Source organism: Roseovarius sp. D0-M9, assembly GCF_037083805.1.
Taxonomy (GTDB): Bacteria; Pseudomonadota; Alphaproteobacteria; order Rhodobacterales; family Rhodobacteraceae; genus Roseovarius.
Genome location: NZ_JBAPKZ010000017.1, coordinates 1 through 56,980, shown reverse-complemented (window position 1 = coordinate 56,980; position 56,980 = coordinate 1). Strand labels below are relative to the sequence as shown.

Below are 56,980 nucleotides of genomic sequence, written 5' to 3'. Positions count from 1 at the left end.
CCACCCGGCGCAAGGCGCTGCGCGGTCACCTCGATTGCGCCGCCCTCGGCGCGGGGCGGGGTGAGCGTCACCAGCGGTGCGGCACTCTCGCGAATCGTGACACTGCCCTGCGCCTCAAGCGCGCTCAGCAGCGCGCCGCGGCCGTCACGCTCCAACCCGTCCGATAGCCAAAGCGTGTCGAAGGCGTCATCGGGCAGCATCCCGGCGGCTTGCTCCACCCCGTCCGTCGTCGGTGCCCATGGCAGCGGACCCAAGCCGGCGAGGCGACTGCGCCAAGCCTCGGCAGCCTGAAAGACCGGCGCCTCGGGTGCGCTGAGCCGCAGCACGGCGGCAGTGCGACCGTCGCGTCCCGCCTCAGCCAGCACGCCGTCCAAAAGGTTGCGCGCCGCGCTGTCGTCCCGGGCACTGGCCCAACTGGCGTCGAGCGCGATCAGAAGGGGGCGATCACCGCGCGCGGCGTCATCGCTCCGCGGATTGAGCACAGGCCCGGCCATGGCGATGATAACGGCGCCCAGCGCCAGCATCCGCAGCAACAAGAGCCACCAAGGCGTGCGATCCGCCGCACTATCCTCGTCGCGCAACCCCAGCAGCAGCGCGACCCCCGGAAAGCGTCGCCGCACCGGCGCGGGCGGCACTGCGCGCAGCAGCACCCACAGCACCGGCAGCGCCGCCAGCGCGATCAAGAGCCACGGTGCAGCAAATCCGATGGCGCCCAGCGTCATCGTGCCCCCTCGCCCAGAGTGCGGTACAGGTGCAGCAGCACGGCCTGCGGGCTGCTATCGGTGTGGTGGCACATGTAGGCCCAGCCAGCCCTGCGGCAAAGGGTGCGCAGCGCATCCTTGCGCTCGGCGAGGCGCTCCAGATAGCGATCCCGCAGATCGCTGGCCTTCAACGTCTCATGTGCCAGCGTGCCGCCGACGGATTCGAAGATCGCGCGGCCCCGGTAGGGAAACGCCTCCTCCGCAGGGTCAAGGATCTGCAAAAGAACACCGCCCACACCCCGGTCGGCCGCCGCACCCACTGACGCGCGCACCGCATCGAGATCACCAAAGAAGTCCGAGACGAAAAGCGCGCGCGCGTGCGGCAGCAAACCCCGCGCATCCGGCGCCGCGTAATCCGCGCCCTCGCCTGCGTCGCTTTGCGTGGCACTCAGCATGGCGGCGAGCCGCGTAATCTGTGCCGTGCCGCGACGCGGTGGCAGCGCATGGCCCGACAGGCCCACACGCTCGCCGCCCTTGTCCAGAAGAATGGCCGTCGCCAGCGCCAGAAGCTGCGCGCGATCTGCCTTTTGCGGCAGCGCGGCATCGCTGGCAAATCGCATGGAGGCTGCGCCATCGACCCAGAGCATCACTGTCTGCGCGATTTGCCACTCGCGCTCACGCACGAACTCGGCATCGCTGCGAGCCGAACGGCGCCAGTCGATCTGGCGGCGCTGATCGCCCTCCTGCACCGGGCGGTATTGCCAGAAATCATCGCCCAGCCCGGCGCGCCTGCGCCCGTGCTGCCCCAACAGCACCGCACCCGCCAGCCTGTCCGCCCGCGCCAAGAGCGCAGGCAGGCGCGCTGCCTCGGCCTCGGCCCGGCTGCGTAGATCAGCGTCGGCATGAGCGGTGGTTTGTGTCACGCGGCGGCAGCCTGCGCATGGCCCAGATCGGCCAGCGTATCGGTGATCAGCGCACTCAGACTATCGCCCCGTGCCCGCGCCGCAAAGTTCAACGCCATGCGGTGGATCAGCACCGGCTGCGCCATGTCCACCACGTCCTCGGGGCTGGGCGCCAGCCGCCCTTGCAAGAGAGCCCGTGCGCGCACCGTCAACATCAGCGCCTGCGCTGCTCGCGGGCCCGGCCCCCACGCCACGCTTTCCTGAACACGCGCCGAGGCGCCTGGCTCATCCGGACGGAACGCGCGCACCAGATCCAGAATCATGTCCATGATTCCCTCGCCCACCGGCATCCGGCGCAAGAGGGCTTGCGCCGCGATCAACTCCTGCGTGGTGAACACCGGCGCGGCGGCCTCTTCGGCGCTGCCGGTGGTGGCCAGCAGGATCTCGCGCTCGGCAGACCTTTCGGGATAGGGCACGTCGATCTGCACCAGAAAACGGTCAAGCTGCGCTTCGGGCAGGGGATAAGTGCCCTCCTGCTCGATCGGGTTTTGCGTCGCCAGCACATGAAACGGCGCCTCGAGAGGCCGATTTTCGCCCGCAACGGTCACTTGCCGCTCCTGCATGGCCTGCAAGAGGGCCGATTGGGTGCGCGGGCTGGCGCGGTTGATCTCATCGGCCATCAAGAGCTGGCAAAAGACCGGCCCAGGAATGAACTTGAAGGCGCGGCTGCCGTCAGCCCCGGTCTCGAGCACCTCGCTGCCCAGAATGTCGGCTGGCATCAGATCGGGCGTGAACTGCACACGCCCGGTGTTCAGTCCCATGACGGTGCCCAACGTGTCGACCAGCCGCGTCTTGCCAAGCCCCGGCAGGCCCACCAGCAGGCCGTGACCGCCGCTGAGCATCGCGGCAAGCGACAGGTCCACGACCCGCTCTTGCCCTATGAAACGCCGCGCAACCTGTGCACGCGCCTCTGCGAGCCGCGCTTGCAACGCATCTATGTCGGCCACCAAGTCGGCGCTCTGGGTCATGGAAATTCTCCGGATTGGGCTATATCGTTCACTTGAGTGTATAGCGCATGACAAAAATGGCAAAAGCAATGAGCGATCATCCGATCACGACCCCGTCAGCAGACGGCATCGCCGCCTCGGCGCAGGCGGCCACCAAAGGCGCCAAGAAAGGCCGCGGCCTGCCCCCGGTGCATGACTGGAACCCCCCGTTTTGCGGCGATCTGGACATGCGTATCGCACGGGATGGAACGTGGTTCTATCAGGGCACGCCCATCGGTCGGCACGGCCTCGTGCGCCTTTTCTCAACCATCCTGCGCCGCGACGGCGACGATTACTTTCTTGTGACCCCTGTCGAAAAAGTGGGCATCACCGTCGAGGATGCACCCTTCGTCGCCGTCGATTTCGACGTCACCGGCGAAGGCGAGGATCAGCGCATCTCGTTTCATACCAACGTGGATGACAGCGTGACCGCAGGCCCGGACGCCCCGATTCGGGTCACGCGCGACGCGGAGACGGGCGAGCCTTCGCCCTACGTCCTCGTGCGTCACAACCTCGAGGCACTGATCGACCGCAAATCCTTTTACCGGCTGGTCGATATCGCAACCCATCATGACGGCTGGTTCGGCCTCTGGTCACAGGGCGCCTTCTTCGGTCTGATTCCGTCCGATGAGCTGCCCGATTGAAGCGTCACGCCCTTGAACCGGGACATGAGCCAAAGGCGCGGCGCGCATCGCTCATGGATGCAATGCGCCCCTCCAAACGCTGTGATCTTGGGTGTCATCTTGGGTTTCTGGCGCGCCTCTCCTAGGCCGTGAACGCCGCGTCAACGGACCTATCGTCAAACCCTGCCGAAGAGTGATATGCTGCCCAGGTAATCCCTTCCCCCGGCGCGCGCGCCGGGCCCTGACCCGATGGAGGCCCCTCATGGACGGCAAGTTTCTGGACAACGATATCGACAAGGTCGTCGCGGCCGACCGCGCCCATGTGTGGCACCACCTCAGCCAGCATAAACCCTACGAGACGAGCGATCCCCGGATCATCGTCGAGGGCAAGGGCATGCGCGTCTGGGACCAGAAGGGCAAAGAGCATATCGACGGCGTTTCGGGCGGTGTCTGGACGGTCAATGTCGGCTACGGGCGCGAGCGGATCGCCAACGCCGTGCGCGATCAGCTGATTCAGCTGAACTATTTTGCCGGCTCCGCAGGTTCGATTCCCGGCGCGAAGTTCTCCGAACGCATCATCTCGAAAATGCCGGGCCTGACCCGCGTCTATTTCACCAACTCGGGCTCAGAGGCCAACGAGAAGGCGTTCAAGATGGTGCGCCAGATCGCGCACAAGCGTCATGGCGGCAAGAAGCACAAGATCCTCTACCGCGATCGCGACTATCACGGCACCACGATTGCCTGCCTGTCGGCGGGCGGACAGCCTGAGCGCAACGCGCAATACGGGCCCTACACCCCCGGCTTCGTCGCCGTGCCCCATTGCCTCGAATACCGCGCGCATCAGCAGGGCTGGGGCGATCTGAGCGGCGAGGCATATGGCCTCGCGGCGGCCAATGCCATCGAGGAGGTCATTCTGGCCGAGGGCCCCGATACCGTGGGCGCCATCTGCCTCGAGCCTGTCACCGCTGGCGGCGGCGTGATCGTCCCGCCCGAGGGGTATTGGCCCCGCGTGCAGGAAATCTGCCGCAAATACGACGTCCTGCTGCATATCGACGAGGTCGTCTGCGGCGTCGGGCGCACCGGCACATGGTTTGGCTATCAGCACTACGGGATCGAGCCGGACTTCGTGACGATGGCCAAGGGCGTTGCCTCGGGCTATGCCGCCATCGCCTGCTGCGTCACCTCCGAGCGTGTTTTCGACATGTTCAAGGACGACGACACCGATCCGATGAACTACTTCCGCGACATTTCCACCTTCGGCGGCTGCACGGCTGGCCCGGCGGCGGCGCTGGAAAACATGAACATCATCGAAGACGAAGGGCTGCTGGAGAATACCATCGCCATGGGCGACTACATGCTCGACCAGCTGCGCGCCCTCAAGGACAAGCATGAAGTCATCGGCGATGTGCGCGGCAAGGGCCTCTTTCTCGGGGCCGAGCTGGTCAAGGACCGTTCGACCCGCGAGCCGATGGACGAGAAATCGGTGGCCGCCGTCACAGCCGATTGCATGGCCCAAGGCGTCATCATCGGCATGACGAACCGTTCGCTGCCGGGCTTCAACAACACGCTGTGCTACTCGCCCGCCCTCATCGCGACCAAAAGCGATATCGACGAGCTGATTACCGCGACGGACAAGGCCCTGACCAAGGTCTTTGGCTGACGCATCCCCGCCTCCGCCGCCCCGATCAGGTGCGGCGGAGGCCCTTTGGGCCGATGTGCGCCATTAGCCGCAAGGCAGCGGTAGCCCGATTGCGGCGCCCGCCCTTTTCCTTGTGCTCTTCGCACTTGCGGCATTTAAGGCCGTGACCTTCTGCTGTATAGCGCACCGAGCTAAAGCGGGTGAATTGCAGGCCGGATTGCCAGTCGCCCCTTCCCCCGCCCATGCGCTGAGCAGGCGCGTATCCAACCCTCTCGACCTGAGGCCCAGTCGCCTCTTCCCCATCTGAAATTCTATGAAAGACCACTCATGAACATGCTCAAGATCGTTGCCGTGCCCATGCACAAGGAAGGTCGCAAGTTCGTCGCGATCTTTGCCGCGATCACCCTTTTGCTCGCCCTGATCTGGGAGCCACTCTTTTGGCTGGGCTGCGGTGCGACGGTGTGGTGCTACTATTTCTTCCGCGATCCCGTGCGCGTGATACCGCAGCAGGAGGGGCTGGTTTTGTCGCCCGCCGATGGCATCGTGTCGCTGATCCAGGAGGTCGTTGCTCCGCCAGAGCTTGATCTGGGCGATGCGCCTGTCTGCCGTGTGTCGGTCTTCATGAACGTCTTTAACTGCCACGTGAACCGCGCGCCCATTGCGGGCACGGTGCGCCAGATCGCCTATCACAAGGGGCAGTTCCTGAACGCCTCCTTCGACAAGGCGAGCGAACTGAACGAGCGAAATTCGCTGATGATCGAGACCGAGGCAGGCGCGCGCATCGGCGTCGTGCAGATCGCCGGCCTCGTCGCGCGGCGCATCGTCTGCTTTGTGCGCGAGGGTGATCCTGTCCGGATCGGTCACCGCTTTGGCCTGATCCGCTTTGGCAGCCGGCTTGACGTCTATCTGCCTGCGGGCGTTTCGCCCCTCGTTTGCGTCGGCCAGACGGCGGTTGCGGGCGAGACCATATTGGCGGATCTCGCGGCGCCGGGCACGGCGCGCAAGGGCATCGCTGAATGAGCACACAGCCAAGGATCAAACTGCGCCACCTCGTGCCCAGCATCGTCACCGTTTTTGCCATCTGCGCGGGTCTTACGTCCGTCAGGATGAGCCTTGAGGGGCATGTACAAGCAAGTCTCTACTTCATCCTGCTCGCCGTTTTCCTCGATGCAGCCGATGGCAAGCTGGCGCGCTTTCTCGACACGGCCAGCCCCTTTGGTGCCGAGCTGGACAGTCTGGCCGATTTCTTCAACTTCGGCATCGCGCCGGGGCTGGTGATTTACAACACGCTCTATCTGGGTGGCCCACATGCGAGCCTCGGCTGGCTGGCCGTGCTGGTGCTGGCCGTCTGCTGCGCAATGCGGTTGGCGCGCTTCAACCTGTCGACAAACAAAGCCGACGTCACGCTCAAGAAAGACGGTTTTTTTGTCGGCGTTCCCGCGCCTGCGCTTGCCTGCCTCGCGCTGATGCCGATATTCCTGCATCAGTGGGGCTGGCAGGATGAAAGCTACCCCGTGCTGCGGGCGATCTACATCATCGGTGTCGGACTGTTGGCCGTCAGCACGATACCGACCTATTCGATCAAACACGCCTCGATCCGCCGCGCGCATCTGCCGTTCGCCGTGGTCACCGCGGTGATCCTCATCGTCTGCCTGATGACGTATCCGTGGCTGACGCTGATTGCAGGAAATCTGCTCTATCTGGCATCCCTGCCGTTTTCCTATCTTGCCTTCAAGAAAGCCGATCACACACTCTAAAGCATATTGCAGCGCGCCGTGGGCAGATCAGCCTGTGCGGGCACCTGAGGTGCGCGGCCATTGTCATGCAGCGGCAAGGGAATTCAGACCTTCGACGGATCCCATTCCGCCAAGACCTTGGAATTGTCGTCGCTGTCATATTCGTACAGCACTTGCTCGGTCACGCCCGGCAGCCTGCCAAATTCTTCGGCCAGTGCCTTGGGAAACCACGACTGGGTGATCTGGCCCGGAAAGATCTCGGCCAGAATGCTTGACGTGCTACGGGTGCATTGCGCCTGCGGCACCGGCCCATAGGCGCGTGCCAGCTGCATCGCCTGTTCGGCCTGCGCGGGCGTTACGTCCAACTGCTGGATCTTGACGTGAAACGTCTTGCGCGCGTGAAAGCGTGTGTAAACATCCGCGATGGCGGGGGTCACGCCAAAGATCACATCGTTCCGCTCGGGAATGGTCTCATGCTTGAACGAGCCTGCGGGATCCCAGATGATCCGCTGCGAGCCGTTGATCATCAGCGAGGTATGCGCGCCTGCGCCGGTGCTGTTGTTGAGCATGGTGAAAAGCGTCAGGCGCGGCGGACCATCGTGGCGATACGCGACGCGCGCGAGATCTTCGTCAGTGGCCCACTCGCCCGGCGGTGCGGCGCAGCTTGCAAGGGCCAGAAAGGCACAGACAGCCATTATGAGTGCGCGCATGGACCGCTGCTCCTACCCCGATGGCCGATGGCGGCCGCAGCTTAGCTGTTGACCAGCGCCATGAAGAGAAGGACGCAAACCGCGAAGATCGCGACGCGCGTCGACCACGTCACGAAGGCATCGAAAGTCTTTTCCTGCTCCGTGGTGTCCATCTTGCCGTGTTCGTGGTCATTGGCCATCGAAAGTCCGTCCTTTGCATGCCGAATTTTTGGCTGGTTACTGTATTTGCCCGCCCCTGTCACCCTCAAAGCGGCACGGGCATGCCTGCTTGGGCCGAGGATCCTTCACCCCTTTTCGAGGTCCTCCGCAAGGCGAAAGCCGATGCGCTCGGCCTTGGCCTGTGCGCGGGGCTTGGGCAGGGCGCGCAGCATGACGCTCAGCTGGCTGACATGCTGCACCAGCTGCGTCTTGCTGCCCGAGGCATCACTGCCGTAAAACGTCACGATATCGGGATCGAAGTAGCCCATCCCTTCGATCTTGAGCACGCCCGCATCGCCGCCGACGAACCCCATGGCCACCTCATGCTCGCTGTCCAGCGCCTTCTCGAAGTTCTGGATGTAGAGGATGAGGCGTTCATACGCCCATTCCGCCGCGCTCTTCTTTTCGACCGGCTTGGACGTGACGCTGGCGGGCGCGGCGTCGGCGGGGCTGGTGCGCCCCTCGCTGGTATGCACCTCGTGACAACGCGGCAGGGCGTCCGCCTCGGCGTGCTCGGCAGTGGTCATGATCTCGTCGCTCACCTGCTGTCCTCCTCACGGTGCCACAGCCATGCGCCATCATCGCGGCGTTTGCGTGTGATGCGCCCCAGCTTATGCAAGTGGTTCAGATGTGCAACCGCCTCGACCAGCGCGAGCCCGTAGGTTCCCGCATCTATCCGTCGCTTGAAAAGCGGGGCAAAACAATCGACTGCGGTGCGCGGCACCTCCAGATGCGCCTCAAGCCGGGTCAGCGCGCCGTGGTGATTCTCGATCAGTTGGCGCATGCGCAGCGGCAGTCCGGTAAAGGGAAGCTTGTGCCCGCCCAGCACCAGATGATCAGCCCGCGCATGACCCGCAAGACGCCCGCAAGCCTCCAGCCAATCGGCAACGGGATCAGCCTCGGGCTCGGTCGGATAGACACCCAGGTTCGGGCTGATCGACGGCAGGATCTGATCGCCCGCGATCACCAGATTGCAGTCCCGGCTCCACAGCGTCAGATGCTCGGGCGCGTGGCCATTGCCGATGCGCACGTCCCAGGTGCGACCTGCGGCCCTCAGCGTGCTGCCCTCTTGCAGGCGGGTATACCCAACAGGCAGCGGCGCGCAGCTATCGGCAAAGTTGAAAGGCCGCGCCGCCTTGCGCTCGGCATAGATCGCGGCATCCATGCCCGCGCTGCGCCAGAATTCCAGCGCCTGAGGCGTCGGGCGATCCTCGGCATCCAGGATCAGCATCCGCGCCATCAGCCAGGCCGTCCGCGTCGTCAGCAGTTCGGCGCCAAAGCGGTCCATGAGCCAGCCCACCATGCCGACATGATCGGGATGGTGATGCGTCAGGACGATGCGGCGCACCGGGCGCCCGCCCAACGGGCCAGCCAGAAGCGTCTCCCAGATCTGGATGCTGCGCCGCGACTGAATGCCGGTATCGACGATGCACCAGCCGCCGTCCTCTTCCTCCAGCGCATAGACATTGACATGATCGAGCGCCATCGGCAGCGGCAGGCGCATCCACAGCACTCCCGGCGCCACCTCGGTCGCGCTGCCCTCGGCGGGCGGCTCGGCCCACGGGTATCTGATGCCGCCCTCGGCGTGGGGATCATGTCGCGTCATCTGGCCTCCTTGGCAATCAGGCAACTGGGCGCTAGTCACGTCGCAGCCTCTACCTAGCCCCTCCGTGCCAAGGATCCCACCCATGATGAAGACACGTACCCTCGCCACGGACGCCGCCGGGATCGCCGAAGCCGCAGCGCTGATCGCAGACGGCCAGATGGTCGCCGTCCCGACCGAGACGGTCTATGGCCTTGCCGGGGATGCCCGCGACGGCACTGCGGTCGCGCGCATCTTCGAGGCCAAGGGGCGGCCCAGCTTCAATCCGTTGATCGTGCATGTGCCGGATCTGGAAACCGCCCGGCGATATGCCGTCTGGAGCGATGCGGCCGAAACTGTCGCGCGCGCCTTCTGGCCCGGACCGCTGACGCTGGTGCTGCCGCTGCGTGCGGGCTGCGGCCTCTCGCCCCTGGTGACCGCCGGGCAGGATAGCGTGGCACTGCGCGTGCCCGCCCACGCCGCCGCCCAAGCGCTCCTGCGCGCCAGCGGCGCACCGCTTGCCGCGCCCTCGGCCAATCCCTCGGGCCGGATCAGCCCGACCCGCCCGGAGCATGTCCGCGCCGGTCTGGACGGGCGCATCGCCGCGATCCTTGATGGCGGCGCCTGCGGTGTCGGCGTGGAATCGACCATTCTGGGCCTGACCGATACGCCGATCCTGCTGCGCCCCGGCGGCCTGCCTGCCGAAATCATCGAGGAGGCCCTTGGCGCGCCCCTGCCCGGCTACCAACCCGGCAGCGCAATCACTGCGCCCGGCCAGCTTGCCTCGCACTACGCGCCCAAGGCCACCATGCGTCTCGGGGCCGAAGCGCCAAAGCCAGGCGAAGTGCTGCTTGGCTTCGGTGGTACCCCAGGCGCCGCGCTGGATCTCTCGTTGTCGGGAGATCTGCTCGAGGCGGCAGCCAATCTGTTCGATCACCTGCACCGTCTCGACACGGGCGGCGCCACGGTCATCGCGGTCGCCCCGGTGCCAGAAACCGGCCTTGGCCGCGCAATCAATGACCGATTGCGCCGCGCCGCAGCGCCGCGCCAAAGCGTTCCACCTAAAACATGAGTCATGGCTTCTGGCAGAGCGCTTCTGGCAGAGCGCCTTAGCACAACAGGGCGTGCGCGCGCGTCGCCCATAGCGGAGTTTCAGCTCAAAGGGGTGACGCCCCAGCGCCGCTCAATCGAGCGCGCGCGCCTCACTGGTCAAAAGGATCGGGATCCCTGCACGTATGGGAAAAGCCAACCCCGCCGAATGACTGACAAGCTCGGCTGCGCTCGCGTCATACTCCAGCCGCTGATGGCTGTGCGGACAAATCAGCGCCTCCAACATCCGGCGGTCAAACTCAGGGCCAGTCGAATCCGGGCCAGCCACCTCAGAGCCTGTCGATTCCGGAACAGGAACCACGGCGCGATCACTCTCATCCGTCATTGCATCATTCCCTCTCCATCACCGCCGCGCATGGCGAACTCCAAAAGGGTCATCAGCGTCTCGCGCCGGGTGCTCAGCGACGGTGCCTCCAGAAGGGCCTGCTTGTCCTCCGGCTCAAAGCCCAAAAGCATCGACAGCGAGTTTATCAAAAGCTCGTCGTCGGCTTCCTTGAGGCTGTCCCAATCTGTCTGAAGATCCTGCGCATCGAAATATTGCGCCAGCGAGGCCAAAAACGCCTCGCGGTCAAAAGAGTTGTCTTCTTCCTCACCACCCTGATCGCGCTCGAACCCCGACCAAGACACGCGGGCCCGACGGTAAGGGGTAAACCCCTCGACCTCCTCAAGCAGCCGGAAACGCGAGATCCCCGCCAGAGTGACCATGTATCGTCCGTCCTCCGTCTCGGAGAATTGGGTTACGCGCCCGACACAGCCGATGGTATGCAGGCCGGGACCGGCCCTGCCCGGCACCTTGTTGGGCTGGATCATCCCAATCAGGCGCTCGGGCGTCTTGAGCGCATCATCGAGCATCGCAAGATAGCGCGGCTCGAAAAGGTGCAATGGCAAACGCGCCCGAGGCAAGAGCAGCGCACCGGGAAGCGGGAAAATCGGAACGATGTCCGGAAGGTCTAACTTGCGTGTCATGACTTCCTATCTAGTCCACGCACCCTGCCGGACAAGCGCTGCGCGCGGGCTGGTCTGCGTATCTCACGCAAAGATAAGCGAGCTGAGTTTGCGCCGCCCGTTCAACACGACCGGATCGTTCGGCTTGAGCGAGTCAAAGACGGTGAAGAGTTGCGTCTTGGCTGCGCCCTCGTTCCAGTCGGCATCGCGGCGAAAAAGTTCGAGCAGATGATCGACCGCCTCGCCGCTGCGCCCAGTCGCGGCCAGTGCCAACGCCAGATCATAGCGCGCCTGATGATTGTCCGCATCCGCCTCGACAGCGGCCTCCAGCTCGGCCACCGGCCCTGCATCCTCGGCCTGCCGCGCAAGGGCCAGCTGCGCATGCGCGGCCTCCATCTCGGGCTTGCCATGCAGATCGGCGGGCGCGCCGTTCAGCACTGCTTCGGCCTGCTCCAGATCGCCGGCCGCGATGTGCGCGCGCGCCATGCCGCCAAAGGCCGCGGCGCTCGTCTCATCCTCGGCGGCGATGGCGGCAAAAACCTGAAGCGCACCTGCGGTGTCGCCTGCCTCCAGCATCTCATCCGCCGCCGTGATCGCCTCGGCCAATCCCCCGTCGTCTGCGGCGCCGCCGCCCGCCGCCTCAATGACCCGCGCAACAAAAGCGTCCAGCTCCGAGCCCGAGACATTCCCTTGAAAGCCATCTATCGGCTGGCCCTGCCAAAAGGCGTAGACCGTCGGGATCGACTGCACACGCAACTGGCCGGCGATGCCCTGATTCTCATCGACATTGACCTTGGCCATCCGAACAGCGCCGCCCGCCTTGGTCATGGCCGCCTCCAACGCGGGGCCCAGCGTCTTGCAAGGGGCGCACCACGGCGCCCAGAAATCCACGATCACCGGAACGGTCTGCGACAGCTCGACGACCTCGGCCATGAAATCGGCCTCGGACACGTCCTTGATCAGATCTGTTGCGGGGGCCTGGCCACCAAGTTCTATCATTTTGTCTCGCCTCGCTCGATGAATTGCGCGTTGGCCTCATAAATGGCCCGGCTCACCTTGCGTTGCAAGGGGCTGGGTCAAGTCCGCCAAGGCACGCAGGCCAGTCCCTCTTTCATTGTTCTGAAAATACTCCGGGGGTGCGGGGGCAGAGCCCCCGCGGGGCGGCGCAAGCCGCCACTGGATCGCTCCGAGCGATCGCTCCGAGCGATCGCCCCAAGCAATCTCCCCGAGCGATCTCACAGATCAAAGGTGGCAAAAACAGGCGCGTGATCGCTGGGCTGCTCCCACCCGCGGACGGCGCGCAGGATACGGCTCGAATGGGCCGAGGCCGCGATATCGCCTGTGGCCCAGATGTGATCGAGGCGGCGGCCCTTGTCGGCGGCATCCCAATCCCTGGCGCGGTAGGACCACCAGCTATAAAGCTGGCCTTCGGGGATATCGGCGCGCGTCACATCGCGCCAGTCCCCCGCCTCCCTTGCCTCTTCCAGATGCGCCACCTCTATGGGCGTATGGCTGACCACCTTCAGAAGTTTCTTGTGGCTCCAGACATCATCTTCGCGCGGCGCGATGTTGAGATCGCCCACGAGGATGGACTTCCGAGGCGTATCGCTCCGCGCCCAGTCGCGCATCTGGGTCAGGTAATCCAGCTTCTGGCCGAACTTGTCGTTGACCTCGCGATCAGCCACATCGCCCCCCGCCGGCACGTAGAAATTATGGATCACCGTCCCGTTCTCCAACCGACCGGCGATATGCCGGGCATGGCCCAGCTCGGCAAAATCATGCGCGCCGACCTCCTCGATCGGCAGCTTGGACAGGATGGCCACACCGTTATAGCCCTTCTGGCCGCGCGCGATCATGTGGGTATAGCCAAGCGCCGCGAAATCCTCGGTCGGGATCTTGTCGACCGGGCTCTTGCACTCTTGCAGGCACAGCACATCGGGGCCCTCCTCGGCCAAGAGCTTGCAAACCAGCGGCGCACGCAGCCGGACCGAGTTGATGTTCCAGGTGGCGAGGGTGAAGGGCATGGGCATCTCCTTGGGGCGGATCATGTATCCGCAGTCCCTAGCAGAGCCAGCCCGCGCGGACCAGCGCGCCGCCCTCAGACCCTGCACAAAAATCAGGCCCTGCACAAAAAAAGACCCCGGCAAAAGCCGGGGCCAGTCCAACAGGGAGGTGCATATGAAAATCCCGAATTTTAACAAACACGAGTGCAGCATATGCGCTGCTGAGGGCCCAACACGCCGCCCTCAACTTGGGTTCCTGAAAAACTACAGGCCTCACGGCAGCAGGCGGTATCCCCCGCTTTCCGTGACCAGAAGGCGCGCGTTGGAGGGGTCCGGCTCGATCTTCTGGCGCAAACGATAGATATGCGTCTCGAGCGTATGGGTCGTCACGCCGGCGTTATATCCCCAGACCTCGTGCAGCAGAACATCGCGCGCGACCACACCATCGGTTGAGCGATAGAGAAACTTGAGAATATTCGTCTCTTTCTCGGTCAGGCGCACCTTTTGCCCGCCCTCGGTAACCAGAAGCTTGAGTGCGGGCCTGAAGCTGTATGGCCCCAGTTGAAACACTGCATCCTCAGATTTCTCATGCTGGCGCAATTGCGCGCGGATGCGTGCCAGCAGGACGGGAAACTTGAACGGCTTGGTGACATAGTCATTCGCGCCTGCGTCGAGGCCCAGAATGGTGTCGGCGTCGCCATCATGCCCGGTCAGCATCAGGATCGGGCTTTTCACCCCCTGCTTGCGCATCAGACGGCACAGCTCGCGCCCATCCGTATCCGGCAGGCCGACGTCGAGAATGATCAGGTCGTAATTGGAATCGCGCGCATGGGTCATCGCCTCGGCGCCGTTTCCGGCCTCGATCACGTCGAAATCCTCAGTCATCACCAATTGCTCACCCAGCGCCTCGCGCAGGTCCTCGTCATCATCAACAAGCAGGATTTTCTTGAGTTGCGCCATCTCGGTCTCCTCACGGTTGCTTGATCTCTAGATGCGCAGCCCATGCCCCGGCAGCAAGGAATGCGACATTCGATCACGGCCAAGTGTAGCATAAACGGGTTTTGTTTCATTTTCCGGTGAATGAGACTAGATGAGAGCGACCTTGGAAAGCACGCAGTGATGAGCCTGACACCTGACATCCTCCATCTTCTGGCACGCGCCCGTGCGGATCTGGCCATGGGTCTGCCCGTGGCCCTCGCCTCACAAGGGCAAGGTGCGATCATCGCGGCGGCCGAGACGCTTGACGCACAGCGCCTAGCGAGCTTGCGCGCGCTTGCGGACGCGCGCGGGGCGCAGGTGTCGCTCGCGGTGACGGCCCGGCGCGCCGAAACGCTTAAGGCGCGCGCCTATGACGGGGATCTGGCCCGCATCATCCTGCCGCAGGGCGCCGATCTGCGCTGGCTGCACGCCACCGCCAACCCGGAGGATGACCTGGCGACCCCGATGAAAGGCCCATTTCAAACCCTGCGCGGCGGCGAGACCGGGCTGCACCGCCTCGCCCTGTCGCTGGCCAAGGCGGCGCGCCTCTTGCCCGCGATGCTGGTCCTGCCTTTGGAGGACGCCGCAGAGCAAGCGCGCGCGGCCAACCTCACCATTCTTCCCGCCGAGGCGGCGGAGGCGGCGATGCGCCTTGCCAGCCCGCCCCACGGCGTCGTGAGCGCGCGTGTTCCCATTGAGGCCAGCCATGCCGGCCGCGTGCATGTCTTTCGCCCCGAGGATGGCAGCGAAGAGCATTACGCGATCGAGATCGGCAGCCCGCCCCGCGATGCGCCGGTGCTCGCGCGGCTCCATTCGGCCTGCTTTACCGGTGATGTGCTGGGCAGTCTCAAATGCGATTGCGGTCCGCAATTGCGCGCCGCGCTGGCGCAGATGGGACAGGAAGGCGCAGGCGTGCTGCTTTATCTCAATCAGGAAGGGCGCGGCATCGGCCTTGCCAACAAGATGCGCGCCTACAGCCTGCAGGATCAGGGGTTTGACACGGTCGAGGCCAATCACCGGCTGGGTTTCGAGGATGATGAGCGCGACTTTCGCATCGGAGCAGGCGTCCTGCGCAAGATGGGCTTTGGCACGGTGCGCCTGATGACGAACAACCCCGCCAAGATCGACATGATGCAGCGATCAGGCGTGGAGGTGGCCGAGCGCGTGCCGCTGAACGTGGGACAGACCGCGCAGAACGAGGGCTATCTGGCGACCAAGGCGCGCAAGTCGGGCCACATCCTGTAGCGTCGAGCGGATCGCCGTGAGTATTTTTTCCAAGATGAAACCGGGCGGGGAAGCTGCGCGGTGCGGAGTGCCTCAGCCGTAGCGCTGAATGAAATTGCGCACGATCCGTTGCGGGGCCGTCACATGCGATGCGCGGCACATCTCGATCAGGGCCTGCGCCTCTTCGGGCGGGAAATAGCCGTGGTAGCGATAGATACCGATACGCTCTTCGAAGGCGCGCGCATCCGCCTCGGGATGGAATTGCACCGCGTAGACATTTCGGCGGTAGCGCACCATCTGAAAAGGGCAGCGCGTTCCCTCGACCAGATGCACGCAGCCCTCGGGCAAGGCTTCGAGCGCCTCCTTGTGACCGACAAACGCATCGAAGCGGGGCGGCATCCCCTCCAGCAACGGATCGCTCTGGCCCGCCTCGGTCAGCGTGCACTCGGCGATGCCGACAGCCTCGCCGTAGCGGCCCTTGCCCACCGGCGCGCCCAAGTGGGCGCCGAGTATCCCGATGCCATAGCAGCATCCCAGAAAGGGAATGTCGCCGTCAGCGATGCGCGGCATGAGCGACAGGGCAGCAGCCTCGATCCGTGCATGGTCGGGTGATTTGTCCTGCGGCGCATCGCTGACACAGCCGGGCCCGCCGCCGATGATGACACCGGCGTAATCGGCCGGCTCAATGTCCTCGGGCAGCGCCTCGGCATCGAGGCGGATGCGATGCGTGCGCTCTTCGCAGATTCCGCCAGCCTTGAGGAGCGAGGCGAATTCGGCGTCGGACGCGTCCTGCTCGGGGCGCAGTTGCAGGATCAGGAACCGCTTCAATGCGCCTTGGCCCAATTGGCCCCCTGCCCGGCATCCACCGTGAGCGGCACCGACAGCTTGACCACGGGGTCTGACGCGCCCTCCATGACCTCGCGGGCGGCGGCGATGACATCGTCCACTGCGCCCTCATCCACCTCGAAGAGAAGTTCGTCGTGTACTTGCAGCAGCATCTTGCACGGCAGATCCTGAATGGCGTCCGGCATGCGGATCATGGCGCGGCGAATGACATCGGCGGCCGTGCCCTGAATGGGCGCGTTGATCGCCGCGCGTTTGGCAAATCCGGCGCGAGGGCCCTTGGCGCCGATCTCGGGGGTGTGGATCTTGCGGCCAAAGAGCGTCTGGACATAGCCGTGCTTTTTGCCGAACGCCACGGTGTCGTCCATGTAGTCGCGAATGCCGGGAAAACGCTCGAAATAGCGGTCGATGAAGCCCTGCGCCTCACCCCGCGGGATCCGCAGATTGCGCGCAAGGCCAAAGCCGGAAATGCCGTAGATCACGCCGAAATTGATCGCCTTGGCCTGACGGCGGATTTCGGGGGTCATGTCCTCCATCGACACATTGAACATCTCGGACGCGGTCATGGCGTGGATGTCCTGCCCGTCGCGAAACGCCTGCTTGAGCGCGTCGATTCCTGCCACATGCGCAAGGATGCGCAGCTCGATCTGGCTGTAGTCGAGGCTGACCAGAACGCGGCCCTCGGGCGCAACGAACGCCTCGCGGATCCGCCGCCCTTCTTCGCTGCGCACCGGAATGTTCTGCAAGTTCGGATCACTGGAGGCCAGCCGTCCCGTGTTCGCGCCCGCCTGCTGATAGGACGTATGAACGCGGCCGGTATCTGGGTCGATATGATCCTGAAGCGCATCGGTATAGGTCGATTTCAGCTTGGAGACCTGGCGCCAGTCCAGCACCCGGCCCGGCAGATCATGCTCGGTCGCCAGATCCTCCAGCACGTCGGCACCGGTGGCATAGGCGCCCGTCTTGCCGCGCTTGCCGCCGCCAAGGCCCATCTCGTCAAAGAGGATCTCGCCCAGTTGCTTGGGCGAGCCGACGTTGAACTTGCGCCCTGCCAGCTCGTGGATTTCCTCTTCGAGCGCGGCCATTTTCTGCGCGAAGGCGCCGGACATGCGGCTGAGAACATCGCGGTCCACCGCGATCCCGTTGCGCTCCATATGTGCCAGCACGGGCACCAAAGGCCGCTCGAGCGTTTCATAGACGCGCGTCACCTGGGCGCGGTGCAATTGCGGCTTCAGCACCGTCCAAAGACGCAGCGTGATATCCGCATCCTCGGCGGCATATTTCACCGCCTCGGCCACCGGCACGCGGTCAAAAGTGACGGCGGACTTTCCGCTGCCCAGCAGCGACTTGATCGGGATCGGCGTATGGTTCAGATACCGCTCGCTCAGCGCATCCATGCCATGCCCATGCAGACCGGCGTGCAGCGCGTATGAGATCAGCATCGTGTCGTCGAACGGACCCACCTCGATGCCGTAGCGCGCCAGCACCTTGGCATCATACTTCATGTTCTGGCCGATCTTGAGGATACTGGCGTCCTCCAGCACCGGCTTCAGCGCGGCCAGCGCCTCCTCCAGCCCCATTTGCCCCTCGGCCCGCGCGGCACCGCCAAAAAGATCGCCCTCCCCTTCGCCCTTGTGGGCCAGAGGGATATAGCAGGCCTGCCCCGGCTCGACGGCCAGCGACACGCCCACCAGATCGGCCTGCATTTCGTTAAGCGAGGTCGTCTCGGTATCGACGGCGACATGGCCCTTCGCGCGGATCCGCTCCAGCCAGACGCCGAGCGCGGCCATATCGGACACATGCTCGTATTTGGCGGGGTCGATCTCGGGCATCTCGGGCGCGCCCGCATCGGGCGCATCCTGGGGGGTGTCGTCAATCTCGGGGGGCTCGGCATTCATCGCCTCGGCGATGCGCTTGGTCAGGGTGCGGAACTCCATCTCGGCCAGAAACCCCAGCAGAATGTCAGGGTCCGGGTCGCGCACCTCCAGATCGTCGAGGCCAAAATCAAGCGGCGTGTCGCAATCCAGTTGGACAAGCTGGCGCGACAGACGGATTTGGTCGGCATGGTCGATCAGGGTCTGGCGACGCTTGGGCTGCTTGATCTCGCTTGCGCGGGCCAGCAGCGTATCGAGATCGCCAAATTCGTTGATCAAGAGCGCCGCCGTCTTGATCCCGATGCCCGGCGCACCCGGCACGTTGTCCACCGAATCCCCGGCAAGCGCCTGCACATCGACAACGCGGTCCGGTCCTACGCCGAATTTCTCCTCGACGCCCTCGGCGTCGATCAGACGGTTCTTCATCGCATCCAGCATCTCGACGCCCCCGCCGACGAGCTGCATCAGATCCTTGTCCGAACTGATGATCGTGACGCGCCCACCTGCCTCACGGGCCTGCACCGACAGAGTCGCGATGATGTCGTCGGCCTCGAACCCCTCGACCTCCTTGCAGGCGATGTTGAACGCCTCCGTAGCGCGCCGGGTCAGCGGGATTTGAGGGCGCAGATCCTCGGGCATCGCCTCGCGGTTGGCCTTGTACTCAGCATAAAGGTCATTGCGGAACGTGTGACTGCCCTTGTCAAAGATCACGGCCACATGGGTCGGGGCATCGTTGCCGTTGTTGCCCTCGACATAGCGTTGCAGCATGTTGCAAAAGCCCGACACGGCCCCGATGGGCAACCCGTCGGACTTGCGCGTCAAGGGCGGCAGCGCATGATAGGCGCGAAAGATGAAGGCCGAGCCGTCGATCAGATGCAGATGGCACCCTTTTCCAAATGACATGGCGATGCCTCCTGCGCACTGCGGCCAGCGTGTCCTGCGGCCAGTTCAATATGCCGCCAGTGTTTTTTCTTGGTCAAGAATACCCAAATCCCGGCCTGGCAGCGAACGGGCGGGCAGAAGCTTAAACCTTGCCCTCGAAATCGCGGTGAACCATCTTGCAGTCGCAATAGGGGCACTCGACCCAGCCGCGATACTGCGGGATCTGCAACCAGACGCGCGGATGACCAAGGCCCGGTCCGCTGCCGTCACAGGCGATGCGATACGCATCCACGATGCGCGTCTCTGGCGGTTTGGTCACCATCTGGGCGTTTCCTTTTGCCGGCACTTCCACTACGCGGTGTTTATGATGGAATGGCACGGCAGGGGCAAGGGGACCATGGCAGCGAATGCGATCGAAATAAGGGGCCTGCACAAGACATATGGCAGCGCCAAGGGATCGCCCCAAAAGGAGGCGCTGAAGGGTATTGACCTCGATATCCCCGCAGGGTCGGTCTTTGGCCTGCTCGGACCCAATGGCGCCGGGAAATCCACGCTCATCAACATTCTCGCCGGCCTCGTCATCAAGACCTCGGGCAAGGTGAACATCTGGGGCTTCGATCAGGACGTGAACCCGCGCCAGAGCCGGGCCGCCATCGGCGTCATGCCCCAGGAATTGAATCTCGATCCGTTTTTCACCCCGCGCGCCGCGCTCGAGGTGCAGGCGGGCCTTTACGGCGTGCCCAAATCGCAGCGCCGCAGCGACGAGATCCTCGCGCTCGTGGGTCTTGAGGACAAGGCCCATGCCTATGCGCGCACCCTGTCCGGCGGGATGCGCCGCCGCCTCCTTCTGGCCAAGGCGCTGGTGCATAGCCCCCGCGTTCTGGTTCTGGACGAGCCGACGGCAGGCGTCGATATCGAGTTGCGCCAGATGCTGTGGGAAAACGTGCGCAAGCTGAACGACGACGGCATGACGATCATCCTGACCACCCATTATCTGGAGGAAGCCGAGGCGATGTGCGACGAGATCGCCATCATCAACCACGGTGATCTGGTGGCGCGTGACAGCACGTCCAACCTTCTGGCGCAGCTCGACACGCGCAGCATGGTCATCATCCCGGACGGCGAGGTGAAGACCCTGCCACAAGCGCCGGGGATCGAGGTGACCCGCCGCGACGGGGGCGCGTTGTCGTTCAGTTATAGCGCGGGCCAAGTCAGCGCCGAGGCCGTCCTCGCCGCCGTGCGCGATGCCGGTATCCGCATTCGCGACGTGCGGACCGAGCAGGCGGATCTGCAAGATGTCTTTCTGGAACTCACGCGGAGCCGCTAAAAGGTAGCCGCATCGCCGACATCACCGCGCAGTAGGGCGATGGGGGCTTGCGGGCAAAGCCGCCCGGCCCGCTCACCCCTTGGCGAGCAGCCTGCCCAAGGGGCGACCGCCCAGCACATGCACATGCAGATGCGGCACCTCTTGCGCCCCATGCGGCCCGGCATTCGAGATCACGCGAAATCCGCCCGCCTCATCCGCCCCGTGCAGGCCACTGATGCGGCACACCTCACCGATGGCGCGGGTGAAATCGGCGATCTCCGCATCGCTCGCCTCGGCCGCGAAATGATCGTAGCTGACATAGGCACCCTTGGGGATCACCAGCACATGGACCGGGGCCTGCGGCGCGATATCATTGAAGGCAAGGCAATGCGCGCTCTCATACACGGTGTTGTTCGGAATCTCGCCGCGCAGGATCTTGGCAAAGATGTTCTGGTCGTCATAGGTGTAGGCCATGGTGCCTCCTCAATCAGCAAACAGGTGGTCGGTGCGCGCAATTCCGAGCGCCTGATCATATCCGATGCTCAGGAATTTCGAGATCGGGATGGCGTTTTCCTCGTCGCTGTCGGTTTCGCGCATGATGTAGTGATGCTCGAACTCAGCATCGCGGATCTTGTCACTCTCGAAGGTGGTCTCCCCCCGGATCGTCGGCAAGAGCCGCTCGAGCGTCTCGCCAGACGTCTGCTCGCCCGCGAGGCCAACGCGCATCGCGTGGCCGATCAGATACTCATCCGTAAAGACGCACTGGATTTCGAGCAGGCGCGTGGTCGAACGGTCGCCGCAGAAATCCTCGAGCAGATCCAGATTGCCGGGGTCCATGCAGACGATCATCCGGTCGGTATCATGGTAATCAAACAGCATCCGCATCAACGCGCGCCGATGGCGCGTCCGCTTGCCCAAGGTCGCCTGAATGCCGCCGAGATCGGGCAGGTTCGTGCCCTCTTCGTTAAAGAGGTATTCCGTCGCGGGCACATTGGTGACCTGCCGGATGGGATCCAGCAGGCGCTTGGCCACGTGCCATTTCTTGCACAGCACGATCATCAACTCGCGGTGACGGCCCAGCGTGCTCTCCGTCTCCCAGAACCGGCTGGCAAAGCGGCGGCCGATGCGGCCTCGCCCGGTCAGAAACGTGAAGAGGCTGCGCCCCTCGTTCGATATCTTGAACTCGGCCCGGTCATCGGCATAAAGCGCAGCCAGCCGCGCCTTCAACTCGGTCGCCTCCGGGCTGATCTTGCGCGCAAAGAGGAAATCCTGCCCCAAAAGCAGGTCGTAATGATCGTTGTAGAACGTCTGCGGCATCCCGTAATCGGTAAACATGAGAAAGGTCAGCGTCCGCGAGCGGATCTCGGCCTCGGGCACGATATGGCGCACAAGCGTCTGAAAGAACGTCTCGTCCGGGATCCATGTGGTGCGGAAAAAACGCATGACATCGCGCCGCTTGCGCGTGAAATCGAGAATCCACTCGATCGTGCGGCGGCGCAGACACCACCACTGGCTCCCGATCTGAACCTGGATATCACGCGGGATCTTGCGGCTCAGGCCCAGCCGGCGTTGAAGGTTGAAGGACGCGTCGAACAGCCATTTGTGTTTGCGCTCGTTAAAGAAGTGGCGGTAGATCAGCCGCTCTTCCTTCATGCCGGTCTTGATCCAGTCGCTCTCGAAATAATCAAAACTCTCGATGTAGTCGACATCCTCAGCGTCAAGGAAATCATGCGCATAGCGCGCCGATTTGATCGCGGCGCAATCACCGGACAGCATGTAGAAATGCGTGGCCCTTGGAAATGCGCGCACCGCCGCCTCGACCGCCAGCAGCGTCGCCTCGACAAGGCTCCACTCCCCCCAACCGCATTTGATGCGCTTCCTCGCAAAGCAGACATTCGGATTGTCGCGCAAGGCCGCCTTGATCTGGTGGAAATGCGCAGGGTCTGCCCGACCGTCGAAATGGATCGAAATGCAGTCGTCCACCGCTGTCAGCATCTGCGCTTGCGCGATCACCGCGGCCGGATCCTTGTGACACAACAATATGTAGGCAATTTTCGCCATATGGGAAACAGACTGCCCCTTGTTCCGCCGATTGTTTACAGTGATAATCGCGATCACGCGGTGATGAAACCACAATAATCTTGTTTTATCATGGCAAAGAACAATAAGTCCTGAACGGGACATCTGAGGTTTGGCAAAGGGCGGCGATCATGGGTTTTCCCGGCACATGGATGACGACCAGCGAAAGCGTGGTCTACCGGGTCGTTCCAAAATGCGCCTGCTCGACCATCGGCCAGATCATGTATTACTCCGACCACGGCGACTTCTTTGACGGCGACATCCACGACGCCAAGCAAGGCCTGCACAAATGGGCTCTCGACGAAAGCCAGCCGTTGATTTCGGCCAACGTCAAGTCGCACGAATCCTATGCGTTTACCTGTGTGCGCAACCCTTACACGCGCATCCTTTCCAGCTTCTTCGACAAGATCTGCGGCATCCAGCGCAACGGCAAGCGCTACCGCGGCAAGCTTGTCCCGCTCCTGGTGCAGAAATACGGAATCGAGGTCGGCGGCGACGACGGCAAAGAGGCGTTCGACCAGATTGCCAGCTTCCGGCGGTTCCTGCTTTTTGCACGCGACACCATTCGCTGGCGCCGCCCGATGGAGCCTGACATCCATTGGTCGGCCATGTCGGGCCATATCAGCACCTTCATCGTGAATGGCGGAACCTATGATCGCATCTTTTGGACCGAGGCGTTCAATGATGGCATGCAGGACGTGCTGAACGCGATCGAGACACCGCATGAGGTCGATCTGAAAACGATCCCCCGCTTCAACGAAAGCGAGGGGCACGGCCCCAAGCGCGCGCACCCGGTCGAGGATTACTTCGACGATCTGTCGATGCACCTCGTCTATGAGATCTACAAACAGGATTTCGAGCTGTTCAAATACGACTTTGCGGACCCCTCGAACAAGATGCCCACTGGCGAGATCGACCTAGACGAGGTTCACGCCAAGCTAGGCGAGTAACGCCGGGCCAGCCCAGCAGTTCTTGGGTGTTTATACAAAGAAACGCCACTGCGCTCTGTATAACCGACGCGCGCGCCGCGCCCCAAGCTGACGCCTCAGGTCAAAGACGCACCGCTTCAGGCTTTCTTAACCACCATCTGCCACGCTCATAGCTGCGGTCCAGGCTGGGCAGCCGATGACCGCTCAAGGAAAAGCCGCGCCCCGCTCCGGTTTGCATCGGCGACAGTCCGACCGACGCCGGCAGGCGGGGTGCGCACCCACAGCTTCATCTTGGCAAAAATACTCGAAATCCCAAGCGCACCGCAGGCGCGCCGCCCGATCAGACCAGACCCTCGGCGGCAAAGAGCGCCTTTATGTCCGCCTCGGGCCGGGCGCCGTAATGTGCAATCACCTCGGCAGCGGCAATACAGCCCATGCGCCCGGCAACATCCATCGGTGCGCCCGTCGCCAGACCATATAGAAACCCGGCCGCGAACTGATCGCCCGCACCTGTGGTATCCACGGGTGCGACATGCGTCACCGGCACGTCGATGCGCGTGCTGCCCTGGCGGATGATCACCCCGGCGCCCGAGCGGGTGCAGACGACCAGTGGCGTATCCTCTACGGCGCGGTCCAGTGCGTCGTCCAGCTGCCTCTCTTCATAAAGCGAGGCCCACTCGTGCTCATTGCCAATCACGTAATCAAGCCCCTTGATCAGTCCGCGAAAGTCATCGCGATGACGGTCGACGCAGAAGGGATCACTCAGCGATATCCCGGCCTTGCCCCCCGCCGTGCGGCAGGCGGCGGCGGCGGCGGCGAGTGCGGTCTTGCCTTGGGGCTTGTCGAAAAGGTAGCCTTCGAGCAGTAACAGCGCGGCCTGCTCGGCCACGCCTGACGGCACATCGTCTGAACTGAGCTCGGTTGAAATGCCAAGATACGTGTTCATGGACCGCTCACCGTCAGGCGAGACGAAAATCATGCAGCGCGAGGTCGGCAGCGCGCCGTCCACGGCTGGCGGATTGACGAAGTCGGCCCCGAGGCGCGTGAGGTCATGCGCGTAGGTGCGGCCCAGCTCATCGTCACGCACGCGCCCGACAAAGCCCGTCGCAAGGCCCAATGCCGCAAGGCCCGCAATCGTATTGGCAACCGAACCACCCGCACTCTGCGCGCGGTTGTCCATCGCCTCATAAAGGGCCTCGGCGCGGTCTTCGTCGATCAGCTGCATCACACCCTTTTCGATGCCCATGCGGTCCAGAAAAGCGTCATCACTCCGGCAGATCACATCGGTGACAGCGTTTCCGATGCCGATTGCGTGGTATTTTGTCATGATGCCGATTGCGTGGTATTTTGTCATTCGGTCTTGTCCTCATATGGGCATAAATCGCGGATCAGGCAGGTCGGGCACATGGGCTTGCGGGCCTTGCAATGGTAGCGGCCGTGCAGGATCAGCCAGTGATGCGCGTGGTTCTGGAAATCGGCGGGCACGTGGTCTTCGAGCGCGCGTTCGACTGCGACCACATCCTTGCCGGGGCAGATGCCGGTGCGGTTGCCGACACGAAAGATGTGCGTGTCGACCGCCTGCGCAGGCATGTTCCACCACATGTTCAGCACGACATTCGCGGTCTTGCGCCCGACGCCCGGCAGAGATTGCAGCGCGGCGCGCGAATTGGGCACCTCGCCGCCGTAGTCATCGACGAGGATCTGGCTCAGCTTCATCACGTTCTTGGCCTTCTGGCGGTAGAGCCCGATGGTCTTGATATGCTCGATCACGCCGTCCAGTCCCAGATCCAGCATCTTTTGCGGCGTATCAGCAACGGCAAACAGGCCGCGTGTCGCGCGATTGACGCCCACATCGGTCGCTTGGGCGCTCAGCGCGACGGCCACCACCAAGGTATAGACGTTCACATGCTCCAGCTCGCCCTCAGGCTCGGGCTGAGCCTCGGCAAAGCGCTCGAAAATCGCGCGGATCGTGTGGTAATCGAGTTGGCTGGTCATGATGCCGCTCGTAATGGCGGGATTTTCCGCAATGCGCAACATTCGGGTCGCCGAAGGCAGGTATGGCGCCTAGATTGGTCCCACGCAAAGGATACATGCCATGAACACGTCCGCCGATCAAAGCTATCATTTCAACGTCATGCGCCGCGCGATCGACGTGATAGATGCGGGCGGGCCGGGCATGAGCCTTGAGACCATGGCCGCGGAAATGGGAATGAGCGCCGCGCATTTTCAGCGCCTCTTTTCCACGTGGGCCGGCGTGTCACCCAAGCGGTATCAGCAATATCTGACGCTGGGCCACGCCAAGGCCCTTCTCAGCCAGCGCCATACCACGCTGGAGGCGGCGGATGCAGCGGGCCTCTCGGGCACCGGCCGCCTGCACGATCTGTTCTTGCGGTGGGAGGCGATGAGCCCCGGCGAGTTCGCCCGCCAAGGCGCAAACCTCACCATCTATTGGGGCTGGTTCGACAGCCCGTTCGGCCCCGCGCTGGTGATGGGCACAGATCGCGGCATCTGCGGCATCGGCTTTGCCGCCGAGGCCGGGGCCAAGGCAACCATGGCGGATCTGACTGCGCGCTGGCCCAAGGCGCAGTTTATCGAGGACGCCGCGCGCCTGCGGCCTTGGGCGCAGACGGCGTTTCAAGCAGGCGCCAGCGAGGCACCCCCTCTCTATCTCATCGGCGCGCCCTTCCAGATCAAGGTGTGGGAGGCGCTGCTGCAGATCCCGTCCGGGCATGTCACGACCTATGGCCAGATCGCCAAGGCCATTGGTCATCCCAAAGCGGTCCGCGCCGTCGGCACCGCCGTTGGACGCAATCCGATCAGCCTGCTGATCCCTTGCCACCGCGCGCTGCGCAAGTCGGGGGGCCTAGGCGGCTACCACTGGGGTCTGCCGGTCAAGCGGGGCATCCTCGCATGGGAATCGGCACGCGCCGAAGCATAGGCGAATTTGCGCGGATTGCTGCCGATTTTCACGGAAAACTGTATTGGGCATCCGGCCCCGCGTGCCTATAGTCGCGCCCAAGCCCCCAGTCCAGCGGGCATCACACCAAGAGGCTATTTCAACATGATCCGAGCGAGAAAACCCATCCTGTGCGTGGCCGGCGCCGCGCTGATGCTGACGGCTGCCTGCGAAGGCCCGACAAACCTGCAAGGCACGGGAGCTGCACCGAACCGCACACAGCAGGGCGCATTGATCGGGGGTCTTGCCGGTGCGCTGACCGGGGCCGCAGCCAGCGACAAGAAGGGCAAGGGCGCCCTCATCGGCGGCGCCATCGGCGCGATCGGTGGCGCGGCCATCGGCAACGCGCTGGACAAGCAGGAAGCCGAGCTGCGCCGCGATCTGAACAACGACCGTGTGCAGATCACCAATACCGGCGACCGCCTGATCGTGACATTGCCGCAGGACATCCTCTTTGCGGTCGACAGCGCACAGGTCAACGGCGCGCTGCGCGGCGATCTCTTTACCGTTGCCGAGAGCTTGCGCAACTATCCGGGCAGCACCGTGCAGGTAATCGGACACACCGACAATACCGGCGCGGCCGCCTACAACCAGTCGCTTTCCGAGCGGCGCGCCAATGCTGTCTCGGCCGTGCTGCGCGAGGGCGGCGTCGGGGCGGCCCGCATCAACGCCTTCGGCCGGGGAGAGGATCAGCCCATCGCGTCGAACCTGACCGCCGAGGGCAAGGCCCAGAACCGCCGGGTCGAAATCGTCATCCTGCCGAACCCGCGATAAGATAGCCCCGCGAGGCGCCCGATGCGGCGCCTCGCGCACCCGCTTTCTTGACCATTCCCGTCCTTCGCTATACCCGATCTGTCAACGCAGATCATGCAAAGGACGCCACACATGAGCACCCCTTCCCTTCTTATCCTCGCCGGTGACGGCATCGGCCCCGAAGTCATGGCCGAAGTCACCAAGATCATCGACTGGTATGGCAAGAAGAGGGACATGCCCTTCGACATCAGCGAGGATCTGGTCGGCGGCTGCGCCTATGACAAGCACGGCACCCCCCTGCACGATGACACGATGGCCAAGGCCCAGGAGGTGGACGCCGTGCTGCTGGGCGCCGTGGGCGGGCCGAAGTACGACGATCTGGATTTCAGTGTGAAGCCCGAGCGCGGCCTTCTGCGCCTGCGCAAGGAAATGGACCTTTTTGCCAACCTGCGCCCCGCGCAATGCTTTGACGCGCTGGCCGATTTTTCGTCGCTCAAGCGCGATATCGTCGCGGGCCTCGACATCATGATCGTGCGCGAGTTGACCAGCGGTATCTACTTCGGCGAGCCACGCGGCATCTTTACCGAAGGCAACGAGCGTGTTGGCATCAATACCCAGCGCTATACCGAGAGCGAGATTGACCGCGTCGCGCGCGCCGCCTTCGAATTGGCCCGCCGCCGCAGCAACAAGGTCTGCTCGATGGAGAAGGCCAACGTGATGGAGAGCGGCATCCTCTGGCGCGAGATCGTGACCAAGGTCCACGCCGAAAGCTACGCCGATGTCGAGCTGAGCCATATGTATGCCGACGCAGGCGCGATGCAGCTCTGCCGCTATCCCAAGCAGTTCGATGTGATCGTGACCGACAACCTCTTTGGCGACCTTCTGTCCGATGCCGCCGCGATGCTGACCGGCAGCCTCGGCATGCTGCCCTCGGCCAGTCTTGGCGCGCCGATGGCCAATGGCCGGCCCAAGGCGCTCTATGAGCCGGTGCACGGCTCGGCCCCCGATATCGCGGGTCAGGGCAAGGCCAATCCCATCGCCTGCATCCTCAGCTTTGCCATGGCGCTGCGGTATTCGTTCGACCAAGGCGCCGAGGCCGACCGGCTGGAGCGCGCGGTGGAGGCCGTGCTGGCCAATGGCGCGCGCACGCCCGATCTGATGGGCCCGGACGGCGGCACACCGCTGAGCACGGCCCAGATGGGAGATGCCATCGTCGAGGCGCTTGACGCCAGCCTTTGAGGCAGTGAAATTGAGGTTGAACGCGGCGCCGGACACACCCGGCGCCGCGCATTTGAGGGATTGCAAAGCGCGGCCCTCTCGTCTATCGCTCGCGCCACGGTCGGGCTGTAGCGCAGCCTGGTAGCGCACCTGCTTCGGGAGCAGGGGGTCGGAGGTTCGAATCCTCTCAGCCCGACCAGTTTTTCCAAAATCTCCGTATAACTCGGAACCCCGCGCAGCGCGCGCGGAGCGGTAGCCCACCGTCAATAACGTCGCAACGCGGGCGGCTCGGGGCAGGCGTTCAAACCACGAACATCAGATGCACCGCGAGCGCTGCCCGGCGCCGCTCTGGCCTCTTGCCTTTCGCCGCTGGCGTGACGACAGTCGGTCGCAAATACATGTCGGATTTTTGACCCGAATTTGTGACAAGGACCACCCGGATGCCGCCGAACAGCTATGTCTCAAGCCCCAGCCGGGATACGTATGATGTCGTCATCATTGGCGGGGCGATGATGGGTGCGGCGGCGGCGTGGTTCATATCGCATGATCCCGATTTCGACGGGCGCATTCTGGTGATCGACCGCGATCCCAGCTACGAAAAATGCTCGACCGGGCACACCAATTCATGCATCCGCCAGCAGTTCAGCAGCGCGCTCAATGTGCGCATCTCACAATTCGGCGCGGATTTCATACAAAACCTGCGCCAGCACATGGGCGACGACCCACGCGTGCCGCAACTGAAGATCCAGAATTACGGCTACATGTACCTGGCCGATACGGCTGCGGGCGCCGATGCCCTGCGTGCCGCCTGTGCGGTGCAGCTCGCAGAGGGTGCCGAGACGCGCCTGATGACGCCGCAGGAATTGGCAGCGGAATATCCCTTTTATGCCACGGCCGATCTGCACTTGGGCAGCATCAACCTCAAGGACGAAGGCTATTGGGATTACATGGCTGTCTTTGACTGGTGGCGCAGGCCGGCGCGCGAAAGGGGTGTCGAATTCCTTGCGGGCGAGGTCACCGCAATCGAGCGCGACGGCGCCTGCGTGACCGGTGTCACACTGGCCACTGGCATGCGCATCGGCTGCGGGCACCTGATCAATGCCAGCGGCCCGCGCGCCGCGCGCACGGCTGCTATGGCGGGCATCGACATCCCCGTCGAGCCGCGCAAGCGCTACACTTGGACCTTCTCTGCCGCGCAGCCGCTGTGCCGTGAACTGCCCCTGACGGTCGATCCCTCGGGCGTGCATATTCGGCAGGACGGGAAAGACACCTATATGGCGGGCGCGCACAGCCACATTGACCCGGCAGTCGATCCCGATGATTTCGACATGGATCAGGATATCTGGATGGAGCATGTCTGGCCCGCCATCGCCGCGCGCATCCCGCAATTCGAGAGCATCAAGGTCTTGCGCGAGTGGGCCGGGCATTACGCGATGAACACCTTCGATCACAACGCCATATGCGGCCCGCACCCCGAGGCGGTGAATTTCCTTTTCCTGAACGGATTTTCCGGCCACGGACTCCAGCAATCTCCGGCCATGGGGCGCGGCATCGCCGAATGGCTGGTGCATGGCCGGTATCGCACACTCGATCTGACCCCCTTTCATTACGAGCGTATCGCCGCAGGCCAGCCGCATGTGGAAAACGCCATCATCTGAAGGACGGCCAGAATGAAGATCGTGCGCACCGACGCAGAGTTGCAGACCCCCATCATCGACGCGGCTCTGCGCGGGGCGGGGCACGATCTGGTCACGCTGCCCGATGGCGTGGACGAAGGCAGCCTGATCGACGCCGTGGCGACGGCGGACCTTTTGCTGATGTGCTACACGCCCATCACCGCGCGCGTCATCGCCGCAGCACCCAAGCTGCGCGGCATCGTCAAATTTGGCGTCGGCATCGACGCCATCGACATTCCAGCCGCCAAGGCGCGCGGTATCACCGTGGTCAATATCCCCGAATATGCCGAGGAAACCGTGGCCGAGGGTGCCTTTACCCTGATGATCGCGCTGGCGAAAAAGCTGATCCCCCTCGACCGCCAGATGCACAGCAAAGGCTGGGCCTGGCCCGAGCCAGCCTGGATGGGCAGCGATATCGCGGGCAAGACCATCGGCCTCATCGGCTTTGGCAAGATCGGGCGCAGCATGGCCCACATGTGCGCCCATGGCTTTCGCGCCGATGTCGTCGCCTACAGCCCGCACACCCCCGCCGGTGAGATGGAGGCGCTGGGCATTCGCCGCGCCGACACGCTGCACAGCCTGTTGGCGCAAAGCGATGTGGTCAGCATCCACTGCGTCCTCAATGACAGCACGCACCACCTGATCGGCGAGGCCGAGTTGCGCGCGATGCAACCGCACGCGCATCTCATCAATGTCTCGCGCGGGGCGATCGTGGATGAGGCGGCGCTGGTGCGCGCCCTTGAAGAGGGGTGGATCGCGGGCGCCGGCCTCGATGTCTTCAGCGACGAGCCGCTGCGCCGAGAGGGCCATATGATCAGCCCACTCTACGAGATGGAGAACGTGATCCTCTCGCCGCATCTGACCTTCTATACGAAAGGCGCGATGGAGCGGCTGGAAACCGAGACACTCGAGCGCTGCGGCGAAATCCTAGCGGGCCGCCCGGTGCTGATCAAATCCACCGATCCGCGCCTTGCCGGACAACCCGGCGCGCGCTATCCCTGAGCGGCGATCAGCACGATCCCCAGCGCGACGATGCCCGCTGCGATCAGGCGCCGCGCGCGCGGGCCTTCGCCGAACCACAGAACGCCAATCATTGCAGCAAAGATGACAGACGTCTCGCGCAGGGCCGACACGAGGCCAAGGGGCGCAAGCGTCTTGGCAAAAAGGACCAGCCCATAGGCGCAGCCAGAGATGACGCCGCCCGTCAGACCCAGCCAGATGGTGCGGCGCGGCAGCGCCCTCAGCCGGTCCATGCGCGTCGGGAAAATATAAAACGCCACGCTCAGATTGCCGATAAAGACCCACGCGATATAGGCCACCGCATTTTCCGACGCGCGCACGCCCATTCCATCGACCAGCGAATAGCTGGCCACCATCAGGCCCACCCCCACTGCCGCAGCGAGCCCCGCCGCAGGCAGCGCGCCGCGCAGCACGGGTGCGGCCAGAACGGTGATGCCGGCACTGATGGCAAGTATCCCGCCCCAAGCGAGCGGAGGCAGCACCTCGCCCACCCAGATCTGCGCAGCAAGCGCGACCAGCAGCGGCGCAAGGCCGCGCGAAATCGGATAGATGAGGCTGAGATCACCAAGCCGGTAAGCGACGTTCAGCAGGTAGAAGTATCCCCAATGAATGACGATGGAAGCAATCAGCCAAGGCACCGCCGCCCATGACATGACCGGCGAGATCATCGCCAGCATAAGGCCAAAGCCCGCTTGCCCCACGCAGATCAGCCCCGAGGTCAGCGCACGATCCTGCGCGCCCTTCATCACGCCGTTCCACAGGGCATGCATGAGCGCTGCACACAGCACCATGAGCGAGACGGCAAGTGTCAGCGCGCGGCATCCTTGATGGCCGTCACGACGATCTCCAGCGCGCGGGTCAGATTGTCCCGTGGTATGGTCAGTGGCGGTGACAGGGTCAGAACGCAGCCTTGGGAAATCTTGAAGCTGAGCCCGGCTTCGAGGCAGGCGTAATAGATCCCCTCGGCCAGCGCCCGGCCCATTTCCTTGGTTTCGCGATCCTGCACGATCTCGACGCCGAACATCAGGCCGCGCCCGCGAATGTCCCCGACGATCGGGCACCCCTCCAGCCGATCGCGCAGCAGCGTCATCGCGTAATCGCCCAGCTCGGCAGAGCGCTCGACCAGGTTCTCGTCCTCGATGATCTCAAGCGTGGTCAGCGCGGCGCGGGCAGTCACGGGGTTCTTCTCGTGCGTGTAGTGTCCGATGGCGAAGTCGCCGCACACATCCAGATCGCGGCGTGCAACGCAGGCCGCGATCGGCAGGATCCCCCCGCCCAGCGCCTTGCCGAGGGTGACGATATCGGGGATCACGTCATCATGCTCAAAGGCGAACATGCGCCCCGTCTTGCCCAGCCCCGTCGGGATCTCATCCATGATCAGCAGCGCGCCATGCCGGTTGCACGCCTCGCGCACTGATCTCCAGAAACCGGGCGGCGGCACGAAGGGAACGGCGCGCATCGGTTCGGCGATGACGGCCGCCACATCGCCTTCGCGCTCCAGCACGTAGTCGACCATCTTGGCACAAGCAAGCCCGCAGACATCCGGCCCGGCATGGTTGTAGGGACAGCGATAGCAGGCAAAGGGCGCAACATGCTCGGCGCCGGGAATGAGGGGCCCGGCGATATGGCTGCGAAACGTCGCCTCGCCGCCCACACTGGCCGACCCCATGCCCGCGCCATGAAACGCATCCCAAAAGCTGACCGTCTTGAAGCGGCCCGTCGCCGCCCGCGCGATCTTCAGCGCGACCTCGTTGGCGTCGGACCCGCCGGTGGTGAACAACGTCTTCCCCAGATCGCCCGGCGCAATCTCGGCCAGCTTTTCGGCCAACTCGGTCGCTGGCTCATTGGTAAATCGGCGCGGCGCGAAGGGCAGATCATCCATCTGCTTGGCAATCGCCGCCTTGAGGCGCGGATGCCCGTAGCCGATGTGATGCAAAGAGTTGCCATGAAAATCCATGAAGCGGCGACCGTCCAGATCCTCGATCCAGATGCCTTCGGCCTTGGCAATCGTCGCCACGCAAGGGCTGCTGAGGCTCTGATGCAAGAACGCATCCGAGTCGCGCTGCAAGAGCGGGGCCGACTTCGGCCCGATGGATTTGCTCAGCCAGGCCTGCCGCGCGTCCGACGTATTGGACTCGCCTTCAGTATGATACATGCCCACGCCTTTCATTGTTCCAAAAATACTCACGCCGAAGGCGTGGATTTTTCAGTTGAAAAATCCTCCGATCACCCCGGCCAGGGCAGGGAATAGGTCTTCACGTTGGTAAAGAACTTCATGGCCTCGATGACGCCTTCCTTGACGCCGTTCCCGCTGTCCTTGATCCCGCCAAAGGGCGACATCTCGATCCGGTAGCCCGGCTGCTCCCAGATGTTGCAGGTGCCGACGTTCAGCCCGTTGATATAGGCAATCGCACGGGTCAGGTCATTGGTGCAGACGCCCGAGCTGAGGCCAAAGGGCGTGGCGTTCGAGATCCGCATGACCTCGGCGTCATCGTCTGGCACACGCACGATCGGGATGATCGGTCCAAAGGTTTCATCCATCACCAGCTCGCTGTCATGCGGGACATGATCGACGACGATGGGCGGCAACAACGCGCCGCGCCTCTCGGGGTGGTAGAGGATTTTCGCGCCCTGCTTGCCCGCCTCGATCACGCGGCTTTCGAACATCTCGGCCGCGCGCGCGTGGATCACGCAGCCCAGCTCGGTCTGCGGGTCTTGCGGGTCGCCGAACTTGATCTTCTTGGCCTTTTCCAGAACCAGCGGGACAAAGCGGTCGGCCACGCTTTGCTGCACCAGAATACGCTTGATCGCGGTGCAGCGCTGGCCCGAATTGCCAGTGGCACCCGCCACGGCAATGGTCGCGGCCTTGTCCAGATCGGCATCGGACAAATCGTTGCAGACAATCAGAGGATCGTTCCCGCCCAATTCCAGCGCCTGCCGCTTGTAGCCGGCCTTGGAGGCGATCATCTTGCCCACCGGCACGCCGCCGGTGAAGGTGATGATGTCGATATGCTCGTTCACGATCATCTCGTCACCGATATCGCCGGGCAGGCCCGTGACGAGCTGGAACATCTCGGGCGGCAGGCCTGCCTCATAGAGGATATCGGCCAGCGCGATGGCGGTCAGCGGCGTCAGCTCGGTCGGCTTGCAGACCATGCAATTGTTGGTGGCGATCGACGGCGCGATCTTGTGGCTGACCATGTTCAGCGGATGGTTGAAGGGGGTTATGGCCGAAATGGCGCGCACGGGCTCGCGCATCGTGTAGATCTTGCGCGCCTTTCCGTTGTGGGTGAGGTCGCAGGAAAACACCTCGCCATCGTCCATCAATGCCTGCGCTGCGGCGAACTGGTAGACATCTTGCGCACGCTTCGTCTCGTAAATGGCGTGCTGGTGGCAAATCCCCAGTTCGAGCGTCAGCCATTTCGCCAGATACGCCCGTCGCTCGCCGATCAACTCGCCAGCCCGCTTGAGAATTTCACTGCGCTCATAGCGGGTCAGCTTGGGCGTGTACTCCGCCGCGATTTGAAAGGCGCGGCGCGCGTGGGCGGCGGTGCCGGCAGGCACCGTGCCGACGACTTCATCAGTATAGGGATAGCGCACCTCGATGACGTCATCGGCAAAAACCACCTCGCCGCCAATACGCATCCCCTCGTGGCGCTGCTCGGCCTTGTCCATCACATCGCCGCCGCTGTCGTCGCCACAAAGAACGCATCAAAATTGCGCAGCTCAGGGGCGGCGGCAAGCTCGATCTTGCGGTTGACGATAAAGGGCACCTCCTGCTCGGTCAGGCCGCCGTGGCTGCGCAGCGGCTCGTTCAGGGCAGCCAGATCGTGGCGATGCTCGGAAGTGCCAATGGTCATGTTCTCGGTCGAGATCATCACGATATCCCCGATCCGGTCGGCGGGCAGATCATAGCGCGCGACGGCATCCTCGCGGCCGATGACCTCCAAGAGCTCGTCATGCTTTTGCAGGCGCGCGATGATATCGGCACGGTCAGCGCCCTCAGGCAGATAAGCGGTGGCAAAACCGCCGAGCGCGCCGTGGTGGACCACATAGGGGTCGGTGATGGGCAGAATGACCCGCGCAGCGCCCTCGCCCAGCCATTCGTCCATCAGGTCCTGCACATAGATGACCTGCGGCTCGCCATTGGCGTCATGCTTGGGCTTCATGCCGTGATCGGCGGTAACGACGATGGCCGCGCCCATATCATCAAGCTGGCCCAGATACCTGTCGAACATCTCATAGAACGCCTTGGCCTCGGCATCATCGGGGGCATATTTGTGCTGCACCCAGTCGGTGGTCGTCAGATACATCACATCCGGCTTCCACTCGGCCAGCAGCTTGACGCCCGCGGCAAAGACAAACTCCGACAGCTCGGCGGAATAGACCTCGGGGCGCTCCATCCCCAGCCATTCGGCGGCATTGTCCTGACCATGTTCGGCCTTGGTCGAGGTGTCGGACTTCTCGGCCGAAAAGCAAAGCGCGCGATCCTCGTCAAACTTGAGGCCAGCCCCCAGAAGGGCGCGCAGCTTGTCCTTGGCGGTGACGACCGCGACGCGCGCGCCAGCCTCGTAGAATTTGCCGAAGAGCGTCGGCGCGCGCAAAAAGCGCACGTCGTTCATCATCACCTCTTCGCCGGTTTCGGGGTCATAGAGGAAATTTCCGCAAATCCCGTGCACGCTGGGCGGGCGGCCAGTAGCGATGGAAAGGTTGTTGGGATTGGTGAAGGACGGAATCACCGAATGGGCCAGCCGGTCGGTGCCCGTCTCCTTCATCCGCGCCAGATTCGGCATAAGGCCGTCGGCGATGGCTTTCTCCAGGTATTCCGGCTCGCAGCCATCGAGGCAAATGGCGATGGCGCAGACTTTGGGGGCGGGATAGCTGCGGTCGTTGGCGGTGACGGATTGGGTGATGGGCATGTGTGTTCCTTGACTTCAGGCGGCCAGCTTGGCGCGTTCTTCCAGCGCGATGGCCGGCGGGCGGGCATCGGTGACGCCCATTTCCTTGAGCGATGCAGCGGCGGCCTCGACCACCTTGCGCATCACGTGTTCATCCATCTGCCCGATGCAGCCGACGCGAAAACTGTCCACGACGGTCAGCTTGCCGGGGTAAATGATGAAACCCTTGTTCTTCATCAGCGCATAAAAGCGGTCAAAGACGAAATTATCATCCGCAGGGCAAAAGAATGTGACGATGATCGGCGATAGCCAGCGGTCCTTGAGCAGCGTCTCGAACCCCAGCTCGCGCATCCCCGCCACCATCACGTCGCGGTTGCGTGCATAGCGGGCGCCGCGGGCGGCCACACCGCCCTCGGCCTCATGCGCGCGCAGCGCAACGAGGAAGGCGGCCACGACATGGGTGGGGGGTGTAAATCGCCACTGCCCGGTCTTTTCCATATTGGCCCATTGCGCATGGACATCGAGGCTAAGCGAATGGGACCGGCCCTTGGCCGCCTCAAGCTCGGTCTTGCGCGCGATCACGAAACCAAAGCCCGGCACGCCCTCAATGCATTTATTGGCCGAGGACACCAGAGCTTCATAGCGGATCTCGCTCGGCTGCAGCTCGATGGCACCAAAGGCCGACATCGAATCGATCAACAGCTTGCGCCCCGCCGCATAAGTCGCCTTCGCGATCTCCTCGACCGGGTTCAGGATGCCGCTCGATGTCTCGCAATGGATAGCGACGACATGGGTGATACCGGGATCATCGCTGAGGATCTGCGCCACTTCTTCGCCGCGTGGGGGCAGGTAGTCGCCCTTGTCCAGCAGAACGAAATCGCGGCCCAGATACTCCAGCGTCTGGGCCGACCGCTTGCCATAGGCGCCATTGGCCAGCACGAGCGCCTTGCCGTCGCGCGGGATGAAGGATGCCAGCATCGCCTCGACGGCGAATGTCCCGCTGCCTTGTATGGGCACGCAGTCAAACGCCTCTGCGCCCTGCCCCAGCATGGCCAGCAAACGCGTGCGCAGCTCGCCCGTCATGGCGCGAAAGTCGTCATCCCAGCTGCCCCAATCACGCAGCATCGCCTCCTTGACCGCGCGCGACGTGGTCAGCGGGCCGGGTGTGAGCAAGTAGGGCTCGCCCAGATGGGGTGGGTCAAGGGGGGCGGTCATGATGCAAGGCTCCGGTTTGGCGATGTCACCTCCACGATTGCCGGATGGCCGTCCATATGTAAAATTGCAATAATCAATTAATGCATAGGTTTGGCCTATGCCATGCCAAGGAACTCAGCATATGCGTCACAGCCAACTGCGCGCCTTTCACTATGTCGCCGCCCACGGCGGGTTTTCCCGTGCCGCCGAGGCGCTGTTTCTGACGCAGCCCGCCGTGTCCGAGCAAGTGCGCAAGCTGGAGCAGGCCCATGACGTCCTGCTCTTTCACCGCGAGCGCAAGCGTGTGCGCCTGACCGAGACCGGCGAGCATCTGTTCCTGCTGACCAAGCAGCTTTTCGAAGTCGAGCAGCGCATCGCCGATTACATGAGCGAAACGCGCGCCGCCGTTGAGGGCGAGCTGCGCATCGTGGCCGATAGCGCCCATCACGTGATGGACCTGCTGGGCCAGTTTCGCAGGCGCTATCCGGGCGTCACCGTCTCCCTGCGCGGCGGCAACACCGAGGATATCCTTGCAGAACTGCGCAGCTACAACGCCGAGATCGGCGTGATCGGCGATGCGCCCTCGGGCTCTGACATCGAGATGCTGGACCTCGGCGAGACGGCGATCATCGCCTTCGCCGCGCGCGGTCTTCTGGCCGACCCGGACGCAGGGCTGACGCTGGCCGAGGCGGCGGCGTATCCGTTGATCCTGCGCGAGGCCGGATCGAAAACACGCGCCAGCCTCGAAGAAGAGGCCGCGCGGCAGGGTGTGACCATCACCCCCGCCATCGTGGCCGAGGGCCGCGAGGCCGTGCGCGAAATGGTCGCCTCGGGCGCGGGTATCGGCTTTGTCTCGCTGGCGGAATTCGGGCATGACACGCGCCTTGTCCAGATCCCGTTGAACGGCGCGGATATCCGCATGCGCGAGACGATCGTGCACCTCAGCCAGCGCCGCGAAGTGCGCGTGATCCGCGCCTTCATGGAGTTCGCGCGGCCGGGACGCGCCGCGCCCCGAAGCGTCACGCCTCGCGCCTGAGGCACCAGCTTGTGGCGTAGAGCGCGCCCCTCTCGATCGGCGGCTGCGCTGCACCCATCGTTGTGATGCCGAGCCTTGGCAGACCGCTTTAGCGCGTGCGCCAAGCCTGCGTGCGTCCAAGGATGCCGCGCGATGCGATCAGGTGAATGATCCGCGCCGCCGCATTGGTGTAGAAGATCATCATCCCCATCGCCGCCGCCGGTGCGATATCGCCTGCGTCATCCATGTTCAGCACCGCAATCGACGCCAGCGCCGTATCGGTCGAATAAAGGAACACCACCGCCGAAACCGTCGTCATCGCATTGACGAAAAGATAGATCGAAATGTCGAGGATCGCGGGCAGGCATACAGGCACGGTCACGCGCGCAAACAGCTTCATCGTCGGCTGCTTGAGCGAGGCCGACACCGCCTCGAATTCGCCGTCCATCTGCTTGAGCGCGGTGACGGCGGTGAGATGCGAGACGGTGTAGAAGTGCGTCACGGTCGAAACGACAAGGATCGCCATCGTGCCGTAGATCACGTTCATCGGGTTTTCGGGATTGTTGAAGAAAAAGATATAGGCAAGGCCCAACACCATCCCCGGAATGGCCATGGGCAGCATGGCAAAGCCCTGGAAGATCGCGCGCCCCGTCTTGAACCCTTTGGATTTCTCGACGAGGTAGGCCCCGAAAAAGATGACCGCCGTGCCGATCACAGCCGTCAGCAGCCCCAGCTTGATCGAGTTGTAATACGCCTCCCAGCCGCCGCCATCCATGCGATTGAAATCATAATTCTTGAGGCTGAGACTGAGGTCATAGGGCCAGAACTTGACCAGCGCCGCGAACTGGCAGACCGCGAGAATGCCGACGATGAAAACGCCGACAAGGCTGCAATAGATGAAAAAAAGCTTGTCCATCCGGGCGTCCGGCTTGGGCTGAAACGGGACGGACCGGGCCGAGAGCGAGGACATCTGCCGCGCCTGCACAAGGCGGTCGATGGCAAAGGCAAAGATCGCCGGGATGACAAGGACGACCGATACGACCGCACCCATCTCGAAATTCTGCTGGCCGATGACCTGCTTATAGATATCGACGGCCAGCACGTTGAACTGTCCGCCGATTACCTTGGGCAGGCCGAAATCCGTGATGACAAGGTTGAAGACAACGAAAGCCGCCGAAATAAGACCATAGCGCGCCCCCGGAATCGTGACGGTCCAGAAGGTGCGCCAAGGCGAGGCGCGCAGCGATGTGGCCGCCTCATAGAGGCGCGCATCCGAGATCGCCAGCGCGGTCGAAATGATGATGAAGGCATGCGGAAAGGTGAAAAAGACCGATCCGATGATGATCCCGATGGGGCCATAGATCGTCGCGCCAAAAAGAAGCTCCTTGAGCATGCCCTGATTGCCGAAAAGATAGACCAGCGCGATCCCCGGCAAGAGCGACGGCACAAGGATCGGCATCATCGCAATCAGACGGAATACGCCCTTGAACCGCATGCAGGATCGGTTGAGCGCATAGGCAAACCAGAAGGCAAGGCCGACCGTGATGACCGTGCTGACGGCGGCGATCCAGAACGAGTTCTTGATCGAATTCGAGAGTGCAGGCGTCGAGAAGTAATCGACAAAATTGCCGATACCGCGCGACTGCTCGGGGCGCAGGGCCACGCGGCGGAACGTGTTGCTGTCCAGTTGCTGCCAATCCGACCCGGTAAAGAGCGTGGAGCCGACCAGATAACGCCCCGTCTCCGAGGTTGAGCGGATCCGGTATTCCACCGGGCTGCGAAAGCTGAAATCCGGGAACAACTCGGTCACACTGAGGCGACCATCGGAATTGGTATCCAGATCATCGGGCGTGTAGGCGCCGATCTGCTCGTTCAGCTCTGCAGCGTTCAGAACGGTGCCGTCGAATGTGCCCGCCTCATCGCTGACCTGAAATTCATATGCCGACAGATCGAAACGATACGTCGACAGCGATTTCGAGAACATCACGAAAAGCGGCATCACCAGCGTAAAGAGAAGATAGAGCGCGATCACGATCATGCCGCCACGCATCAGGATATCGTCGCGGCTTAGCTTGCCTCGGATCGCGGGCCCGGCGGGCATCTGGGCGCGGGTCGTGGCCATGGCTTAGCCCTCACTCGCGGCAAAGACCATGACGCGCTTTTTCGGCAGCTCGATCATCATGCGCCGGCCCTCTTCCAGCGCGAACCGGCGCACCGCGTTCATAGAGAAATTCGCAAAGAGCTCGCCCTTGCCGAATGTGTCTGAGGCCAGGCGGCACCGCCAATAAGAGCCGAGAAATTCCATCTCGGTCACGTCGACATCAAGGGTGTTGCCTTGCGTTTCAATCTCACCGGCTGCGCCGGCCTCGGCACCGTGGGGGATCACATCCTCGGGCCTGATCGCGACGATCACCTTCTCGCCTTCGGCGAAACTGTGCGGCGCGGTGTCGATCACCTTATCTCCGCAACTGACGCGGCCCGGTCCTGCCGAAACGGCATCGAGTTGATTCATGTCACCGATGAAACCCGCAACGAAAAGCGTGCTGGGATGGCGGTAAACCTCGGTCGGGGTGCCGACCTGTTCGACCCGGCCATGATTTATTACGACGATCCGGTCGGCCATCGACAGCGCCTCTTCCTGATCGTGCGTCACCATAACGGTGGTCACGCCCAGCTTGCGCTGAAACTCCTTTATTTCGTGGCGCAAATGCACGCGCACCTTGGCGTCAAGCGCCGACAAAGGCTCGTCCAGCAGCAAAAGGCCCGGGCTGGTGGCAATGGCGCGCGCCAGCGCGATGCGCTGTTGCTGGCCGCCCGACAACTGGGCGGGATATTTCTTGCGCTGCTCTTCCAGACCGACCAGCCCGAGAAGCTCGGTCACGCGTGCGTCGATTTCGGGCTTTTTCCGGCCCGTGTTTTCAAGGCCAAAGGCGATGTTGCGCTCGATCGTGAGGTTCGGGAAAAGCGCGTAGGATTGAAAGACGATGCCAAAATCGCGCTGAGATGGGGGCAGCATCGAGACATCCTTGCCCCCTTGGTGGACCGAACCGCGCGTTTGCAGGTCCAGCCCCGCGATGGCGCGGAGCAGCGTGGTCTTGCCGCAGCCGGACGGGCCCAGAAAACAGACAAACTCACCTTCCTTGATTTCAAGTGAGACATCGCTGAGCGCCAGGAAATCATCAAAGGCTTTCCACAGGTTATCGATCTTGAGGTAGACGGGGGCTGTGGTCGCCTCGGGCACTGGACGCGTCCTTTCGGGTCGGGAAAATTCTGATTTCATGCAAGGGAAGGGGCGGCCAACACCGGGCCGCCCCCCTTTCTCTGGATAGGGCGTTACTGCGGGTCAGACTTGCCGTCGTAACGCTTCTGCCACTCTTCCAGGATACGCGCGCGATTGTTTGCCGCGAACTCGAAATCGTTCTCGATCATCGCCTCTTCGAGACCTTCGGGGAAGTAATCCACCGGCTGGGCGATGCCCGGAATGGCGACGACGGCATAACCGACGTTATACATGCGCATCGCGTCCTCGGTCACAGTAAAGTCGACCAGCTTTTGCGCGGCCTCGGGGCTGTCGGTGCCCGCGACGATCGCCGTGGCTTCCATGTCCCAGCCAACACCTTCGCTGGGCACGATGATCTCGATGGGCGCGCCTTCGGCCTTGGACTTGGCACCGCGGAATGCGAACGAAATGCCGATCGGGATCTCGCCCGACGCGGCCAGTTTGCAAGGTGCCGAGCCGGAGTGGGTGTAGCGCGCGATGTTTTCATGCAGCGCATCCATGTAGGCCCAGCCCTCGTCTTCGCCGAACATCTGCAACCAGCTGGAGACATCGAGGAAGCCCGTGCCCGAGGAGTTCGGGTTTGGCATGATGACGTGACCCTCATACTGGGGGTCGGCCAGATCCTTCCAGGAGGTCGGAACCTCAAGGCCCAGCTTCTCGCCCTCGATGGTGTTGAAGCAGACCGAGGCGACCCATGCATCCATGCCGACCCATGCCGGGGGCGTGCTGTTGTCCACGAAATTCGGGCTCAGCTTGTCGACGCCGGCGGGCGCATATGGCTCCAGCATGCCTTCGGACTTGAGCAGCAGCAGCGACGTCGCGGCGAGGCCCCAAACGACATCCGCCTGTGGGTTGTCACGCTCGGCCAGCAGCTTGGCGGTGATGACACCAGTCGAATCGCGCACCCAGTTGATGGTGATGTCGGGGTGGACCTCGTTGAATTTCTCGGCGTAGCGGGCCAGATCCTCGGCCTCGACGGCGGTATAGACAGTAAGTTCTGTCTCGGCCGTTGCGGCCGTTGCAAAAAGGGCCGCCGTCATGGCCGTCAGGGCGGATGTGAGTTTCAATTTCATGGTCTTCTCCACTGTTACAGATGGGCATATGGCCCGAAGCGTGATTGGCACGGCCTTCTTTAGGACCGCTTTGAAACAAGACTGTGACAGATCAATGCGCCATGAAAGCCGAATTAACCTATCAACCCATTAGTTATACCTATGGATGATCATCGCCCGTTTTTCAGGCAGGCGGGACGGAAAGGCACAGATGCAGAACATGATGACACTGGCGGCGCAGGATACCAGCCCTCTGGCACGCGCCAGCGCCAAGTGTCCTTGCGCCATATTCTGCTAGTGAACTGCGGAATGTGGGGGGCCGACCAGTGGTCAGTCGTCCTTGTCATCTTCCATGTTCTGGATCAGCCGCGTTTCGAGCAATTGGCCATTACGATAGAGAATCGGATAGGCCACCGCCGAGATATGTCCGTTCATATCCCGCAAGGCGCGCAGCGATTCCAGATGCACATCGCTCGATTCGAAGCTGTCGGCGCGCCCCTCGGACAGCCGTTGCAAGTGGCGCTTGCGACTGCGCCGCTCCATTTGCTTCATCTCGGTCTTTTCCATCACGAGAAGCCGCGCGCTCTCCAGATCGTCGGAAATAAGGACATTGCTGGCGAGTTTGAAATTGGCGCTCACCGCCTCGAACATGCGTGTCAATTCAGCCCAGCCGTCTTTGGACAGGTTCACGCCCTCATCGCGCTTTTCAGCGGCCGAGCTCAGAAATTGCCCAGACACCAGATCGCCCGCCGCCTCCAGCCGAATGGCGTATTCCATGAGGCTTCGCACGATCTTGGCCTCTTCGCGCGAGTATTTCTCCATCGGAAGGCCCGCCACATAGCGCCGGATCGCCAAGAGCGCCGCATTGACGGCATTGTCCTGCAACTTGATCGCGCGCATGCGGGCGCTGTCGCCATCCTCATAGATCGACTGAATTGGCAGATACATGCGCTCGACCAGCCCCATCATACGCAAAAGCTCGCGCTTGAGGCTGGCGATGGCCATCTGGGGCTTGTCCACGACATCGGGATCCAGAACGCTGACCTCGTCATGCTGGGCGGGGGCATTTTGCGCGGCATCCGTCATCATCGCCGTAAAGGGCCGTGCCAATGGGCGGCAAAGCACCAGCCCCACCAACAGCAAAGACGCGTTGAAGGCAATATGCGCGTAGATCAGCGACTGCTCGGGCGAGACGATCATCAGGCGCGCCGGCTCGAACCCGAGGTTGATTCCAAGCAATGCCGCCAACGCCCATGTGCCGCGTAGCGCCAGATTGGCCAGCGGAATACGCCGGCCCTGCGCACTCATCCCGCGCGTCAGGTAGACAGGGATGCCCGCGCTGCCCAGATTCGCCCCCAGCACCAGAGACAGACCGGCGGCAAAGGGAAGCGCCCCGATATGGACCAGCGTGACGCACATCAAAATCGCCGCAACGCTGGAGTGCATAACAAAGGCCAGCGCAGCCCCGACGATGAAGGCGGTAATGAAATCCCGTGCCAGATAGCCTGAAATGGCGGGCAGAAAGGCGCTGTCCTTGATCGGCTCCATCGTCTCGCGCAAGAGTTGCAAAGAGATCAGGATGAACGCGACACCCATCAGGATACGCCCCGCTTGCCGCCATTTGCGGCCCTCAGTCTTGATAAAAAGCCACCCACCGATTGTCAGCAGCAGCGGCACCAACCAATCCAGCCGGAACGACAGCACCTGAATAATCAGTGCCGATCCCAGATCGCCCCCCAGCACCACCGCCAGCCCCGCCGGAAAAGCCAGGTAGCCCGCAGCGGCAAAGCCCGACGCCAAAAGCGCCACAGCCGCCGAACTTTGAAGAATCAGCGCCAGCATCACACCCGTCGCGCCAGACCCTGCCAGACTCTGGCTTTCGGTCAGCCAGCGTTGGAACTGCGCGCCAAAACTCCGCTCGATCCCGGTGCGCACCATGCGCACGGCGAACAGCAAAAGCATCGTTGCCCCGGCGAGGCTGATCAAAAAACTGAGGATTGCCATGGTCTTGTTCCGCTCCAACCGAACTGCGGGCCGCGCCCGCAACCGACACGGGCATGGGCTTGGTGGCAACTTGGACGCCGCCATTAAGCCTCTGTCGATGTTACAAGCGCGTTACAAATCACATAGCGGCCCGTTATCCCAGACATATTTTTGGGCAACCGGCTTGTGGCAGCCGAACAATATGCACCGCCCCCGGCACAAATCGCTCAGGCACCGGGAACAGGCGCGCTCCGCTTTTGTTGATGTATCAGGCAGGCAAACAGCGCGGGAAATATGCCCGTGCCACATTGCTTGAACAATGAAAAAACGGAGTCCAAAATGAACGTTCTAGTGGCCGGAGCAACCGGAAAAACGGGTCGCCGTCTGATTGGCGAATTGCAGAACAAGGGGCACACCCCGATCGCGATGGTGCGCGAAAGCTCGGATACTAGCGTTTTGCCGCAAGGCGCCGAAACCCGTCTTGGGGATTTGAAGAATTTGCAGGATGACATCTGCCAGGACTGCGATGCCGTTGTTTTTGCAGCAGGATCCGGCAGTGACACCAGCGAGGAAATGACGATGAAGGTTGATCGCGACGGCGCGATGCGTCTGGTCGATCTGGCTGCGAAATCCGGTGTCGCGCGTTTTGTGATGCTCAGCTCGGTCGGTGCCGATCAGCCAGAGCAAGGCGGCAATATGCAGCATTACCTGCAAGCCAAACATGACGCCGACGAACACCTCAAGGCGTCGGGCCTGACCTATGCCATCTTGCGCCCGGTTCGCCTGACGGATGACGACGGTCAGCGCGACATGCGTTTCGGGGATGGCGTTGACCCAGGGGCCAGCGCGGCGCGCGGTGATGTCGCCGCCGCCTTGGCAGAGGCGGTAGATGATGAAAACTGGTCCGGCAGGGTGCTGTTGATGCAATCCGCCTGAGGGGGCGTTCAACCGACGTATCTGCAAGGCAGATGCCTGCAGCGCGGGTGTGGGGGCCTGCCATGCGGGCAGGCCCCCCGCCCTCATCAGAAGTCCAGGTTTTCCACGTTCAGTGCATTTTGCTGGATGAACTCGCGGCGCGGCTCGACGACATCGCCCATCAACTTGGTAAAGAGATCGTCAGCCTCGGCCACATCATCGACCTCGACCCTCAGCAAGGTGCGCGCATCGGGATCCAGCGTTGTCTCCCACAGCTGATCGGGGTTCATCTCGCCCAGGCCCTTGTATCGCTGGAGTGACAGGCCCTTTTCACCCTCTGCCAGAATAGCGTTCAGCAGGTCCATCGGACCATAGATCATCTGGCTGCGATCCTTCCGCATCAGCTTGGCAGGCTTGTCGTAGGTATCCTGCAAATGCTGGGTAAAGCTTCCGGTGCGCTTGGCCTCACCGCCACGCATAACCGGACCGTCCAGCGTGCGCACTTCTTCGACGCCGCGCAGGATACGGGCAAGGCGGATGCCATGATCCTGCGTGATCCGGCCCTGCCAGCCACGCTCGTATTCCACCGCGATCAAGTTCAGCCGCTCGGCGACCTTATCGGCCACGCCCTGCAAGTTGTCCTGCACGGCACCCGGCTCGAAGACGCCTGCGATGGCAGCCTGCTCAAGGATGTGGCGCGGATAATGGGTCGGAAACGCCTCAAGCACACGGCGCAACTGCCGCGCCTTGTCGACGACACTGGCGAGGTCTTGTCCCGCAATATCCTCTCCATTGCCAAGACGCAGCGTCACACCGTCAACCCCCTGATCAATCAGGTAATTTTCCATTGCGGTCTCATCCTTGAGGTAGACCTCGGACTTGCCCCGCGAGACTTTGTAGAGCGGCGGCTGCGCAATGAAGAGGTGCCCGTTTTCAATGAGTTCAGGCATCTGGCGATAAAAGAAGGTCAGCAAGAGCGTGCGGATATGCGCGCCGTCCACGTCCGCGTCCGTCATGATGACGATCTTGTGGTAGCGCAGCTTGGCAATGTTGAATTCGTCGCGGCCAATGCCCGTGCCGAGGGCCATCACGAGGTTGCCGATCTCCTGACTGCCCAGCATCCGGTCAAAGCGCGCACGCTCCACGTTCAGGATCTTGCCCTTCAGCGGCAGGATCGCCTGCGTGCCCCGGTCGCGGCCCGTCTGCGCGCTGCCCCCCGCGCTATCCCCCTCGACGAGGAACACCTCGGTCTTGGTCGGATCCTTTTCCGAGCAATCCTTCAGCTTGCCGGCGAGGAAGTTCACATCCATCGCGGATTTGCGCCGCGTCAGCTCGCGCGCCTTGCGCGCCGCCTCGCGGGCCAGCGCGGCCTCGACAATCTTCGAGGTGATGATCTTGGCCTCATTCGGGTTCTCTTCGAACCACTCAGCCAGCTTTTCCGACACGAGATTCTCGACCGCCGGACGCACCTCGGAGCTTACCAGCTTGTCCTTGGTCTGGCTCGAGAATTTCGGGTCCGGCACCTTGACCGACAAGACACAGGTCAGACCTTCGCGCGCATCATCGCCGGTGAAGTTGACCTTCTCCTTCTTGGCGATGCCGCTCGATTGCGCGTAGTTGTTGATCGTCCGGGTCAGCGCCCCGCGAAAACCTGCCATATGCGCGCCGCCATCACGCTGCGGGATGTTGTTGGTGAAGGGCAAAACCGTCTCGTGATAGCTGTCGTTCCACCACATTGCGACTTCGATACCGATATCGTCGCGCTCGCCGGTTATGAAAATCGGATCGGGCAGCATCGCCGCCTTGTGCCGGTCCAGATATTTGACGAACTCGCGCACGCCGCCCTCGTAGAACAACTCGCTTTCGCGCGGCTCTTCGGGTCGCTCGTCGCGCAAGACGATGCGCACGCCGGAATTCAGGAACGCCAGTTCGCGCAGGCGCTTCTCCAACGTATCGAAACTATAGGCGAGGTTGGAAAAGGTCGTGGTCGAGGCGAGAAACCGAACTTCGGTCCCTTTGCGGCCATTCGCATCGCCTACAATCTCAAGATGCCGCACGGTATCGCCCCTCTCGAAGCGGGCGATATGTTCCTTGCCATTGCGCCACACCCTCAGCTCCAGCCAGTCACTCAGCGCGTTGACGACCGACACGCCAACGCCGTGCAGACCGCCCGAGACCTTGTAGGAGTTCTGGTCGAATTTGCCGCCCGCGTGCAGCTGGGTCATGATGACCTCGGCAGCCGATACGCCCTCTTCCTCGTGGATTGCGACGGGAACGCCGCGCCCATTGTCGCTGACCGAAACCGAGCTATCGCCATGGATCGTCACCGTCACGCGGTCGGCATGACCGGCCAACGCTTCGTCAATGCCGTTGTCGACGACCTCATAGACCATATGATGCAAGCCCGAGCCATCGTCAGTGTCACCGATGTACATGCCCGGTCGCTTGCGGACAGCGTCCAAACCTTTGAGAACCTTGATAGAATCTGCGCCATATTCTTCTGGCGCGGCCACAGCCTCGGACATGCGAAATTTCCCTAGTGATTTTATGATTTTATAAGGGTTTCGACAGGGGATGTCACGCAAGTATGCGCCGATTTCCGCCCCCTTGCACGGCCCGCCTCACAGCGGCGAGACCTGCGAAACCCCCTCCTCTTCGGTCACCTCGATATGCTGGGCGCGCGCGCCCAGTTCGGCAAAGAGCTCAGGACCCGTCCCCGTCATCCACGCCTGCGCTCCCAGCGCACATATCTCATCGTAAAGCGCGGCGCGCCGCCCGGCGTCCAGATGCGCGGCCACCTCGTCGAGCAAAAGGATCGGCGGCGCCCCGAAGGACTTTGCCAGCGCCCGGGCGTTGGCCAGGATCAGCGACACCAGCAGCGCCTTTTGCTCGCCAGTGCTGCAATCCTTGGCCGGCACGCCCTTGGCCGCATAGACGCCATGGAGATCCGCCCGATGCGGCCCCACAAGCGTGCGCCCGGCCACCAGATCGCGAAAGCGGCTTTCGGCAAGCGCAGCGCGGTAATCCTCGGCACTGCCAGGCATCTCGCCATCGGTCGCCGTCAGCTCCAGTTCGGCCACCGGAAATGCCGTCTCGGCCTCAGCCTGCGCACCATGCAGCTCATCGAGCGCGGCGCGGCGGCCTGCGTCGATCTCGGCGCCCCGAACAGCCAACTGCGCCTCGAGCGCCAGATACCAATGCGCGTCACGCACCTGATCCTTCAGCAGACGATTGCGCTCGCGCATCGCCTTTTCGAAATCCAGCACGGCCTCGGCATGAGAGGGCCTGAAGCTCATCGTGACACGGTCCAGAAATCGCCGCCGCCCTTCCGCCCCCTCGATCCACAGACGGTCCATCGACGGCACCAGCCACAGCACGCGCGCCATGCGTCCCAGCGCCAGTTGCGGCGCCGCCTTGTCGTCGATGCGCACCTGCCGCGCCGCTCCATCCTCCGCCCAGATCTCGATCTCATGGACCCGCCCCAACGAGTGCAGCACGCCCGTCAGCTTCCAGCCCAGCGCCTCGGGCCGACGCACCATATCCTGCGCCGCCGACCGGCGCAGTCCGCGACCGGGCGAAAACAGCGATACCGCCTCGATCAGATTTGTCTTGCCCGCGCCATTGGGGCCATGGATCGCCACAGGCCGCGCGTCCAGGCTCAGCGCCGCCGATTTATGCGAGCGGAAGTGCGAAAGACGAAGGGATGACAGATATAGTTCCGTCATCCCTTAACTTTCATTGTTCGAAAAATACTCAAACCCGCGCGATGTCACACGCGCATCGGCATGACGACATAGACGGCGCTCAGGTCATTCCCCTCCCGCATCAGCGTCGGATCGCCGGCGGAATTGAACAAGAACACCGCGTTTTCCCGGTCGACCTGACTCGCGATCTCCAGCAGATATTTCGCGTTGAAGCCAATCTCGAGACGCTCGTCACCATAGGCCACGGCCAGTTCTTCCTCGGCGGCGCCGCTATCGGGCGCATTGACGCTCAGAATCAGGCGGTCTTCGTCCAGCGACAGCTTGACTGCGCGCGACCGTTCGCTGCTGACGGTGGCAACGCGGTCAACCGCCTTGGCGAATTCCGCGGCATCCACCTCCATCCTGCGGGTGTTGCCCTGCGGGATGACGCGCGTGTAATCGGGAAATGTGCCGTCGATGACCTTGGATGTCAGTGTGATGTTCGGTGTGGCAAAGCGGATCTTGGTCTCGCTGACCGAAACGGCGATCATCATGTCATCGTCATCCAGCAGCTTGCGCAGCTCGCCCACGGTCTTGCGGGGCACGATGACGCCCGGCATATCTTCGGCGCCGCTGGGCAGATCCGCATCGATCCGCGCAAGGCGGTGGCCATCCGTCGCCACGCAGCGCAGCACCTGGCCATCCTCGCCGGTTGCGACATGCATGTAGACGCCATTGAGATAATAGCGCGTCTCCTCGGTGGAGATGGCGAATTTGGACTTGTCGAAAAGGCGGCGCAGCACTGGTGCCTTGGCCGAGAAATTGCTGGCGTATTCCGACGACGCCATCACCGGGAAGTCCTCTTTTGGCAGCGTGGCAAGGTTGAAGTTCGACCGCCCCGCCTCGACCGTCAGGCGCCCGGAGGTGCCGTCGTCGGCCAGCGTGACCAGCGCGCCGTCGGGCAGCTTGCGAACGATCTCGTGCAAGGTCACAGCAGACACTGTCGTCGCGCCGGGGCGCTCGACCTGCGCTGCGGCCTTGTCACTGACCTCGATGTCGAGGTCGGTGGCGCGGAAATTCACCGTGTCGCCCTCGGCCTCGATCAGCACGTTTGCGAGGATCGGGATCGTGTTGCGGCGCTCGACCACCGACTGCGCCTGCGAGACGGCCTTGAGCAAGGTTCCGCGTTCGATACTGAGCTTCATGCCCATTCTCCCTTAAACGTGCCGGCGCCGTGCCGGGACTGGCACGGTATCGAAACCGCCTTGCGGCGCAAGTCATTAGTTGGGTTTGTGATCGGGAAACCCCAAGCGGTCAAGTCCCCCTTGACACAAGGCCTCATCGGGCCCGCCCGCCCCCTTACGCCTCCAGCGTGCGGCGCAGCAGATCCAGGTCCTCTGCGATCTGCGCATCGGCCACGCGCAACTCGTCGATGCGGCGCACACCGTGCATGACCGTGGTGTGATCGCGTCCGCCAAAACGGCGCCCGATTTCGGGCAGGCTGCGCGAGGTCATATGCTTGGACAGATACATCGCCACCTGGCGCGGGCGGGCAAAAACGCGCACGCGCTTGGGGCCGATCAGATCGCTCAGGCGGATGTTGTAATGATCCGACACCTGCCGCTGAATCTCTTCGATGGTCACCTGCCGCTCGCTGCTGCGCAGGACATCAGCAAGGCAATCCTGCGTCAGCTCCATCGTGATCTCGTGCCCGACCAGCGAGGCGAAGGCGAAAAGACGCGTCAGAGCACCCTCAAGGACGCGCACGTTCTTGGTGATGCGCATGGCAAGGAATTCCAGCACGCCATCCGCCAGAACGAGGCCCGGATACTGCGAGCGATAAAATTCGACCTTGGACTGCAAGATGCCAAGGCGCAGCTCGTAATTGGTGGGGTGCAGGTCCACGACGAGGCCGCATTGCAGGCGCGACTTGATCCGCTCTTCCAGCTTCTCGATCTCGCCGGGTGCGCGGTCCGCCGAGATGATGATCTGCTTGCCGCCATCGACCAATGCGTTGAAGGTATGAAAGAATTCCTCCTGCGTGCTGTCCTTGCCCGCGATGAACTGAACGTCGTCGACCATCAGCACATCGACCGAGCGGAACATGGACTTGAAGTCCATCATCTTGCGTTCGCGCAGGGCCGACACAAAGCGATACATGAATTGCTCGGCCGAGAGATAAACGACATTGAGCTCCGGCTGGCGCTGCGACAGCTCCCATGCGATCGCGTGCATCAAGTGCGTCTTGCCGAGGCCGACCCCACCATAAAGGAAGAGCGGGTTGAACGTGACGGGGCCACCGCTGGCGACGCGCTTTGCCGCCGCATGGGCCAACTCGTTTGGCTTGCCCACGACGAAGGTGTCGAAGGTGAAGCGCCGGTCAAGCGGCGCGGCAGGCATGCTGGGGTCGCGGGGCGCGGGGCTGGGCGTGGCGCTGGCGGCCTGGGAGGCTGCGCGCGGTGCTGCGGGGCGGCTGGCCTGATTGGCAGGGACGCGGAAATGAACGCGGCGGATATCGGGCGAGATGGTGCGCGCATGATACAGGATCTGGTCGCCGTATTTCTGGGACACGTAATTGCCGACGAAGCTGGTCGGAACGGCGAATGTGGCGACGCCCTCATCGACATGCGACAGCTCCAGTGGCTCGATCCAGCTTTTGTAATTGCTCTTGCCGATCGTCTTCAAAAGGTCCTGCTTGAGTTGACCCCATTGATCTTGTGTCATGCGTACCTGCTTCTGCGGCTCTTGTCGTTTCAGTTCCTGCGCGGCGACGTCCCAGACCCCACACAAACGATCACGATCCGCGCCCAAAGCACACACCCCTACCACCCTGCCGAACCAATGTCCGTCAGTGGCGCCCGTCCCTTTCGGAACGGACGATGGTGGAACATGACAATCGCGAAACCGTGGTCAGAATCACCACGCATCCGCGACCGACATAAGTAATGCTTTATTTGGACAGGCCGGGTTGCCCCGTGAAGATTACCATGTGGCGCAAGCCCCCCAAAGGCCCACCACCGGAATCAGCTTGTCCCCCCAAGCGTGAATCGCAACGCCAAGTTAGCAAGCGGGCGCGCGCTGCGGCAACCTATCTTATGTCTTGACTCTGTTTTTGCGCAAAAAGAATCCGAGCGCCTCAAATCGGCCACATAAACACAAAAGGCGCCCCTTTCGGGACGCCTTTTAAACCAATTTCGTCAAGTGGTTGTATCAGCCGATGGACTTCACGCGGCTGGCCAGACGCGACATCTTGCGCGAGGCCGTGTTCTTGTGAAAAACACCTTTGGTGACACCGCGCATCAGCTCGGGCTGGGCCGCGCGCAGGGCGGTTTCGGCCGCAGACTTGTCACCCGACGCGATAGCCTCTTCGACCTTGCGCAGGTATGTGCGGATGCGCGAACGGCGGGCTTTGTTGACCGCGAGGCGCGTTTCGTTCTGACGTGCGCGTTTTTTCGACTGGGGCGTATTTGCCATGAGAATTCTACCTTCGGACTTGTGTCTGTTTCGAACTTGCGTGGAACGCGAGGACACCGTCCGGGCCTTTGGCATCGTCCATCAGGACTGGCCAAAGTGATTCTTGCCTGAGCGGGCATCGCGCGCATGTATGGAGGACGTCTTTAAGACGAGACGATCATGATTGCAACTGCCTTCATGACCGCCCGCATCATGCGCCCCGTCTCACTTGTCGCGGAACTGTGCCTGACGCTTTTCCTTGAAGGCGGCCATGCCCTCGGACTGATCTTCGGTCGCGAACAGCGAGTGGAACACGCGCCGCTCGAACAAGAGACCCTCCTGCAAGGTCGTCTCGTAGCTGCGGTTTACCGCCTCCTTGATGGCCAGCACGGACATCATGGACTTCTCGGTGATCTTGCCCGCTGCCGCGCGCGCCTCTTCCTTCAGCTTCTTGACTGGCACGACACGGCTGACCAGCCCAGAGCGCTCGGCCTCTTCGGCATCCATGAAGCGGCCCGTCAGGTTCATGTCCATCGCCTTGGACTTGCCCACGAAACGCGTCAGGCGCTGCGACCCGCCAAGGCCCGCCATGATGCCCAGATTGATTTCGGGCTGACCGAACTTGGCCGTCTCACTGGCGATGATGAAGTCGCACATCATGGCCAATTCGCAGCCCCCGCCCAGCGCATAGCCGGAAACGGCGGCGATGATCGGCTTGCGAATGCGGGTGATGGCATCATGCTGTGCGCCAAAGAAGTCCTCGGAGAACATTTCGACAAAGTTCTTGTCGGACATCATCTTGACGTCGGCCCCGGCGGCGAACGCCTTGTCCGAGCCGGTCAGGATGATGCATCGCACCTTGTCGTTGGCCTGCGCCTCCTGAAGCGCGGTTACCAACTCGCCCAACAGCTGGTCGTTCAGCGCGTTGAGGGCATCGGGGCGGTTGAGGGTGATCTGGGCGACGTGGTCTTCTACTTCGACGATGATCGTCTCATAGGCCATGAAATATGCTTTCGCTTGTTTCTGTCAGACGGGCAGTCTTACCACCGTTGCAATCCGGATCAACCGAATCTTGTTGCGCAGTCCACAGTCGGCAATTTCACCGCTGGCATTTGCCGCAGTAGAAACTGGAGCGTCCCGATTGCACCACGCGGGCAATGGTGCCTGCGCATCCCACGCGGCGGCAAGGCTCGCCCTCGCGATCATAGACATCAAATCGGTGCTGGAAATATCCCAACTCGCCATCTGCCCGGCGAAAGTCGCGCAAGGACGATCCCCCCGCCTCGATCGCATCGCGCAACACGTCGCGGATGATGGGCACGAGGGACGCCGCCCGGCGCGCACCAATATTGCCGGCCCGCCGGCGCGGCGAAATGCCCGCCCGGTAAAGCGCCTCGCACACATAGATATTGCCAAGGCCGGCGATCAGGCGCTGATCCAGCAGGGCTGATTTGATCGGTGTATTCTTGGCCGCCAGTGCCGCCACCAGATACGCCTCGTCAAAGCTGTTGCCCAATGGCTCGGGGCCCAGCTTGGCAAGAAGGGGGTGGGCCTCCGCCTCGGATGTGGCAAACATGTCCATCGCACCGAACCGGCGCGGATCGTTGAAGGTGACGCGCGCGCCGCTCGCCATGTGAAACACGACGTGATCGTGTTTTTCTGCGGCGGGATGTGCGTGCACGAACTGGCCCAGCGGATCTCCTGAAATCAGCATCCTGCCCGACATGCCAAGATGAATCAGCAGCGTCTCGCCGCCTGACAGATCGGCAAGAATGTATTTTGACCGTCGCCGCAGACCGCGCACATGCTGGCCCTCGAGGCGCTGCGCCATGTTTTCGGGAAAGGGCCAGCGCAAATCGGGCCGGTTCACATCCGCGCGCGCGATCACCGCCCCCTCCATCACGGGCGCGAGACCACGGCGCACCGTCTCGACTTCGGGTAATTCAGGCATGTCCCGCCTCTGCTGAGAGTGCCGCATTGTGTCTGCGGCCTTGCGCCCTATAACAAGGGGTGATCCCAGCGCAAGGCAAGAGCGATGACCGAGAACACCACCCATTTCGGATTTCAGGACATCCCCGAAGATGAAAAAGCAGGCCGCGTGCGCGGCGTCTTTGGCTCGGTCGCCAGCAAGTATGACGTGATGAACGACGTCATGAGCATGGGCATCCACCGCGTCTGGAAAGACGCGATGATGGATTGGCTGGCCCCGCCTGCCGGCCAGCGCCTGCTGGATGTCGCGGGCGGCACCGGTGATATCGCCTTTCGGTTCCTGAAGCGCGCGGGCAGCGGCCATGCGACCGTGCTGGACCTGACCGAGCCGATGCTGGTCGAGGGACGCAAGCGCGCCGAAGCAGAAGCCATGGCCGAAAGTCTTGATTGGGTCGTGGGCGACGCGATGGCGCTGCCTTTCGAGGATAACTCCTTTGACGTCTATACGATCAGCTTTGGCATCCGGAATGTGACCCGCCCGCAGGAGGCCCTGAACGAGGCGTACCGCGTGCTGCGCCCCGGCGGGCGCCTGATGGTGCTGGAATTCAGCCAGATCCCGAACGACATGATGCAAAAGGCGTATGACCTCTACAGCTTCAACATCATCCCTCGCATGGGTCAGGCGATTGCCGGGGATCGCGACAGCTATCAGTATCTGGTCGAATCGATCCGCAAGTTCCCCGATCAGGAGACCTTCCTGAGCATGGTGGAGCAGGCTGGTTTCGGGAATGCGAAGTATCGCAACCTCAGCCTCGGCATCGCCTGCCTTCATTCGGGATGGAAAATCTAGCTGATGCGCGGACCGCACAACATCATTCGCCTGATCCGCACGGGCGCCACACTGGAGCGCACCGGCGCGATGGCCGTCATCATGGATGCGCTCGAGGCGCCGCCACTAGTGCGTGGAACGCTGCGTTGCCTTGCCTGGCCATTCAAATGGCTGGGGGCCAAGGGCAATCCGGCCATGCCGCCCGCCCCCCGCGCGCTGACCGCCCTCGGCCCGGCCTACATCAAGTTCGGCCAGATCCTGTCGACGCGGCCTGATTTGGTGGGAAGCGATCTGGCCCAGCAGATGCGCATCCTTCAGGACAAGCTTCCGCCCTTTCCCATCGAGACCGCCAAGGCAACCATCGAGGCCGAGCTGGGGGTGCCAGTCGAACAGATCTTTGACGATTTCAGCCCGCCCGTCGCCGCCGCCTCAATCGCGCAGGTTCACAAGGCGCGCCTGAGAGGCACTGGCGAGGCGGTCGCGATCAAGGTGTTGCGACCCGGTATCGAGCGCGCGTTTCGCGTGGACATCGACGCGTTCTACTTTGCCGCCAACATGATCGAGCTTTTGTCGGCGTCGTCCCGCCGCCTGCGCCCGACCGATATCATCGCCCACTTCGAGGGCGTCGTGATGGGCGAACTGGACCTGAGGCTCGAGGCATCATCAGCCTCGGAATTCGCCGCCAATACCGAAGGCGACGCGGGCTTTCAGCTGCCAAGCATAAAGTGGGATCTGTCGAGCCGTCATGTCATGACGATGGAATGGGCCGACGGCGTGCCCATGGGCGACAATGACGCGATAGACGCCGCCGGGCACGACAGACGGGTGCTGGGCGACCGGGTGCTGCAACTCTTTCTCAGCCATGCGCTACGCGACGGATATTTCCACGCCGACATGCATCAGGGCAATCTCAAAGTCGCGGCGAACGGCAATATCATCATCTATGACTTCGGCATCATGGGGCATATCGACGAGTATACCCGCCGCGTTTATGCCGAGATTCTCTATGGCTTCATCAAGCGCGATTACCAACGCGTCGCCGAGGTCCACTTCGAGGCAGGTTACGTGCCCGCCGACCGCGACGTGGACGAGTTTGCCCGCGCCCTCCGCGCAGTGGGCGAGCCCATCTTCGGCATGGATGCAACGCGCATCAGCATGGGCAATCTTCTGAGCTATCTCTTTGAAGTCACAGAACGCTTCGGCATGGAAACAAGGACCGAGCTGATCCTTTTGCAGCGCACGATGGTCGTTGTCGAGGGTGTTGCGCGCTCTCTCAACCCGCAGATCAACATCTGGCAAGTCGCCAAGCCCGTGGTCGAGGATTACATCCGCAAAAGCCTTGGACCCCGCGCCATTGCGCAAAGCCTTGGACGCACGGCAGCCGTGCTTGCCCGGTTTGGCCCCCGCCTGCCCCAATTGGTCGAGCAGGCGCTGATGCGCAGCGCGGCGCCCCCTCCGCCCGCGCCGCCGCGTCGCCGCCGGCGAGACATGGCCTTCTGGGCCGGTTTTGGCGCTGTTGTGGGCGCGGGTAGCCTGGCAGTCATCCTTTCGTTGCTTTAACGGCGGATCCAAGCCGCAGCGGATCCTTTGCATCACATTCCCGGAAAGAAGCGCATTGGCACCATAATTCCTGTTATTCCTGCACTCGCGTGCCTAGGGTCGCACTGAATACGCGCCCCACAAGGGACCAAAGTGACCTGCAAACAGCCTGAGAACGGCGGTGCGAAAGTCGGCCACGGTAGCGGCGGGATGAGCCTGCTGCGGGCGGCGTAAAAGTCGTCCACCTTTACCCTTTCTGGTGACAGGGAGGGCGGGA

51 protein-coding genes, 1 tRNA gene and 1 pseudogene (1 of these 53 cut by a window edge) are annotated in these 56,980 nt (G+C 62.9%); 18 read left to right on the top strand and 35 right to left on the bottom strand.

Annotated features, from left to right (window positions below; genetic code table 11):
- The 3 genes in view from V8352_RS12410 to V8352_RS12400 are tightly spaced (each overlapping or abutting the next) and all read right to left on the bottom strand, a layout consistent with a single transcriptional unit that may run on beyond the window.
- Positions 1-722, bottom strand: partial view of a DUF4159 domain-containing protein gene (locus V8352_RS12410; protein WP_336424610.1) — the beginning only. 2,026 nt of this gene lie to the left of the window's left edge; 722 of the gene's 2,748 nt are visible here — the first part of the coding sequence; the start codon lies at positions 720-722; its stop codon lies beyond the left edge, outside the window.
- Complete coding sequence (locus V8352_RS12405) at positions 719-1,624, bottom strand: DUF58 domain-containing protein (protein WP_336424609.1); 906 nt, start codon at positions 1,622-1,624, stop codon at positions 719-721. The genes V8352_RS12410 and V8352_RS12405 overlap by 4 nt, the downstream gene beginning before the upstream one ends.
- On the bottom strand, positions 1,621-2,631 hold the full coding sequence (locus V8352_RS12400) for an AAA family ATPase (protein WP_336424608.1): 1,011 nt from the start codon (positions 2,629-2,631) through the stop codon (positions 1,621-1,623). The genes V8352_RS12405 and V8352_RS12400 overlap by 4 nt, the downstream gene beginning before the upstream one ends.
- A 68-nt stretch (positions 2,632-2,699) precedes the next feature.
- Between V8352_RS12400 and V8352_RS12395 the strand changes: the two genes are divergently transcribed.
- From V8352_RS12395 to V8352_RS12380, 4 genes are all read left to right on the top strand, one after another.
- On the top strand, positions 2,700-3,293 hold the full coding sequence (locus V8352_RS12395) for a DUF1285 domain-containing protein (protein WP_336424607.1): 594 nt from the start codon (positions 2,700-2,702) through the stop codon (positions 3,291-3,293).
- A 241-nt stretch (positions 3,294-3,534) separates the two neighbouring features.
- Positions 3,535-4,932 (top strand): aminotransferase family protein, encoded by a 1,398-nt coding sequence (locus tag V8352_RS12390; protein WP_336424606.1) that lies wholly within the window; start codon positions 3,535-3,537, stop codon positions 4,930-4,932.
- A 282-nt stretch (positions 4,933-5,214) separates the two neighbouring features.
- A complete protein-coding gene (locus tag V8352_RS12385; RefSeq protein WP_336424634.1) occupies positions 5,215-5,931 on the top strand; it encodes a phosphatidylserine decarboxylase in 717 nt (238 codons plus the stop codon).
- Complete coding sequence (locus tag V8352_RS12380) at positions 5,928-6,668, top strand: CDP-alcohol phosphatidyltransferase family protein (protein ID WP_336424605.1); 741 nt, start codon at positions 5,928-5,930, stop codon at positions 6,666-6,668. The genes V8352_RS12385 and V8352_RS12380 overlap by 4 nt, the downstream gene beginning before the upstream one ends.
- Positions 6,669-6,751: 83 nt before the next feature.
- Here V8352_RS12380 and V8352_RS12375 read toward each other — a convergent pair whose 3' ends face one another.
- From V8352_RS12375 to V8352_RS12360, 4 genes are all read right to left on the bottom strand, one after another.
- Positions 6,752-7,357: a hypothetical protein gene (locus tag V8352_RS12375; RefSeq protein WP_336424604.1), complete on the bottom strand. Its 606-nt coding sequence runs from the start codon at positions 7,355-7,357 to the stop codon at positions 6,752-6,754.
- 41 nt (positions 7,358-7,398) lie between these two features.
- Entirely contained in the window at positions 7,399-7,536 is a 138-nt protein-coding gene (locus tag V8352_RS12370; protein ID WP_336424603.1) for an aa3-type cytochrome c oxidase subunit IV, read from the bottom strand.
- Positions 7,537-7,641: 105 nt separating this feature from the next.
- Positions 7,642-8,097: a DUF6173 family protein gene (locus tag V8352_RS12365; protein ID WP_336424602.1), complete on the bottom strand. Its 456-nt coding sequence runs from the start codon at positions 8,095-8,097 to the stop codon at positions 7,642-7,644.
- Entirely contained in the window at positions 8,094-9,161 is a 1,068-nt protein-coding gene (locus tag V8352_RS12360) for an MBL fold metallo-hydrolase (RefSeq protein ID WP_336424601.1), read from the bottom strand. Before V8352_RS12360 ends, V8352_RS12365 begins: the two co-directional genes overlap by 4 nt.
- A gap of 82 nt (positions 9,162-9,243) precedes the next feature.
- Between V8352_RS12360 and V8352_RS12355 the strand changes: the two genes are divergently transcribed.
- Positions 9,244-10,209, top strand: a complete 966-nt coding sequence (locus V8352_RS12355) for an L-threonylcarbamoyladenylate synthase (protein ID WP_442971025.1) — start codon at positions 9,244-9,246, stop codon at positions 10,207-10,209.
- 111 nt (positions 10,210-10,320) lie between these two features.
- Here the strand turns inward: V8352_RS12355 and V8352_RS12350 are convergent, their stop codons facing one another.
- The 5 genes from V8352_RS12350 to V8352_RS12330 form a co-directional block, all read right to left on the bottom strand.
- Positions 10,321-10,473, bottom strand: coding sequence for a Trm112 family protein (locus V8352_RS12350; protein WP_336424632.1), 153 nt, complete (start codon positions 10,471-10,473; stop codon positions 10,321-10,323).
- A 95-nt stretch (positions 10,474-10,568) separates the two neighbouring features.
- Positions 10,569-11,213, bottom strand: coding sequence for an LON peptidase substrate-binding domain-containing protein (locus tag V8352_RS12345; protein ID WP_336424600.1), 645 nt, complete (start codon positions 11,211-11,213; stop codon positions 10,569-10,571).
- 63 nt (positions 11,214-11,276) lie between these two features.
- Positions 11,277-12,191, bottom strand: coding sequence for a co-chaperone YbbN (locus V8352_RS12340; protein WP_336424599.1), 915 nt, complete (start codon positions 12,189-12,191; stop codon positions 11,277-11,279).
- A gap of 236 nt (positions 12,192-12,427) precedes the next feature.
- Positions 12,428-13,216, bottom strand: coding sequence for an exodeoxyribonuclease III (locus tag V8352_RS12335; protein ID WP_336424598.1), 789 nt, complete (start codon positions 13,214-13,216; stop codon positions 12,428-12,430).
- Positions 13,217-13,468: 252 nt separating this feature from the next.
- Positions 13,469-14,155: a response regulator transcription factor gene (locus tag V8352_RS12330; RefSeq protein ID WP_336424597.1), complete on the bottom strand. Its 687-nt coding sequence runs from the start codon at positions 14,153-14,155 to the stop codon at positions 13,469-13,471.
- Positions 14,156-14,314: 159 nt separating this feature from the next.
- Here V8352_RS12330 and ribA point away from each other — a divergent pair, with 159 nt between their 5' ends.
- Positions 14,315-15,418, top strand: a complete 1,104-nt coding sequence (gene ribA, locus V8352_RS12325; protein ID WP_336424596.1) for a GTP cyclohydrolase II — start codon at positions 14,315-14,317, stop codon at positions 15,416-15,418.
- Between the two features lie 72 nt (positions 15,419-15,490).
- Here ribA and V8352_RS12320 read toward each other — a convergent pair whose 3' ends face one another.
- The 3 genes from V8352_RS12320 to V8352_RS12310 form a co-directional block, all read right to left on the bottom strand.
- Complete coding sequence (locus tag V8352_RS12320; protein ID WP_336424595.1) at positions 15,491-16,225, bottom strand: glutamine amidotransferase; 735 nt, start codon at positions 16,223-16,225, stop codon at positions 15,491-15,493.
- Complete coding sequence (polA, locus tag V8352_RS12315) at positions 16,222-19,017, bottom strand: DNA polymerase I (protein WP_336424594.1); 2,796 nt, start codon at positions 19,015-19,017, stop codon at positions 16,222-16,224. Before polA ends, V8352_RS12320 begins: the two co-directional genes overlap by 4 nt.
- Positions 19,018-19,138: 121 nt before the next feature.
- Positions 19,139-19,318, bottom strand: a complete 180-nt coding sequence (locus V8352_RS12310) for a zinc-finger domain-containing protein (RefSeq protein ID WP_336424593.1) — start codon at positions 19,316-19,318, stop codon at positions 19,139-19,141.
- A 75-nt stretch (positions 19,319-19,393) separates the two neighbouring features.
- On the opposite strand from V8352_RS12310, the gene V8352_RS12305 reads away from it, so the two are divergent.
- Entirely contained in the window at positions 19,394-20,323 is a 930-nt protein-coding gene (locus V8352_RS12305; protein ID WP_336424592.1) for an ABC transporter ATP-binding protein, read from the top strand.
- 72 nt (positions 20,324-20,395) lie between these two features.
- On the opposite strand, the gene V8352_RS12300 is transcribed toward V8352_RS12305, so the two are convergent.
- Both V8352_RS12300 and V8352_RS12295 read right to left on the bottom strand, forming a co-directional pair.
- Positions 20,396-20,776, bottom strand: coding sequence for an HIT domain-containing protein (locus V8352_RS12300; RefSeq protein WP_336424591.1), 381 nt, complete (start codon positions 20,774-20,776; stop codon positions 20,396-20,398).
- Positions 20,777-20,785: 9 nt separating this feature from the next.
- Positions 20,786-22,363, bottom strand: a complete 1,578-nt coding sequence (locus tag V8352_RS12295) for a DUF5928 domain-containing protein (RefSeq protein ID WP_336424590.1) — start codon at positions 22,361-22,363, stop codon at positions 20,786-20,788.
- 149 nt (positions 22,364-22,512) lie between these two features.
- Between V8352_RS12295 and V8352_RS12290 the strand changes: the two genes are divergently transcribed.
- Positions 22,513-23,331 (top strand): sulfotransferase family protein, encoded by an 819-nt coding sequence (locus V8352_RS12290; RefSeq protein ID WP_336424589.1) that lies wholly within the window; start codon positions 22,513-22,515, stop codon positions 23,329-23,331.
- A 319-nt stretch (positions 23,332-23,650) separates the two neighbouring features.
- Here the strand turns inward: V8352_RS12290 and V8352_RS12285 are convergent, their stop codons facing one another.
- Positions 23,651-24,637 carry an adenosine kinase gene (locus tag V8352_RS12285; protein ID WP_336424588.1) on the bottom strand — a complete coding sequence of 329 codons (987 nt, stop codon included), beginning with the start codon at positions 24,635-24,637 and terminating at the stop codon, positions 23,651-23,653.
- 23 nt (positions 24,638-24,660) lie between these two features.
- Entirely contained in the window at positions 24,661-25,305 is a 645-nt protein-coding gene (nth, locus tag V8352_RS12280) for an endonuclease III (protein WP_336424587.1), read from the bottom strand.
- Positions 25,306-25,405: 100 nt separating this feature from the next.
- On the opposite strand from nth, the gene V8352_RS12275 reads away from it, so the two are divergent.
- The 6 genes from V8352_RS12275 (at position 25,406) to V8352_RS12250 (ending at position 30,915) form a co-directional block, all read left to right on the top strand.
- Positions 25,406-26,248, top strand: coding sequence for a bifunctional helix-turn-helix domain-containing protein/methylated-DNA--[protein]-cysteine S-methyltransferase (locus tag V8352_RS12275; protein WP_336424586.1), 843 nt, complete (start codon positions 25,406-25,408; stop codon positions 26,246-26,248).
- 123 nt (positions 26,249-26,371) lie between these two features.
- Positions 26,372-27,040: an OmpA family protein gene (locus V8352_RS12270; RefSeq protein WP_336424585.1), complete on the top strand. Its 669-nt coding sequence runs from the start codon at positions 26,372-26,374 to the stop codon at positions 27,038-27,040.
- Between the two features lie 111 nt (positions 27,041-27,151).
- Entirely contained in the window at positions 27,152-28,258 is a 1,107-nt protein-coding gene (gene leuB, locus V8352_RS12265; protein WP_336424584.1) for a 3-isopropylmalate dehydrogenase, read from the top strand.
- 101 nt (positions 28,259-28,359) lie between these two features.
- A tRNA-Pro gene (locus tag V8352_RS12260) sits at positions 28,360-28,436 on the top strand.
- Between the two features lie 241 nt (positions 28,437-28,677).
- Positions 28,678-29,895 (top strand): NAD(P)/FAD-dependent oxidoreductase, encoded by a 1,218-nt coding sequence (locus V8352_RS12255; RefSeq protein ID WP_336424583.1) that lies wholly within the window; start codon positions 28,678-28,680, stop codon positions 29,893-29,895.
- Positions 29,896-29,907: 12 nt separating this feature from the next.
- Complete coding sequence (locus V8352_RS12250; RefSeq protein WP_336424582.1) at positions 29,908-30,915, top strand: 2-hydroxyacid dehydrogenase; 1,008 nt, start codon at positions 29,908-29,910, stop codon at positions 30,913-30,915.
- On the opposite strand, the gene V8352_RS12245 is transcribed toward V8352_RS12250, so the two are convergent.
- The 5 genes from V8352_RS12245 to V8352_RS12225 all read right to left on the bottom strand — a co-directional run bounded on the left by V8352_RS12245 (position 30,906) and on the right by V8352_RS12225 (position 37,046).
- Positions 30,906-31,703, bottom strand: a complete 798-nt coding sequence (locus V8352_RS12245) for a DMT family transporter (RefSeq protein ID WP_336424581.1) — start codon at positions 31,701-31,703, stop codon at positions 30,906-30,908. The two genes, V8352_RS12250 and V8352_RS12245, sit on opposite strands and share 10 nt — an antisense overlap.
- Before the next feature lie 38 nt (positions 31,704-31,741).
- The gene (gene pbfA, locus V8352_RS12240; RefSeq protein WP_336424580.1) at positions 31,742-33,088 is read right to left on the bottom strand and encodes a (R)-1-hydroxy-2-aminoethylphosphonate ammonia-lyase; all 1,347 of its coding nucleotides are present in this window, start codon (positions 33,086-33,088) and stop codon (positions 31,742-31,744) included.
- A gap of 71 nt (positions 33,089-33,159) precedes the next feature.
- Positions 33,160-34,608, bottom strand: a complete 1,449-nt coding sequence (gene phnY / locus V8352_RS12235) for a phosphonoacetaldehyde dehydrogenase (protein ID WP_336424579.1) — start codon at positions 34,606-34,608, stop codon at positions 33,160-33,162.
- A complete protein-coding gene (gene phnA / locus V8352_RS12230; protein ID WP_336424578.1) occupies positions 34,608-35,852 on the bottom strand; it encodes a phosphonoacetate hydrolase in 1,245 nt (414 codons plus the stop codon). Before phnA ends, phnY begins: the two co-directional genes overlap by 1 nt.
- Positions 35,853-35,867: 15 nt before the next feature.
- On the bottom strand, positions 35,868-37,046 hold the full coding sequence (locus tag V8352_RS12225; RefSeq protein ID WP_336424577.1) for a 2-aminoethylphosphonate--pyruvate transaminase: 1,179 nt from the start codon (positions 37,044-37,046) through the stop codon (positions 35,868-35,870).
- A gap of 121 nt (positions 37,047-37,167) precedes the next feature.
- On the opposite strand from V8352_RS12225, the gene V8352_RS12220 reads away from it, so the two are divergent.
- Positions 37,168-38,061: a LysR substrate-binding domain-containing protein gene (locus V8352_RS12220; RefSeq protein ID WP_336424576.1), complete on the top strand. Its 894-nt coding sequence runs from the start codon at positions 37,168-37,170 to the stop codon at positions 38,059-38,061.
- 88 nt (positions 38,062-38,149) lie between these two features.
- On the opposite strand, the gene V8352_RS12215 is transcribed toward V8352_RS12220, so the two are convergent.
- The 4 genes from V8352_RS12215 to V8352_RS12200 form a co-directional block, all read right to left on the bottom strand.
- Positions 38,150-40,162 (bottom strand): putative 2-aminoethylphosphonate ABC transporter permease subunit, encoded by a 2,013-nt coding sequence (locus tag V8352_RS12215; protein WP_336424575.1) that lies wholly within the window; start codon positions 40,160-40,162, stop codon positions 38,150-38,152.
- A gap of 3 nt (positions 40,163-40,165) precedes the next feature.
- On the bottom strand, positions 40,166-41,281 hold the full coding sequence (locus tag V8352_RS12210; protein ID WP_336424574.1) for a putative 2-aminoethylphosphonate ABC transporter ATP-binding protein: 1,116 nt from the start codon (positions 41,279-41,281) through the stop codon (positions 40,166-40,168).
- Between the two features lie 92 nt (positions 41,282-41,373).
- Entirely contained in the window at positions 41,374-42,393 is a 1,020-nt protein-coding gene (locus tag V8352_RS12205; RefSeq protein WP_336424573.1) for a putative 2-aminoethylphosphonate ABC transporter substrate-binding protein, read from the bottom strand.
- 309 nt (positions 42,394-42,702) lie between these two features.
- A complete protein-coding gene (locus V8352_RS12200) occupies positions 42,703-44,376 on the bottom strand; it encodes a Na/Pi cotransporter family protein (protein WP_336424572.1) in 1,674 nt (557 codons plus the stop codon).
- Positions 44,377-44,694: 318 nt separating this feature from the next.
- Between V8352_RS12200 and V8352_RS12195 the strand changes: the two genes are divergently transcribed.
- A complete protein-coding gene (locus V8352_RS12195) occupies positions 44,695-45,291 on the top strand; it encodes an SDR family oxidoreductase (RefSeq protein ID WP_336424571.1) in 597 nt (198 codons plus the stop codon).
- A gap of 86 nt (positions 45,292-45,377) precedes the next feature.
- On the opposite strand, the gene gyrB is transcribed toward V8352_RS12195, so the two are convergent.
- The 7 genes from gyrB to mutM all read right to left on the bottom strand — a co-directional run bounded on the left by gyrB (position 45,378) and on the right by mutM (position 54,357).
- Positions 45,378-47,795, bottom strand: a complete 2,418-nt coding sequence (gene gyrB, locus V8352_RS12190; RefSeq protein WP_336424570.1) for a DNA topoisomerase (ATP-hydrolyzing) subunit B — start codon at positions 47,793-47,795, stop codon at positions 45,378-45,380.
- Positions 47,796-47,891: 96 nt separating this feature from the next.
- Positions 47,892-48,995, bottom strand: coding sequence for a DNA replication/repair protein RecF (gene recF, locus V8352_RS12185; protein WP_336424569.1), 1,104 nt, complete (start codon positions 48,993-48,995; stop codon positions 47,892-47,894).
- A gap of 44 nt (positions 48,996-49,039) precedes the next feature.
- Positions 49,040-50,158 (bottom strand): DNA polymerase III subunit beta, encoded by a 1,119-nt coding sequence (gene dnaN / locus V8352_RS12180; RefSeq protein WP_336424568.1) that lies wholly within the window; start codon positions 50,156-50,158, stop codon positions 49,040-49,042.
- A gap of 154 nt (positions 50,159-50,312) precedes the next feature.
- Entirely contained in the window at positions 50,313-51,677 is a 1,365-nt protein-coding gene (gene dnaA, locus V8352_RS12175) for a chromosomal replication initiator protein DnaA (RefSeq protein WP_336424567.1), read from the bottom strand.
- Between the two features lie 486 nt (positions 51,678-52,163).
- Complete coding sequence (gene rpsT / locus V8352_RS12170) at positions 52,164-52,427, bottom strand: 30S ribosomal protein S20 (protein WP_336424566.1); 264 nt, start codon at positions 52,425-52,427, stop codon at positions 52,164-52,166.
- Between the two features lie 204 nt (positions 52,428-52,631).
- Positions 52,632-53,408 carry an enoyl-CoA hydratase gene (locus tag V8352_RS12165; protein WP_336424565.1) on the bottom strand — a complete coding sequence of 259 codons (777 nt, stop codon included), beginning with the start codon at positions 53,406-53,408 and terminating at the stop codon, positions 52,632-52,634.
- 97 nt (positions 53,409-53,505) lie between these two features.
- Entirely contained in the window at positions 53,506-54,357 is an 852-nt protein-coding gene (gene mutM, locus V8352_RS12160; protein WP_336424564.1) for a bifunctional DNA-formamidopyrimidine glycosylase/DNA-(apurinic or apyrimidinic site) lyase, read from the bottom strand.
- An 81-nt stretch (positions 54,358-54,438) separates the two neighbouring features.
- On the opposite strand from mutM, the pseudogene ubiE reads away from it, so the two are divergent.
- Positions 54,439-55,185: pseudogene (gene ubiE / locus V8352_RS12155) on the top strand (bifunctional demethylmenaquinone methyltransferase/2-methoxy-6-polyprenyl-1,4-benzoquinol methylase UbiE); the annotation flags it as partial.
- Positions 55,186-55,188: 3 nt separating this feature from the next.
- Entirely contained in the window at positions 55,189-56,724 is a 1,536-nt protein-coding gene (ubiB, locus tag V8352_RS12150; protein WP_336424563.1) for a 2-polyprenylphenol 6-hydroxylase, read from the top strand.
- The last annotated feature ends 256 nt before the right edge of the window (positions 56,725-56,980 follow it).

Coding starts and splice junctions, on each gene's coding strand:
- V8352_RS12400 (WP_336424608.1), bottom strand. CDS start 2,631: ATGACCCAGAGCGCCGACTTGGTGGCCGACATAGATGCGTTGCAAGCG.
- V8352_RS12395 (WP_336424607.1), top strand. CDS start 2,700: ATGAGCGATCATCCGATCACGACCCCGTCAGCAGACGGCATCGCCGCC.
- V8352_RS12390 (WP_336424606.1), top strand. CDS start 3,535: ATGGACGGCAAGTTTCTGGACAACGATATCGACAAGGTCGTCGCGGCC.
- V8352_RS12380 (WP_336424605.1), top strand. CDS start 5,928: ATGAGCACACAGCCAAGGATCAAACTGCGCCACCTCGTGCCCAGCATC.
- V8352_RS12375 (WP_336424604.1), bottom strand. CDS start 7,357: ATGCGCGCACTCATAATGGCTGTCTGTGCCTTTCTGGCCCTTGCAAGC.
- V8352_RS12370 (WP_336424603.1), bottom strand. CDS start 7,536: ATGGCCAATGACCACGAACACGGCAAGATGGACACCACGGAGCAGGAA.
- V8352_RS12360 (WP_336424601.1), bottom strand. CDS start 9,161: ATGACGCGACATGATCCCCACGCCGAGGGCGGCATCAGATACCCGTGG.
- V8352_RS12355 (WP_442971025.1), top strand. CDS start 9,244: ATGATGAAGACACGTACCCTCGCCACGGACGCCGCCGGGATCGCCGAA.
- V8352_RS12350 (WP_336424632.1), bottom strand. CDS start 10,473: ATGTTGGAGGCGCTGATTTGTCCGCACAGCCATCAGCGGCTGGAGTAT.
- V8352_RS12345 (WP_336424600.1), bottom strand. CDS start 11,213: ATGACACGCAAGTTAGACCTTCCGGACATCGTTCCGATTTTCCCGCTT.
- V8352_RS12340 (WP_336424599.1), bottom strand. CDS start 12,191: ATGATAGAACTTGGTGGCCAGGCCCCCGCAACAGATCTGATCAAGGAC.
- V8352_RS12335 (WP_336424598.1), bottom strand. CDS start 13,216: ATGCCCTTCACCCTCGCCACCTGGAACATCAACTCGGTCCGGCTGCGT.
- V8352_RS12330 (WP_336424597.1), bottom strand. CDS start 14,155: ATGGCGCAACTCAAGAAAATCCTGCTTGTTGATGATGACGAGGACCTG.
- ribA (WP_336424596.1), top strand. CDS start 14,315: ATGAGCCTGACACCTGACATCCTCCATCTTCTGGCACGCGCCCGTGCG.
- polA (WP_336424594.1), bottom strand. CDS start 19,017: ATGTCATTTGGAAAAGGGTGCCATCTGCATCTGATCGACGGCTCGGCC.
- V8352_RS12310 (WP_336424593.1), bottom strand. CDS start 19,318: ATGGTGACCAAACCGCCAGAGACGCGCATCGTGGATGCGTATCGCATC.
- V8352_RS12305 (WP_336424592.1), top strand. CDS start 19,394: ATGGCAGCGAATGCGATCGAAATAAGGGGCCTGCACAAGACATATGGC.
- V8352_RS12300 (WP_336424591.1), bottom strand. CDS start 20,776: ATGGCCTACACCTATGACGACCAGAACATCTTTGCCAAGATCCTGCGC.
- V8352_RS12295 (WP_336424590.1), bottom strand. CDS start 22,363: ATGGCGAAAATTGCCTACATATTGTTGTGTCACAAGGATCCGGCCGCG.
- V8352_RS12290 (WP_336424589.1), top strand. CDS start 22,513: ATGGGTTTTCCCGGCACATGGATGACGACCAGCGAAAGCGTGGTCTAC.
- V8352_RS12285 (WP_336424588.1), bottom strand. CDS start 24,637: ATGACAAAATACCACGCAATCGGCATCGGAAACGCTGTCACCGATGTG.
- nth (WP_336424587.1), bottom strand. CDS start 25,305: ATGACCAGCCAACTCGATTACCACACGATCCGCGCGATTTTCGAGCGC.
- V8352_RS12275 (WP_336424586.1), top strand. CDS start 25,406: ATGAACACGTCCGCCGATCAAAGCTATCATTTCAACGTCATGCGCCGC.
- V8352_RS12270 (WP_336424585.1), top strand. CDS start 26,372: ATGATCCGAGCGAGAAAACCCATCCTGTGCGTGGCCGGCGCCGCGCTG.
- leuB (WP_336424584.1), top strand. CDS start 27,152: ATGAGCACCCCTTCCCTTCTTATCCTCGCCGGTGACGGCATCGGCCCC.
- V8352_RS12255 (WP_336424583.1), top strand. CDS start 28,678: ATGCCGCCGAACAGCTATGTCTCAAGCCCCAGCCGGGATACGTATGAT.
- V8352_RS12250 (WP_336424582.1), top strand. CDS start 29,908: ATGAAGATCGTGCGCACCGACGCAGAGTTGCAGACCCCCATCATCGAC.
- V8352_RS12245 (WP_336424581.1), bottom strand. CDS start 31,703: ATGCATGCCCTGTGGAACGGCGTGATGAAGGGCGCGCAGGATCGTGCG.
- pbfA (WP_336424580.1), bottom strand. CDS start 33,088: ATGTATCATACTGAAGGCGAGTCCAATACGTCGGACGCGCGGCAGGCC.
- phnY (WP_336424579.1), bottom strand. CDS start 34,608: ATGGACAAGGCCGAGCAGCGCCACGAGGGGATGCGTATTGGCGGCGAG.
- phnA (WP_336424578.1), bottom strand. CDS start 35,852: ATGCCCATCACCCAATCCGTCACCGCCAACGACCGCAGCTATCCCGCC.
- V8352_RS12225 (WP_336424577.1), bottom strand. CDS start 37,046: ATGACCGCCCCCCTTGACCCACCCCATCTGGGCGAGCCCTACTTGCTC.
- V8352_RS12220 (WP_336424576.1), top strand. CDS start 37,168: ATGCGTCACAGCCAACTGCGCGCCTTTCACTATGTCGCCGCCCACGGC.
- V8352_RS12215 (WP_336424575.1), bottom strand. CDS start 40,162: ATGGCCACGACCCGCGCCCAGATGCCCGCCGGGCCCGCGATCCGAGGC.
- V8352_RS12205 (WP_336424573.1), bottom strand. CDS start 42,393: ATGAAATTGAAACTCACATCCGCCCTGACGGCCATGACGGCGGCCCTT.
- V8352_RS12200 (WP_336424572.1), bottom strand. CDS start 44,376: ATGGCAATCCTCAGTTTTTTGATCAGCCTCGCCGGGGCAACGATGCTT.
- V8352_RS12195 (WP_336424571.1), top strand. CDS start 44,695: ATGAACGTTCTAGTGGCCGGAGCAACCGGAAAAACGGGTCGCCGTCTG.
- gyrB (WP_336424570.1), bottom strand. CDS start 47,795: ATGTCCGAGGCTGTGGCCGCGCCAGAAGAATATGGCGCAGATTCTATC.
- recF (WP_336424569.1), bottom strand. CDS start 48,995: ATGACGGAACTATATCTGTCATCCCTTCGTCTTTCGCACTTCCGCTCG.
- dnaN (WP_336424568.1), bottom strand. CDS start 50,158: ATGAAGCTCAGTATCGAACGCGGAACCTTGCTCAAGGCCGTCTCGCAG.
- dnaA (WP_336424567.1), bottom strand. CDS start 51,677: ATGACACAAGATCAATGGGGTCAACTCAAGCAGGACCTTTTGAAGACG.
- rpsT (WP_336424566.1), bottom strand. CDS start 52,427: ATGGCAAATACGCCCCAGTCGAAAAAACGCGCACGTCAGAACGAAACG.
- V8352_RS12165 (WP_336424565.1), bottom strand. CDS start 53,408: ATGGCCTATGAGACGATCATCGTCGAAGTAGAAGACCACGTCGCCCAG.
- mutM (WP_336424564.1), bottom strand. CDS start 54,357: ATGCCTGAATTACCCGAAGTCGAGACGGTGCGCCGTGGTCTCGCGCCC.
- ubiB (WP_336424563.1), top strand. CDS start 55,189: ATGCGCGGACCGCACAACATCATTCGCCTGATCCGCACGGGCGCCACA.